Genomic DNA, 57,671 nt, shown 5'->3' on the forward strand with positions numbered 1-57,671 from the left:
CGACCTCGTAGCAAGGACGGTCAACCATCACGTCGGTAGCGGCAACAACCCGCGTCGGCTTGCCGTGGTTGTCGATCAACAGATCGCCGACAGCAACGTCACCCATCGTGGTCCAGCCACTGGGCGTCGCGAGGGGAGTATCGAGGGCAAGCGCCTTGCCCACACCAGGACGGGCCGCGACGATAATCATCTGACCAGCGTGAAGGCCGTTGGTGATCTCGTCGAGATCCTTGAATCCGGTGGGCACACCGAGGGAAATTCCGCCGCGGCTGGCGATGGAGTCGATCTCGTCCATCGTGGGCTGGAGGAGCTCGGTGAGGGGTACGAAGTCCTCGGTGGTTCGACGCTCGGTGACCTCGAAGATCTCGGCCTGCGCGCGGTCGACAACCTCGGCCACGTCCTGGCCCTCGGTGCCGGCGTAGCCGTACTGGACGATGCGCGTACCGGCGTCGACCAGACGACGCAGCACGGACTTCTCGGCCACGATCTCGGCATAGAAGGCGGCGTTGGCGGCTGTGGGCACTGTCTGGGTCAGCGTCACCAGGTAGGCAGCACCACCGATACGGCGGAGCTCACCTCGACGGTCGAGCTCGGCGGAGACCGTCACCGGGTCGGCGGGCTCGCCACGGCTGTAGAGGTCCAGGATCACGTCGTAGACGGACTGGTGAGCGGGCCGGTAGAAGTCACCCGGGCGCAGTACCTCGAGGACGTCAGCGATGGCGTCCTTGCTCAGCAGCATGCCGCCGAGCACCGACTGCTCGGCAGTCATGTCCTGAGGTGGCTGGCGTCCGAACTCCTGGTCGGGCTCGGCCTCGGGAGGGCCCGGGTAGTCCGGCCCCGAGAAGTCGGAAGGTCCTCGATCATCTACAACAGCCACAAGCGAGACCTTCCCGTAAAACACTCGACGACACTGCCAGAAACCGCAGCGCCCTCATCATTTGTACCTGCCCCCACCGACATCCCCTAGCCGCATTCGGCCGGGCTGTAGATAGACGCCGAGATGACGTTAGGGACTAGTAGGTCCGCATACAAACCGGACTGTGGATAAAGCTGTGGATGCTTTGTGGAAACTCCCGCCCCACGGTGTGCACCGCCTGTGGAGCATTTGGGGACTACTTTGCTTAGTAACTACAAAAGACCAGGTAGATGGCTATCCACAATTTCACAGGCCTGTTGATGAAAATAGTTTTTCCACAGTCGGCGCGTCGGTGTGTCGGGCGTGTTGCCTCGCCCGATTCGTCACTGATCACCAAGTCGAACATCACAGTGTGAGAGTTATCCCCAGGTCCGATTCGGGACGCTGTCAGGCGGCACACCGCACCCCGAAACAAAACGTCGGGCCCCGCACACCGAAGTGTGCGGGGCCCGGCGAGACGAACAGTCGACTATGCGCCGACGACGTTCAGGTTGAACTTGGCAACCACATCGGGGTGCAGGTTCACGACCACGGCGTGCTTGCCCGTGTTCTTGATGTGAGCCTTCGGCAACACGATGGAGCGCTTGTCGACAACCGGTCCACCGGCAGCCTTGATCGCAGCAGCGACGTCAGCGACGGTAACCGAACCGAAGAGCTTGCCCGAGCCACCGGCGGTCTTGACCGTCAGCGTTACGGACTCGAGGCCCTCGATAGCTGCCTTGAGCTCCTTGGCGTGATCCAGGCCGCGCACAGCGCGCGCTTCCTGTGCACGACGGATGCCCTCGACCTGCTTCTCGGCGCCACGGGTGGCGACGATTGCCAGTCCGCGGGGGAGCAGGTAGTTACGGCCGTAGCCGTCCTTGACCTCCACGGTGTCGCCAGGCGCACCGAGGTTGTCCACGTCAGCGGTGAGGATGAGCTTCATGTTCTTTCCTCCCTTTCCTTAGCGAGCCACGGTGGCGTAAGGCAGCAGTGCTACCTCACGTGAGTTCTTGACGGCAATGGCAACGTCGCGCTGGTGCTGGACGCAATTGCCGGTGACACGGCGAGCACGGATCTTTCCGCGATCGCTGACGTACTTACGAAGCAACGTCGTGTCCTTGTAGTTGATCTGCGTGTTCTTCTCTTTGCAGAAGGTGCAGACCTTCTTCTTCATAACCTTGTCGCGCAAGGGCGGCTTCGGCATGTCTTTGCTCTTTTCTGGATGTTCCTGATCAGGTACGGATCAGAAGGGCGGTTCGTCGCTGCCCGCACCACCGAAGGAGCCCGAAGCCTGAGGCGCACTGCCCCAAGGATCGTCTCCACCCGAAGGTGCAGCGCTCGGACGTCCGCCACCCGATCCGCCGGAGGAACCGCCGAAGTTGCCGCCTCCACCGCCGCCACCACGGTTGGCCTTGTTGACCTTTGCCGTGGCGTACTTCAGTGAAGGACCGATTTCATCGACTTCGAGCTCGACGACAGTTCGCTTTTCGCCCTCGCGAGTTTCGTACGAACGCTGCTTGAGCCGGCCGCTCACGATTACTCGTGAACCACGGGTCAAGCTCTCCGCGACGTTCTCGGCTGCTTCGCGCCAGATGTTGCAACGCATGAACAGCGCATCGCCGTCTTTCCATTCATTGGAATTACGGTCGAAGGTGCGGGGCGTGGAAGCAACCGTGAAGTTTGCAACCGCGGCACCCGCCGGGGTGAAACGAAGTTCAGGATCAGCCGTCAGGTTTCCGATGACGGTGATGATGGTGTCGCCAGCCATGTGGTTCCTCCTGCATTGATGTAAGACCGTTGGGCGCGAGAGTAGAGCTCGCTACCGACAGTAATTACTTGTTGTGGCGCAGAACCTTCGTGCGCAGAACCGACTCGTTCAGACCGAGCTGACGATCGAGCTCAGCGACGGTGGCGGGAGTGGCGTTGATGTCGATCACCGCGTAGATACCTTCAGCATGCTTCAGGATCTCGTAGGCGAGACGACGCTTACCCCAGACATCGACCTTGTCGATCGTGCCGCCGTGCTGGCGCACAACATTGAGGAACGTATCCAGTGAAGGAGCAACAGTGCGCTCGTCCAGGCTGGGGTCAAGGATGACCATCAATTCGTAATGACGCATAAGACCTCATCACCTCCTGTGGACTAAGTGAAAACGGCCACGGACTATCCGTGGCAGGAGGGTCGTTGCGTCAGCAACCCTCGTAGGTTACACGAGGGGCCTTGACCAGGGAAATCGTCCCGGCCCTCCGGGAAGACCACCAGATCGATGCGCGACGCGTGGTGCAGACGCATCACCCCGCGAGCCACTGCGCCCCCTAGGGTGAGAATCATGCGAACAGACCGCAAGACCCCGGCGTCGATCCTGGCGTTGGTCGTCGGATTGTGCGGGCTGACGATGGCGCTGGGCTATTTCAACAAGGCCAGATGCGGCGGTGCACCGTTCGCGCCCGACGGACGAAGCCTGAACTTCGACGTCAACAAGAACATCGACGTCTGCTACTCCGACATTCAGTTGCTCTGGCTCGGACGAGGTATCGATCAGCATCTGTTCCCCTTCGTCACCGGAGGGATAACGCCCGAAGGATTCCTGACCGGCGGAACCGTCGAATACCCGGTGCTCAGCGGAATTCTGATGTGGCTGGGCGGTATCGGCTCACACACCGACACCGATTTCCTTCTGCACTCGGCCCTGATCCTGGCTCCTTTCGGACTGCTCACGGCGTGGATGCTCGGCAAGATGAGCGGCGCGTACGCGCTCGTGTGGTCGGCGACTCCGCCCCTGGTTCTGTACGCATTCCACAACTGGGAGCTCCCGGTGGTGGCCACCAGCGTCGGCGCGATCTTTCTGATGACGTTCGAGCGGATCCCGCTGCGAACTCGCGCGGTTCTGGCGGCCGTCATCCTGGCGATCGGTTTCTGTTTGAAGCTGTACCCGGGAATGTTCGTGCTGCCGCTCATGGCCTACGTGCTTCTACGCAGCACCGAAGGCAAGCGCTACGACGTTCGTGGAGCGCTGATGACGGCGGGCGCGGCGATCGTCACCGTCGTCCTCGTCAACCTGCCGTTCGCCCTCATTTCCTACGAAGGCTGGCGCGCGTCGTTCAGCTTCCAGGAGAAGCGAAGCGCCGACATCACCACCAACTCGGTGTGGTTCTGGGGTTTGCGCCCCTTCTACGGTTTCGGAGTTCGCGAACTCAACGCCGACTACGACGCACTGGTGAGCATCCTGTCTCCGGTGATGATCCTGTTGTCGTTCGCGCTCGCGATGTATCTGGGTTGGCGCCGCTACGTCCGCGACGGCTACTTTCCGTGGATTGCAGTCAGTGCCGCGATGCTGTGCGGATTCGTGTTGCTGCACAAGGTCAATTCACCGCAGTACACACTGTGGATCCTGCCTTTCCTCGTACTGTTCAAGATCCGGTGGTTCTGGATCGTCGCCTATCTGATCGCCGACGCAGCGTTGGGTATCGGCATCTTCCGGTACTTCTACCAACTGGACATGAATCTCGATCCGAGCAAGTACGAGGCCGTCGTCCAGGCGAGCGTGTGGGGCCACGTCGTCCTGCTCGCCGTGTTCTTCTTCTTGTTCCTGCGAGTCCCGTTGCGGTATCCGCTTGCCGGTGGGACCGATCAGATTGCCAACTCCGACAACAACCTTCCGACTCACTCACGGGAGCACGCCTGATGACTGCATCATGGTTCGAATCACCGACGCTGACCGGTGATCGTGTCCGACTCGAACCCCTGGGCGTCGCGCACACCGACGCTCTGCTCGCGGCGGCCGACGACCCGGCGATCTTTCGTTGGACCGCATCGCCCATCACCGATCGGGAACAGGCACAGAAGTACATCGCTGCAGCAACCGACGACCCTAATCGGATCGCCTTTGCGCAGGTGAACATCGTGACGAACGCCGTGGTCGGCACCACGTCCATGTACCAGATCGACCCGGTAAACCGCAGTCTTGCAATCGGATACACGTGGTTGTCGCGATCGGTTCAGGGAACCGGGATCAATCCCGAATCGAAGCTGCTCCTGCTTCGTCACGCCTTCGACCAGCTCGAAGCCGTACGCGTCGAGTGGCACACGGACGAGTTCAACGAACAGTCCAGGGCCGCGATCGCAAAGCTCGGCGCTCAGTTCGAGGGCCTGCTGCGCAAGCACCGACGCCGTGTCGACGGCAGTTGGCGTACAACAGCGCTGTTCGCGATGACCGACGACGATTGGCCGACCATCGCACCTCAGCTCGAGACACGTACCCGAAACTAGCCATCACCTGCACTCTTCGACGAAGTCCATGCCAAGATTCACCTCATGAGCGATCAGGGTGGGTACGGGTACCAGGGCAATCAGAATTGGCAACCGGCTCCGTACGGGCAGCCCGATCCGTACGGCAGGCGGCCGACGAACACACTCGCGGTACTCGCCCTCGTCTTCGCGTTCCTCATCGCGCCGTTGGGGATCGTCTTCGGGCACATCGCTCGCGGCCAGATCAAACGGACCGGCGAAGAAGGCGACGGACTCGCCCTTGCCGGACTGATCATCGGCTACATCTTCACCGCACTCGGCATCCTGGCCGTGATCGTGTGGATCGCGTTCTTCGGGCTGCTCGCCGCCGCTTTCGGCAACGCCGCCAATGAAGCGAGTTCGCGGAGTCTCACCTATACGACGCCGTACTCGTACTCCACGACCACGACTCGGGCGCCGAGTGCACCCACCACAGCGCCGAAAACGACGACGCCCCCACGCGTCACAACCTCGATCGGACCAGCGCCGACCGTCTCGGGCACCAACCGTCAGGGCTTCATCTCCGGCGGCCCCAGTTGCAACTCCACCAATCCCGCCGTCGCCATCGCCGTCACGACCGGATCACGAATCGTCATCTGCGAAACCGGAGTCGGGCGTTACTACTACAAGGGTCAACGGCTGAGCGACGGCGCCACCATCGAACTCGACGATCCGACGCCCACGGGCAACGGATTCACCGTCACCAACAAGGACGTGACGTACAAGCTCACCTCCGCCGGACTGGTGATCGCCGGCAGCGGAGGCGAGCTTGGTCGGGAACCGGCGCTCGAGTTCTGGATGAACTGACCCACGTCAGCCGGCGCACGGATCCTGATAGGGAACACCGGGCAGGTACCGCTCCCATTCGGCTTCCGTGATGGGAGATCCTGCGGTGCGGCACAATCGATCAACGACGCCGTCGGGGTCGATTCCCCACAAGCGAACGGTCTTGTCCGACCCACTGCCCGCGATCATGTCACTCTCGCCCGCGAACTGAGCGTCGTTGACGCGACCCGGGTAGGCGGACAGCGTCGCAAATCGTGTTGACCGCGAGGGAGTCTCGATGTCCCAGAGCCAGACGGTTCCGTCGCCGACACCGGCAGCGAGCCGATCACCGGCGCGGTTGAACGAGATCGAATAGATTGCGCCCTCGGGGCCGACGAGACGAGCGAGTTCCTCGGGTGCCGACGGTGTGCGTACGTCCCACACGGCGACACCGTGATCCGCACTTCCAGCGGCCAACAGCGTTCCGTCGGCGCTGAAAGACACTGCTAATGCGTAGCTTTCGAATCCACCCACCGTCGCCGCCACCCGGGGCGACGCTGCGTTCGACACGTCCCACAGATCCACTTCGTTCGTGGCGTTCGCGATCGCCAAGATGTCGGTACCTGGCTGAAAGGCCATCATCTGCGGGTAGGAGCCGACATCGGTCGACGACAACAGTTTCGGAGCCGACGGGTCGGAAACGTCGACCAACGCAATACTGTTGTCGTCCTGCGAGGACACCGCCAGCAGATCTCCGGCGGGATTCAGTGCGACAACCGCCACGATGCCCTTCACATATACCGCAGGCTCGCCGTAGATACGTGGCGACGCCGGATCACTCAGGTCCCAAAGATATGCACCGCCGCCGCCGGTGCCGCTCACAGCCAGGTTCCCGTCTGCCGACACCGCCGACGCACCGCTGAAAGTGTCGGCCCCTTGCGGTTTCAACTCCGGCATCACCGCGGGGCGATCGAGATCCTCGGTGTTCCACGCCAACATCGCGCCACCCCTGGCACCGACGCCGGCCACCAGACGCGAGCCGTCCGCGGCAAAGGGACTGGTGAAGATCGTGTCCCGAGCTCCCGCCCAGATCGGACCCGGAAGAGCCCACACGCGAGTCACACCGTTGAGTCCCCCGGTGACCAGATTGCGGCCGTCATCGCTGTAGTCGACGGTGGTCACCGCCCCACTGTCCGGAAGTGTTTCGATCAATGCCCCGGTTCGGGGGTCCCACACGCGCACGGAGTTGTCGGAACTTCCTGCGGCAAGACGTGTTCCGTCTTTGCCGTAGTTCAGTTCGTTGACGTAGCTGGAAAATCCCGTCAGTGCCTGCAGGGGAGTGGGGCGCGCCGGATCGCTCATGTCCCACCGAACCACCTCCCTGCCAGTGGTTCCCGCCGCGAGCTCACGTCCGTCCGGGCTGAAGGCAACGCCGAGGTAGTGGACGGTGGTGCCGTTGGGCTCGGTCGCGAAGATCGGCGCCGATTCCTCACCCCACTTCGCGACGTCCCACACGCGCAGAGTCGCTTGACGCCCGCCCGCCACGAGGAAACGTCCGTCGGGGCTGAACGTCGCGGTGACAATGCCGTCAGCTGGATGCAGAAGAGCAGGCAAAGCAACGGCATTCGTGGAGGTGTCGATGTTCCATCGCAGGACGTCGGGCGTCGAGGTACCGGCGACCAGCTTGGTTCCGTCTGGACTGAACTCCATGTCCTGCACTACCCGTTCACCGTCGACGGGAAGAGTTCCACGAACCGGATTCTTCGGGTCCGACACATCCCAGAGTGCAGCGCCGCCGGCACCACCGGTCGCAAGGAGCCGTCCGTCCGGGCTGTAGGCGACGGCAAAGAGGGCCGTGCCCTCCGAGACTCCGAGGAACTCCGCCTGCGGAACGGCTGAGGCAACACCGTCCACCATCGGATAAAGCCTGACTTTTCCGTCCGAACCACCCACCGCCACAACAGTTCCGGCTGGGTTGATCCGGGCCTTCATCGCGCCGGGCGGCCCGATGATGCGAGTAGCCGAATGAACGCCCGACGCATCCAGCAACGCCGAGCGGGCTTCGGTCGTTTCGTTGACCGCAAATGCCGCCAGAGCAAGCTGCGACGCCAGCGACGGATCCCGCTCACGCATCCTGATCGACTCGGTGGCCACCTGACGCGACATCGCCTCGTCGCGCGCGGTATCTGCTTGGACACGTTGACGATTGGCGCCGATACCGGCGACGGTGGCAACCACCGCCAACACCAGAGCGATCACCGACGCGGCTGCCAGCGCAGTCACGAGCCGTCGTAGCACGCGTGTACGTCGGCGATCGGCAAATTCCTGCTGATCACGATGCTCGATGCTCGCGGCGAGGTACTCCCGCTCGGTGGCATTGAGGTCGGCGGCGCGGGTCCGACTCGGTTCCAGTGGGAGACCGAGTTCACCCGAGTTCAGCCATTCTTCCGTCAGGTGAAGACGTGCGGGTCCGAGCAGCGCGCCGGGGTCGCGTCCACTGTCTTCCCATACCTGCGCCGCGTAGGTGAACCGGCGATGCACCGCCAGGCCGGCGCGGTCCGAGTCGATCCAATCGCGAAGCCGACTCCACGCGGACAGCAAGACCTCGTGCGAAACCTCGACGGTCTCCTCGTCGACGGTGAGAAGGCGGCGTAAGGCGAACCGGTCGATGACGGTATTCACGTCGTCGACGTCGTCACCGAGGAAGAGTTCGGTGCGCGGTGCCCGCCGACGCGTCTGCGTCACTTCGTCGACGTTGACCAACCGGAGGAAGATCCTGCGCGCCAACTGCTGCTGCCGCTCTGTGAGCTCGCCGTACACTTCCTCCGCGCTTTGCTGGACAGCTCCGGCGATCCCGTCGGTGGCGTAGTAATCCGAGACGGTCAGAGTTTTACGCGTCGACCGTTGCCAGGTCCCCAACAGTGCGTGTGACAGCAAGGGCAAAGCTCCGGGGTCGCTCGCCGTACGCGAGCCGCGTGGTGTCAGCTCGGAGACCAGAACCTGAACCAATTCGCTCTGCACGGTCATCCCGGCCTTGATCGCCGGCTCGACGATCACCTCGCGCAATTGTTCGTCGGTCAGTGGCCCGACCACCATCGGCGAATCGTCGAGCAGCGGCACCAAAAGCGGTTCCTCCGCCGCGAGCCCGTAGAAGTCGGCGCGCATTCCGATGACGGCGATGGTGTTCTCACCGAGTTCCGCGAGTGTCCGCAGTATTTCCTCGCGCCGATCACCGTCGCACTGCGTCCACAGTTCCTCGAACTGGTCGAGGATCAAGACCGTTGGTTCGTCGGAAATCGACGACGGGATTCCTCCTGTACCCGGCTGCAGGGTTTCCACCCGCCAACCGTCGAACCGTGGATCGTCCCCGGCGATCTTGGGGGCGAGCCCGGCCCGCAGCAACGACGACTTACCCGATCCTGAAGCACCGATCACCATGAACTGACGGCGACCGTCACCTCGTATCGCCGACGCCACCCGCTCGACCAAGTTGGCAGTGAGTTCGTCTCGACCGAAGAACCACTCGGCGTCCTCTTGCCGGAACGACTCGAGACCTCGATACGGAACGGTGGCGTCGCCGCGTCGTCTGGCCGTCAGCTGTCTCACTCGTTGCACCGCACTGATCCAGCGCTGCCGCTCATCCTCGGAATCGACGCCGCAGGCCTCGAGGAGCGCGAAAAACATCGGGGTACTCGCCGGCGTCGGCAGGTGTTGGCCGGCAAACCATCCGCTGACGGTTCCGTGCAAACCACCCGAACGCTCGACGGCTTCGCGGACCGTCAGTCCGGCTGCGTTCCGCAGTGCAGTGAGCGTCTCAGCAAACTGCCCACGCGACTCGATCCGGGCGGGATCGACCTGATTGTGCGTACCGGCTTCCGCCTTCGAGTTCATAGCGACGCACTCTATCGGAGCAGGTAGGGGATTTGTCCGTTGTATGGACTCTGTATCGAGAGAGTTGCACCCGTTCCACTGAGACACCTCGATCGAAATACTCGTCTCAGTCGCACCCTGAGCCAGCAGCCCTTCTGCAAATACGGCAGTCGACGCCCATCCCCTCCGTCGAAAGGCGCTACTCGCATGTCTTCAATCGGCATTTCTCCGAAGATCGAGGCAAACGTGTCCCGAGTCGGCAACCCCAAGCACGGCAAGCACAAGCCGAAGCTGAGCGTCCGTGAGATCGAAGTACTTCTTGCCTGGCTACGTTCGGATTCCAAGTCCGAGGTCGCCGAGACACTCGGCCTACGCGTCTGCACCGTCAACACACACATCACTCGGATCCGCACGAAGTACAGCGACGTCGGGCGGCCGGCTCCCACGAAGGCAGCATTGTTTGCCCGCGCGGTCCAGGACGGGTACACCACCCTCGACGAGTGGTGACCTCAGACCGCGACGGTTTCCGGTTCCTTCGCCTTGGACGGCTTCAACCAACCGGGTAGCCAGGCGGGTTGTTTGTCCGGTGCTTGATCGAGAACACCGCCCGCCGGATCGTCGATGAACCCGTACCGCACGAGATCCTCCGACGGCCGGTAGATCTGCCGGAGCACCAGCGCGCATAGAACGAGTACCGCGATGTCCCGGATCACGACGGTTCCGGTGAACCACTGCTCGGGCAGCCCCTTGTTGGACACACCGAGGTAATACATCATTCGTGGAACCCAGACCAGGGCGTCGATGGTCATCCACGCGAGCAGGAGTCTGCGGTGCGGCAAGGCCAACACGGCCAGCGGCACCAGCCACAGAGAATACTGCGGGCTCCACACCTTGTTCGTGAGCAGGAAGCCCGCCACCAACAGGAAGCACAGCTGCGCAACTCGCGGACGACGCTGCGCCGTCAGGGCGACGTATCCGACACCGATGCAGACGGCCACGAACAAAAGCAGAGAGACGGCGTTGAGATTCGACGGTGACTCACCCTGTGCGAGAGGACCGTCGAGGCCCTTCCACGACGTGAACGACGCGATCACGTTGTAGAGCGAATCCGGATCGGCCCCGCGTTCGGAGTTGAGCCGGAAGAATTCGTACCAACCATGGGGGTACAGCGCGGCAATGGGCAGGTTCACCGCAAGCCATGCCGCGACCGCGCTGAGAGCGGTCACCAGCCAGTCCCTCGTCTTGCCCGCGCGCAGACACAGGACCAAGAGCGGTCCCAGTAGGAGCAGCGGGTAGAGCTTTGCGGCGCCGCCCAGGCCGAGCAGGATTCCCGCGAGCACGGGCCGCTTACGTGCCCATGCCAACAACCCACCCGCCGCGAACGCCGTCGCCAGAGGATCGAAGTTCGTGAACACGTGCACGATCACCAACGGGGAGCACGCGATCAGAGCGCCGTCCCACACTCGTCGTCCGGCCAGAAGGGTGCTCGCCCACACGGTGACCAGCCACGCCAACGCCAACCCGAACGCCACGACGTTGAAATAGAGCGCCACCTGAATCGCGCCCGGCAGCCAGGTGATCGAATCCCACGTCTTGGCGACTTTCATTGCGCCGTACTGATAGAGCCCCGAGATGACCGGATACTCCATGTACCGCATCTGGATCGAACCGTCGCCGCGTACTTCTTCCCACGACGTCTTGTACGGGAATGCTCCCTGATCGAGGCGTTCGGCTCCGTACAGCGGAACGGTGTCGGAGTAACACATCGCCACGTACTGACGGCTGCCACTCCAGTCGAGGCCGACCTGCCCGCTCTCGCCGACCGGCGCCTGCTGAATACAGCCCGCCTTCGCGAACCAGCCGAAAGCCAAGAACACCACGGCGAGCAGAAGGATCACTCTCATCGGTGTGAAGAAGCGAGTGCGTCCGATCAGTGCGTGACGACCTACCGGACCGCCGACGGTTCCCGACAGCGCAGACACCATCGCGTCGTTGCGACTGGGAACGTCCCGCCAATCCGCCGAACGAAGATCTTCGGCCAGCGGAGCGGGGGAGGTCGGTTCGGCATCATCAGCATTCGCGGCCACTCCGCGAGGTTACCGTCTTTCGAACCGACCACCCTCCAACTACTGGCCGGGGCTCACACCTGCCGGTTCTTCCTCGGTGGTCTCGCCTGCCCCCGGTACCTGTGGCGTGGTTGTCGTCGGCCGGGAGATGCCCGGAATCGGGATCGTGATGCCCGGCAGAACCTCGACCTGCGTCGTTGTCACCACGGGCGGCGGAGTGGTTTCCGTCGTCGTCGGTGCGGTGGTCGGCGGCGCCGACGTCTTGGGCGGTGCGGGAGCCGTGTACTCCGGAACACCACCGGCTTGACCGTTGATCTTGCCCGGCGTCGGGAACTTCTCGTTGTCGGTGCCCTCGAGGGCGCCGTCCATCGTGTCCTTCCAGATGTCCGAAGGCAAACCCGAGCCGTAGATCATCGCGCCACCGGAATTGGTGATCGCTTCACCGTCGGGAGTTCCGACCCAGACCGCGGTCGAAAGCGACGGCGTGTAGCCGACCATCCACGCGTCCTTGTTGGCTCCGGTGTCACCGAGCTGCGCAGTACCTGTCTTCGACGCCGACAGACGTCCGCCGGCCAGGTTGTGACCGCGCGAGTACGCCGCGATCGGCTGCATCGCAGCCGTCACGTTGTCCGCCACGGCAGCGTCGATGCGGTCTTCACCGGCGGGCGCGCCGCGGTCCAGCAGCACGGTGCCGTCGGCCGCGACGACCTTCTGCACGAAGTGCGGTGCGTGATACGTACCGGACGCGGCGAGTGTCGCGTACGACGACGCCATGTCGAGCACGCGGGCCTGGTACTGGCCGAGCACGATGCCGTTGTTGGGGCCGGAACCGTCGGCCTCGGTGAGCGACGGGCCGACGCCCGGGATGTCCTTCGGGATGCCTGCTTTGTGAGCGATGTCCGCGATTTCCTGCGGGCCGTTGCCGTCGAGGCTGAGCATCTGACGGTAGAAGCTGGTGTTCAGCGAACGCTTGAGCGCCTCTGCGATGGTGCAGGTGCCGCAGCTTTCACCTTCGACGTTGCCGATGGAGATGCCGTTGACGGTCAGCGGTGAGCTGTCGTACATCTGCGAGAGCGGGATTCCCTGATCCAGGGCGGCTGCGAGGCCGAACACCTTGAACGAGGAACCAGTCTGAAGTCCGGCATTCGCGAAGTCGTATCCCGCGCCGTCCTCACCGCCGTAGTACGCCTTGACGGCTCCGGTCTTCGGATCGACCGAGACAACTGCGGTACGCAGATTCTCCGGCTCACCCTCCATATTGGAACGGGCTGCCTCGACCGCTGCGGCCTGAGCCTGCGGGTCGATGGTCGTGGTGATCTGCAAGCCCTCGGTGTTGAGCAACTGCTCGCTGATTCCAGCGTCGCCGATCTCCTTGAGCACCTGACGCTTGATCAGGCCTTCGGGTCCGGTCGAGCCCTGGCTGCTGTTGTCGACCTGGGCGAGCGGGATGTAGGCGGGGTACTGCATCGGCGTGCGCGCGGCCTGATCCAGCGTGCCGGCGGACACCATGCCGTCGAGCACGTAATCCCAACGGGACTTCGCGCCTGTCGGGTTGGTCTCGGGATCGAGGAGCGACGGAAGCTGGATCGACGACGCCAGGACGGCGCCTTCTTCGATGGACAGCTGGTCGACGGGCTTACCGAAGTAAGCCTTGGATGCTGCGCCGATGCCGTATGCGCCGCGACCGAAGTAAATGGTGTTCAGATACGCGGCGAGGATGTCGTCCTTGGACCACTCGTTGGCCATCTTCGAGGAGATGACGAGTTCCTTCATCTTTCGCGTCAGCGAACGCTCCGAGCCGACAAGCGCCTTCTTGACGTACTGCTGCGTGATGGTCGAGCCACCACCGGCGCTGTCGCGACCGAGGACGTTGTCTCGGGCCGCGCGTGCGAAACCGGAGATCGAGAAGCCCGGGTTCGAGTAGAAATCGCGGTCCTCTGCGGCCAGAACAGCGTTGCGAACGTGCGGCGGTACCTGATCGAGCGAGACCTCGACGCGGTTGCCATCTGGCGGGACGACAGTGCTGATCACCGTGGTGCCGTCGGCGGCAAAGACCGTCGCCACCTGATTGGTCTTGAGGTCACCGGGCTTGGGGACGTCCTGCACGATGTACGCCGCCATGAAGGCAAGGACGGGCAGAACAAGACCGAGCGCCACCAAGACGTAGGCCGAGCGGCGAACTGTGCGCCACTTGGACTTCTTCTTCACGGTGCTCTTTCTTCCCTTCGGGGGTTGTCCGTCGTTGCCACCGCCACCGGAGCCACCTGTCGGTGGCTTCGTCGGTGGAGGTCCGACCGGCGGGCGGGTGCCCGCGTTGCTACGGGTGGTCGCTGCTGCTGCCGCGACGCGCTGGGTCGGTTCGTTCGCCTGAGCGCCTACGGCGCGATCTCGAGGCGGCGGGCCGGCAGGTCGGCCTTGCGGCGGACGACCCTGAGGAGGGGGACCGGCGGGGCGGCCCTGAGGAGGCGGGCCGGCAGGTCGGGCTTGCGGCGGACGCCCCTGGGGCGGGGGTCCCATCGGACGACCTTGCGGCGGACGACCCTGAGGGGGCGGACCCATCGGAGGGCGTCCCTGCGGTGGTGGGCCCATGGGACGTCCCTGCGGCGGACGACCCTGAGGAGGTCCGGCGGGACGGTTGGGACCGACGGGACGGCCACCCGGGTTGTTGCCGCCCGGGTTGTTGTTGCTGGGGGAACTCACGAATCAAATCTCCAGTGGTCACGGACCGATCACGTGCAGACTTCGATCGGGCCCTTCTTCGGGTGTGGCGTTACTCGCTGGCGGTGCGCCGGCTTGGTGGGCGTGCTCGCCGCGGTCGCGGCGGCGCAGGTACTGCGCCGAGCACATAGGACTGCACCAAGTGGTTCCAACTGCAGGTACGGCACACCTCTACAACGTGCACCGTGAACTCCTCTGCTGTTTCCGCAAGCCGAGCGAGCTCGTCCGAGGTTCGGGCCGATCCCGAAACCTGACCGAGCTTGTCGCCGAACACCCAGGACACGAGCGTCAACTGTTCCTTGCGGCAAATGGGGCAGACGACGTCGCTGCCCCGGCCGTGGAACTTCGCGGCTCTGAGTAGGTACGGATCGGCGTCACACACCTGCTTGACGTCGGTCCGACCCGCAGACACTTCGGCCAGCACAGACCGACGCGCGAGCGCGTAGTCCACAACTTGCCGCTGTATCCGCACCTGACCAGCGTACGTGCGTCCGTGCCGCGACGGACGGTTCGGGAGGGTCACGATGAACACATTTCGGGGGCTGGGGGCATGGCGACCAGCCATTACGATCACTTCCTGTGAAGTCTTCTCGTTCTCCGATGACGCGCGCTCGTGATCTTGATCGCGTCGAAACGTGCAATGTGTTGGACGCCGCGTACGCCGAAGGGCAGTTGAGCGCGGAGGACTACTTCGACCGGACCGAGAAGGCGAAGTCCGCGAAGACCCTGCTCGCACTCGCACGCCTGGTCAACGATCTGCAGGTGCCGAAGATCGAGACCAAAACGGTGCCTCGGACGTCGACGGCACGAAAGGCCGTGTTCGTCGGTGCTGCTGCTCTGATCGTCGTCGGCGCGATCGCAGCAGTGGCGTGGAGTCGGTCACCGTTGACGCCCTCGGAAGACATCACAGCCAGTTATGCCAGCACTACTTCCCTCGCTCCGCCGTTGCCGACCACCACCCCGGTGCCGGAGCCGACCGTCGAACCGATCCTGATCGCACACATCGACACGTTGACGCCGGAAGGAATCGGCGCATTCATCGAGAGGTATCGAGAAGAGTTCGGTGACATGTTCGTAGACGACGCCAGCTTCCACGGCGACTACTCATCAGTGAGCCGGGCGGTCCCCGATGCTCCCGCTCTCACCGAGTCCATCAGTTTTCGCGACGGCTTCGAGAGGGAAGTGACGTCCATTCCGCGGCGAACGGGCCAGCCGACCTTCGACCTCGGTTCCATCCAGATCGACAAGCTCGCGCCGTACATGGTGAACATCGGCGACTATGTCAATGTTTCGGACGCCGCGATCACCCACTTGATCGTGGACGCGAACTACGGCGTCCCGGAGATCGCGATCTATGCAGAGAACGGACTCGGCCACCAAGGACGCATCGAGGTCACGCCGTGGGGCGAGATCTCTCGTTCCTACCCGTACGGGAGCTAGGGTGAGCCGGTGAGTGGGTCCCCGACTACTACCTCTACGCGCACCCGTGCGCGCGACGTCGACCGTTCCGATACCTGCGCCGTTCTCGATACGGCTCTGTCCGACGGCCAGATCACGGTCGACGAGCACGCGAACCGGACGGCTGCGGCCATGACCGCGACCACGCTCGGACAGCTCGATCTGCTGGTCCGCGATCTGCAGAAAGCAACGCTGCGCAACGCCGTCGCCAAAGTTCGCCGTATCGACAAGATCTGGTACCTCGCAGCCGCATCGACTATCTTCGCCGGCCTGATCGGGTACCTCACCTTGTCCGCCGACCCTTCACCCCCACCGCCTCCACCGGCGGCAGCCGAAAACGTCGAACCGCTTGCCCCCATTGTGAGTTCGACGTTGAACACGGTCACCGCAAGCGGGATCGGGGAATTCATCACCAGATACAGCGCCAAGTACGGCACGACGATAATCGATTCCGCCAACTTCTACGACGGCTATGCAAGCGTCACTCGCGCCGCCGCTGTCTCGCCGAACCTGGAGGAAGACATCGACTTTCGAGGCGGTTTCACACCACGCGACAGCACGTCGACTCGAGCAGCCAGCACCGTCACCTTCGACCTCGCTGCCGTCGACATCGACAAACTCGCCGGATATCTGGCAGGAGTGTCCGCAAATCTCAACGTCCCCGACGCCGAGATCACACACATCAGCATGAGTTCGTCGAGCGACGATCCACGCGTCTCCATCTACGCCAGCAACAACCTCGGCGCGAGCGGCTCAATGGATTTGACCCCGGATGGCCGCCCGATCCGCTTGTCTCCCTTCACTCCTCGATAGGCCCCGGACATGCCGAACGATCTGACCAGGACCACCCGCGCTCGCAATGCCGATCGCGAGGCTACCTGCGCAGTGCTGGACTCCGCCTTCGCCGACGGACAACTCACGGCGACCGAGCACGACGAATTGACCGAACTCGCCGCGGTGGCAGTCACTCTCGGCGATCTCGAAGATTTGACGTCCGATCTGCAGACCGAGGCGTCCCTACCCATTCTTCGGAAAGAACCTTCGCTCGACACGCGTTGGATCGCCGTTGTGATCATCGCGCTGTCACTGGTCTCGGCTGTCGGTTTCGGAATCAAATACGCCGCGTCCGACGTCACGATCTTCTCGAGCCCCGAGCCACAGTTACACACCGTCGACGGCCTGGGGGCGATGTTCCATGCCATCGAAACGGAGTACGGCAGCGGACTGGTCGACGAGATGACCATCTATCCCACTTATGCACGCGTAACGCGCGCCGATCCTGCCGCGCCGCGCAAGAGCCTGGACAGCTACTACCGAGGCGACCTCGAGGACACGACTTCAGGAGGATCACGCGAACCCGACGTGACACAGATCGACGTCAGACAGCTCGATCCTCGCATCGTGATCGCCCTGCTCGACGGCGCCGGAACAACGACGTCGGTGCAAAATCCGACCACTCGGTACGTCTCTGTCGATAGCACCGAAAATGTTCCGACCATCCAGATTCACGTCGGCAACGACCTCGACGAGAGCGGGTACCTGACCGCTGGCCTCGACGGGGAAATCATGTCGATCTACCCGTTCACCCCCTGATCTAGCCGTGACACCTTGGTACACGTATCGGGCCGCAGTGTGGTTTTATATATCGGCGCGATATAGTTGGTTATCGCATCAAGCGGTTAGGTTCAACGACTCGGGAGGTTTGTCAGTTGCTCGAACTCGCAATCCTCGGGCTGCTCCTCGAGTCACCGATGCACGGATACGAGCTGCGTAAGCGGCTCACTGGTCTGCTCGGCGCATTCCGCGCGTTCTCGTACGGATCGCTGTACCCGGCACTGCGGCGCATGCAAGCCGACGGATTGATCTCGGAAGACGTCGACACTGCCACCGGCACGCTCAAGCGTCGGGCGCGTCGCGTCTACCAGCTCACTCCGGAAGGTCGGCAACGGTTCACCGAACTGGTCGCCGACACCGGGCCGCAGAACTACACCGACGACGGTTTCGGCGTTCACCTCGCCTTCTTCAGCCGCACCCCCGCAGAAGCGCGGATGCGGATCCTCGAAGGCAGGCGACGCCAGGTCGAGGAGCGCCGTGAGGGGCTCCGCGAGGCCGTCGGTCGGGCCAGCGGATCGCTGGACCGCTATACCCGTCAGCTCCATCAGCTCGGACTCGAATCGAGTGAACGCGAAGTGCGTTGGCTCAACGAATTGATCGCAGCCGAGCAATCGACAACAGGAACATCCCGGAAAGAAGGAGAACCCGACCATGGGTGAGAACAGCACCGCGGTGCGCGTAGCCATTGTGGGCGTGGGTAACTGCGCCTCGTCCCTGGTTCAGGGCGTCCACTACTACAAGGATGCCGACGAGACCCAGACGGTCCCCGGCCTCATGCACGTCAAGTTCGGTAAGTACCACGTCCGCGACGTGCAGTTCGTCGCTGCGTTCGACGTCGACGCCAAGAAGGTCGGCTTCGACCTCTCCGAGGCGATCCTCGCGAGCGAGAACAACACCATCAAGATCGCCGACGTCCCGCCCCTGGACGTTCCCGTTCAGCGTGGCCCGACCCTCGACGGCATCGGCAAGTACTACGCCGAGACCATCGAGCTGTCCGACGCCGAGCCCGTCGACGTCGTCAAGGCACTCAAGGACGCTCAGGTCGACGTCCTCGTCTCCTACCTGCCCGTCGGTTCCGACGACGCTGACAAGTTCTACGCACAGTGCGCGATCGACGCAGGCGTGGCATTCGTCAACGCTCTGCCCGTCTTCATCGCTTCCGACCCGGAGTGGGCTGCCAAGTTCAAGGACGCCGGCGTCCCGATCGTCGGTGACGACATCAAGAGCCAGGTCGGCGCCACCATCACCCACCGCGTGATGGCGAAGCTGTTCGAAGACCGCGGCGTCGTGCTGGACCGCACCTACCAGCTCAACGTCGGTGGAAACATGGACTTCAAGAACATGCTCGAGCGTGATCGCCTGGAGTCCAAGAAGGTTTCCAAGACCCAGGCCGTGACGTCCAACCTGACCGGCGCACTTGCCGGCAAGGTTCACGACCGCAACGTCCACATCGGTCCCTCGGACTACGTGGAGTGGCTCGACGACCGCAAGTGGGCATACGTCCGCCTCGAAGGCCGCGCCTTCGGCGACGCTCCCCTGAACCTGGAGTACAAGCTCGAGGTCTGGGATTCGCCCAACTCTGCCGGCATCATCATCGACGCCGTCCGCGCAGCCAAGATCGCCAAGGACCGCGGCATCGGTGGACCGGTTTACCCGGCTTCCGCTTACCTGATGAAGTCCCCGCCGGTCCAGATGGCCGACGACAAGGCTCGCATCGAGCTCGAAGCGTTCATCATCGGAGCCGACGAGGCCTGATTTAGTTCACGCTGATTCGGGGTCTTGCGCCAATGGCGCAAGACCCCGAATCTGTTATCCGCAGGGTGTTTCCGCATCCGCGCGGGTAATCACGCCTGCGGCTGCCGAATTGCCGTGCGGGTCCGGGTGCCGCTCAGCGTGGAATGATGGACATCAGAACCATCACACGGATCGAGGACCCCATGTCGATTACGTCGCTGCCAGTGCTCGATCTGTCGCTTGCGCAGAACTCCGACACCGCCGAGCAGTTCCGCACTCAGCTCCGCGAGGCCACCCACGAGGTCGGATTCTTCTACCTGGTCGGCCACGGAATTCCCGACGAACTGCAGCGCCGCCTCCTCGCCGTCGCCCGCGAGTTCTTCGCGCTGCCGACTGCCGAGAAGCTCGCGATCGAGAACGTCCGCAGCCCGCACTTCCGTGGGTACACCCGGCTCGGCGGCGAACTGACCGAAGGCAAGCAGGACTGGCGCGAGCAGATCGACATCGGCGCCGAGCAGCCCGCGGCCGAGCGCACCGACACCTCACCGGCCTGGGAGATTCTGCAGGGCCCCAACCAGTGGCCAGACGCCCTTCCCGAACTTCGCGACGTCATCACCGAGTGGAACGACACACTCACCTCGATCGCATTGAGCCTCTTACGCGAATGGGCGGTAGCCCTGGGCCAGGATGCGAACATCTTCGACGACGCGTTCGCTCACGATCCGTCGATCCTCATCAAGGTGGTGCGTTACCCGGGCCGCCCGAAAGGTGCCGGCTCCCAGGGCGTCGGCGGACACAAGGACGCGGGTGTGCTGACTCTGCTCTATGTCGAACCGGGCAAAGGCGGTCTGCAGGTCGAGCACGACGGCGACTGGATCGACGCGCCGCCGATCGACGGGGCGCTGGTGGTCAACATCGGCGAACTGCTCGAGGTCGCTACCGGCGGCTACTTGAAAGCGACTGTGCACCGGGTAGTTTCACCCGAGGGCGACGGTGAACGTATCTCGGTGCCGTTCTTCTTCAACCCGAACTACGCAGCGCAGATCCCGGAGTTCGACCTACCTCCCGAGCTCGCGGCGCGCGCCACCGGCGTCACCGTGGACGCGAACAACCCGATCCACGATTCCTACGGGGCGAATGCCCTCAAGAGTCGACTACGTGCGCACCCCGATGTCGCGGCCCGCTGGTGGCCGGACATCGTTGCGGCACAAAGCGCTACCTGACGCTGAACTACAGATCCATCGCGACTTTCCACGCCGTGTGCATCGCGCCCTCGATGTAGTCGACGTTCACCGCGTCACCGACCACGTGCACGTCGGAGACGACGCCGATCAGAGAATCGGCCAGTGGCGCCTGCGCCGACACTCCCGAGGCGACGACAACCATGTCGGCCGGAGCGGTCAGTGTCTTGTCACCGGAACGGAATTCGACGTGCTCCTTGGTGATGCGCTGCACCGTTGAATTGCGGTGAATGTTCACACCTACATGCTTGGCGTGGCGCACCGCCGTCCAGCGGCGCGGCATCGCCATCGGAATACCCAACTGCTGGCCTTCTTCGATCAGCGTCACAGTGCGACCTCGCTCGGCCAGGAACTCCGCAAGCTCGAGTCCGACAAGCGAACCACCGATCACGACAACGTCTTTACCCATGGGCAGGAACTTGCGGGTCACAGCTCGGATCGCCGCGGGGCTCTTGGTAATACCGGACAGCTTGCCCAACTTGGCCATCGTCCGCAGGAACGGCGGTACCTGTGAGACGTCTCCCGCTCCGGTCATCAACGCGCGCAACGAATCACCGGTGTGCACGTGCGGGAGATCACCGCCCGGAACGCTAGGCCGCTCACGAACCGCACCGGTGGCCACGACTACGGCGTCGGGGTTCAGTGCCCGGATCGAGGCAACCGAGGCTTCGGTCTTCAGTCGAACATCGACACCGAGACGCTCGATTTCCACTTTCAACCAGCTGAGCAGACGCCCGTTGTCCGGGGTAGTGAGGCTCGAGAACCACAGGGTGCCACCGAGGCGATCGGACTTGTCCAACACCGTGACTCGGTGCCCACGTTCAGCGGCCACGCGGGCCGTCTCGAGACCACCGGGGCCCGCTCCGACCACAACAATGTGTTTCGGAGTGCTGGTCCGAACGAAGGGGAGAAGCGCTTCGTTGCCCAGGGCAGGGTTCACCGCGCACAGCGGGGTCTCGTCCCAGAAGTTCTCCTGCACGCAGACGTAGCAATTGATGCAAGGCCGAACCCGCTCGGGTACACCGTCTTTGAGTTTGTTCACCAGCTGTGGATCGGCCAGGAGCTGACGGCCCATTGCGGCGAAGTCCGTGCGACCTTCCGCGATCATCTTCTCGCCGACCTCGGGGAGCATACGTCCGACCGTGATCACGGGGATCGATATCGCCTGCTTGATTCGCGTTGCGTTGTCGGTGTAGTAGCCGACCTTGTCGGGCAGGGGTCCGTCGGTGAAGTTGGCAAAAGCATTCAGCGCGGTACCGGTGACATGAATGGCGTCAGCTCCGGCCTCTTCGAACATCTTCGCGGCCGCAGCAGCCTCGTCGACGGTCAGCCCGTCGGTTTCGCCGTACTCTTGACCGGCCAGACGCACGATGACGGCGAGCGCACCGCCGACCTCCTCCTTGACCGCTCGAATGACCTCACAAGCGAGGCGAGCACGGTTCTCCATGGAACCTCCGTACTCATCGCTGCGCTGATTCGTGTATCGACTCAGGAACGCTCCGAGGACGTAGTTGTGGGCACAGTGAATCTCGACGGCGTCGCCGCCCGCCGCCTTCACCCGTCCGGCAGCCTCGGCGAACATGCGGACCAGCCAATCAAGATCTTCCTTGGTTGCCTCGTGGTACGTAGCCCTCTTGCCCTCGTTGATGGCAGCCATCTTGCCCAGTTCTTCTGGCGTGCAATCGGCCATCGCGCTCATGTCACCCGGCGGCTTCGGCGTGGACGGGACCAACTGCGGTCGGCCGTCGAGGGTATCGATGCGCGCCACCTTGCCGTGGTGTGTCATCTGCACACAGAGCTTGCTGCCTGCGTCGTGGACTGCGTCGGCCAACGCCTTGAGACCGGGGATGAACCGGTCTTCCGAAAGCCCCGGTTCCTTGCGGCTGGTGCAGCCCAGCGGATACGCAACAGCGCAGCAACCGGTGATGATCAGACCCGTTCCACCAGCTGCACGCGCCACGAAGTGGTCGATGTCGCCCTTTTCGATTTCCCCGTCTTCACACAGGTTCATGTCCATCGCAGGGAGAACCACGCGATTGGGCACGGTCATCGGGCCGATGGTGCCTGGTGCGAGCAGGTGCGGAAAGGTCTGGCTTCGGATCGTCACGAGCAGACGCTAGAACTGGACCACGCCCATCCGTTGCCGCACTCCCGATCAACGAGACTTCACGCGCTGTGACGTGCGAGGCACTCGGCTATCACCTCGAGCGCATATTCGAGGTCCGCGGATTCCACTCGCCCGTAGCCGATGACCAATCCGCCGGGGTCTCCGTGCGTTCGGGTGGACTCGACCAGGGTGGGCACTTCGACGCCGTGTTCAAGTGCCTCGCGAGCGACGGTCGCTGCCAGATCCGCGTCGAGCATGAGCGTCGTGTGCATGCCGGCGCCGAGACCCCGCAGTTCACCGAACGATGACAGCGCTTCCTCGACCGCCCGATCACGCTCCCGGTACCTGCGCCGGGCGGTACGCACCGCTCGATCCCATTCGCCGTCACGGAGCAGGGACAGGAGTGCTTGCTGCAGCGGAACCGACGGGAAGTCGCCGATTCGCTTGCGGTGTACTGCTATGCGGTCGACCAGGTCGAGGGGAGCCACCAACCAGCCCAATCGAATTCCGGCGCCGAGCGTCTTGGCAACTGTTCCGAGATACACCACCCGATCAGGAGCCAGCTGGGCAAGCGCAGGCAAAGGCGCTACGTCGTAACGGAATTCGGAGTCGTAATCGTCCTCGAACAGGACGACGTCGCGGACGCGGGCGAACTCGATCAACTGGTTGCGCCGACCTACCGGAAGCAGCCCACCCGTCGGATACTGATGGGACGGTGTCACATACACGCCACGGACGCTCTCCGACGCAGTTTCGAGTTGGTCGACACAGAGACCATGAGCGTCGACGGGCACGTCGAGCAGCGACCATCCACAGGCTGTTGCGGCCGAGGACGCATACCGGTATCCGGGATCTTCCATCGCCAGAACAGCACCACGGGTACGCAGAGCCGACAGGGCGAGGCCGAGACCGTGCGTGGCACCTGAGGTGATCAGGATTCTCTCGGGTTCAACCGACATTCCACGGGCTCTTGCCAGTAATTCCGATAGTGCCGAACGCAATTCGTAGTCACCCGCAGGATCGGGATCCTCGAAAGGTGGCGGTTTGGACCCGACGTCACGCCACGCCCGCCGCCACGCTGCCGATGCACGCGGTGGCGTCCACGGCACGCCCGGCCGGAGCTGCACCCTGGGTGACATCTTGTCGGCGCCCTTCTTCGGTGTAGTCGTGGGAGTGACCATGGGGGAGGGCGCCTCGGCAACGAAGGTGCCTGAGCCGTGCACAGCGACAAGCCAACCCTCGGCGATCAACTGCTCATACGCCCGTTCCACGACGCCCCGCGCCACCTCGAGCTCCGCCGCCAGCTTCCGGGAACTGGGTAACCTCAGACCCACTGCCGCCTTACCACTGCGGATATCAGCTCTGAGGTGGTCGGCAATCTGGATCGGGAGCGCCCGCCGATCTGTCCGGTCGAGGACGACGGCTACCGCCGAAGGCAGAAACATTCAGAACCCTCCCGGAAGTGGCAAATCGAAGTGGCCTATCGAAGTCTCCACTGATTGGACCATGACTTGAAGCCACTTTGCCACCAGCATTGTCTGCATGACAGATTCCGTTGTCTTTGCTGCCCCTGCTCCTGCCCCCACTGCACCTATTCCGCTGTCCCCGACAGCACGTACGACGCACAAGCGCGCCCGCCACCACGGCGTCGCAGAACGCGCGGCACTCGTCGACGTCTTGCAGTCCGCGAAGCTGTGCCACATGGGTGTGACCGTCGGCGGAGTTCCCATGGTGTTTCCCACCGCCTACGGGTTCGACCTCGACGGCCCCGACCGCGGCGGATCTATTTATGTTCACGGTTCAGTCGCTTCACGGAGTTTGGCTCCCGACAGCGAAATCTGCATCACCATCACGATCCTCGACGGGCTCGTGTTGGCTCGGTCGGGCTTCCACCACTCGATGAACTACCGCAGCGGCGTCATCATCGGATCACCTCGAGTCGTGACCGACGGCGACGAGCGCGTGAAGGCTTTGAATCTGATCGTCGACCAGGTGGTTCCCGGACGTTCCCAACACCTTCGGGATCACACGCGCAAGGAAATGGCGGCAACCATCGTTCTTGCACTGCCGTTGTACGAGGCTTCCGTCAAGGCCCGCACCGGCGGCCCCGGCGACGATGCCGCCGACATCGGTATCGAAACCGTTTGGGCTGGAGTAGTTCCCGCAGCTACGCACTTCGGTGAACCGATCCCGTCCGAGGATCTCGACTCAGGTGTCGCGCTTCCGGACCATATCTCGACGATGCTCTGACCGCACACGCCGTACACACCGGGGCATGGCTATGCCCCGGTGTGTACGTATTCAGTTGCGCCCGTTCAGGCTGCTGTAGGTGGGCTGTTCCCGCCGATCGGCTGTTGATACGGATCAACCGACATCGGTGGATAGAACACGGTTTTTCGGTCGGGTCCGATCTCCACCCGCCATTCGGTGTGGTGCAGTGTCCGGTGGTGATGACCGCACAACAAGATCAGATTGTCGAGATCTGTTGGGCCACCATCGTTCCAGTGAACAATATGATGAGCATCGCACCACCCCGACGGTGTCCCGCACCCCGGAAACGCACACCCACCATCACGAACCGCCAACGCCCGCCGCTGCGGAACCGTCGCCGTTCGCGCTTCCTTACCGCAGTCGAGCGGAACACCATTCTCGTCCAACAAGATCCGGGTGACCGTGCAGTCGCACGCCAGCATCCGTGCGGTGTCGATACTGATCGGGCCCACCCAATCCGTCCACGCGAACCCCAACTCCTCAGTGGACGGCAACAGGTCTTTCAGAACTTTAAGGTCGGTCATGTCTTTCGCGGACGCGGTGACTGTGATGTGCGGTTTCACTCCGCCTTCGATCGGACCCAACCCCGCCCGCTCGTACCGGCGCAACAATTCGCAGAACCCGTCCGCCCGTCGTAATGCCGGCGTACGCGTGTCCTTGACGCCGTCTTTCTCCGGTGTCGGCGCAGACAGGCTCGACAGCAACGTGATCAACCGGGCCCCGTTGATCGCATCCAGATCACCCTTCACAGTGACCCGCCCGTACAAGCCTTTCGAGGCGTAGAACTCGTTACGTTCGGAATCCTCGCCGACCGGGACGCCGTCCTCGCGCTTGCCGTACTGCTTCTCGATCCGCCGAATCGCCGCCCGCACCGCATCACAATCGGCAATGTTCTGCGACGCCAGGCCAAGCAGGATCCCGCGAGCCTTGTCCACATCCGCCAGGGTCATGTTCTTCGGCGGATGCTGACAAAACGACGCCACCTGACGGGCTTTCAACGCATCCACGTCACCGCGATGAAACGCATCCGCGACAACAGGTTCGAGCATCAACAACCGCGCCAACCCGACCAGCAGACTGCACTCACCGATCTCCAAATTCGTCGAACCATGCAACCACTGAGCGATCGCCCGAAAACCCTTCCCACCGAGAACGTCCCGGGAAAACATCTCCACGATCAGCAACACCATCCGCGACTGCAACTCGTGTCGGACACGCACCAGATCGAGAACCTCACCCTTGAGGTCCTCGCCATCCAGTTGCCACGCATCCCGACTGTCCATACTCAAAGTTTAATCGAACACAGTTTCGAACACAAGGGATGGTAACCGAAACTAGATGCTAATCAACAACTTTCGCATTCCAGACGAAACGGGCAGGTTCTTGGGTCGCGGGAGTTGCCGCAACTCCGCCACCGATAAAGGGCCGGACAAGATCCAGCGGCAAGGGGAAGACAACGGTGGAGTTGTTCTCACTACCGATCTCGTGAAGCGTCTGTAGATAACGCAACTGCAGGGTGGTCGGATTGCGGCTGATCACCTCGGCCGCCTCGGCGAGCTTGGCCGAAGCCTGAAACTCGGCGTCGGCGTTGATGATCTTGGCTCGCCGCTCTCGTTCGGCCTCTGCTTGCCTGGCGATGGCGCGCTGCATGTTGGCCGGAATCTCGACGTCCTTGATCTCGACGGTCGTGACCTTGACTCCCCACGGTTCGGTCTGCTGGTCGATGACTTTCTGCAGATCCTCGTTGAGGCGTTCACGTTCGGATAGCAGCGAGTCCAGCTCAGCTTTACCGAGGATGGAGCGCAGTGTGGTCTGGGCGATCTGTGAGGTGGCGGCCAGAAAATCCTCGACTTCGACTATCGAACGGTCAGCGTCGACGACCCGAAAGTACGTGACGGCGGTGACCTTCACAGGAACATTGTCGCGGGTAATCACTTCTTGGACCGGTATTTTCAGCGTGACGGTTCGCAGACTGACCCGCTCCATACGATCGATCGCCGGCACCAGAATCACCAGACCAGGACCCTTCAAGGTGATCAGTCGACCGAGGCGGAACACCACCGCGCGCTCGTACTCGCGCAGAACTCTCACCGACATGCCCACAAGGACTGCAATCAGCACGACAAACACGGACAACACGACAAGCACGGTGGTCATAGCGGCAGCTCCCACGGTTCACGACGGCGCACTTTCAGAGTCAGGCCTCGAACCTGCTCTACGACGACGGATTCGCCCACGGCGGGCACAGAATCGTCGTACCCGAATTCCATTCGAGCACGCCATAATCCGCCGTCGAGCTCGACCTGACCCTGCGCACCGGTCCAACTGCGAACGGTCGCGTCCGAGCCGACAAGAGATTCCGTCCCCGTACGCACGGGAGCGCGGCGCGCGGTAAGCGCTTTTCGACTCGCTACCGCCACCACGCCCAGGCCGACTACCGCGACCCCCGCCGTCACCGGAATCGCGATCAATTGCCCGATACCGTCGGACGTGAAGAGCATCCACACGCCGGCACCGATCATGAGTGCTCCAAGCGCACCGAGCACCCCCGCGGTTGGGGCATGCGCCTCGACCACGATCAACAGGACGCCCAGCAACAGGGCAACGACACCGATCGTCGTCATCACTCGTCTCCACGCTCGCGAGGACGCGGTCACGTCGCGTAGCCATTGTGCGATCGCGCCCTCGACTTCAACGGTAATCACGTTCGGCCGGATCTGCCACAAGCGCTTTCACATCACGTCAGAGAAGGACCTCACCGATCTGTCGTGCAGTCACCTTGGCAAGGTCGGCGAGAAACGGAATCCGTTCGTCGATCATCAGCTCGACCGGACCACGAAGCCCGAGAGCGTAACGCACAGTGCCGGATCCATCGATGATCGGAATTCCGATCGTTCGGAAATCCGGGGTCAACTCTTCGTCGTTGAATCCGTATCCTCGCTCACGAGTCAGTTCCAGTTCCCGGCGGATACCGGCGACATCGGTGATCGCACGCTGAGTGGTCGCTTCACGTGGCAGCGCAGCCAGCTCGGAATCGTCGACATCGGACCAAGCCAGAAAGGCTTTCCCCAGTGCGCTCGCATGCAAGGGAAGGCGGACACCCTGCAGCACGTGCCCGTCGGCCTCGCGCCACCGACTGAATCCGAGCAACACCACCTCACTTCCGCTTCGCACTGCCAGGGAAGCGGATGCTCCTGTCGTCGCGGCCAATTGCTCCAAAAAGGGCTCGGACAGATAGATCCGATGCTGCCGGTAGGAGACCTGTCCGTAAGCCGCCAGCGCCGCGCCGATGCGATACCGACTGGTTGCGTCGTCCTTCTCGAGAAATCCCGCGTCGACGAGCGACTGCAGCAATCGATGCGTGGTGCTGACCGCAAGCTCTTGTCGCCGCGCAACTTCCGAGACTCCCAGTTCTTCGCCACTGCGAAAACATGTGAGCATGGTCAGGGCACGGGTTACCGTCTGAACTCCCGCGCCGCGTGCGTCCGTCACGAACGATCCTTTCGCTGTGGCCTGATCGACCTGAGAATCGGACGCTAACACGGACCCAGCAGTCCGGCCATCCTTTCCATCAGATGGAAAGGAACCGAACGTGGACCTGCAAAAGCCCAGATGAACAGACTTCCGATGTTGTCAAGATTTCCAATCTCCAGAAAACAAACGGGGGTAAAACGGACAGGCACCCAATAGCGTCATCGTCGTCAGTTCTGACGATTCAACGCCTGAAGGAGCCACATACATGTCCCGCTTCCGCCGACTGCCACGAGCTGCCGCTGCGCTCGCCATGATCCCGCTGGCCGGGTTGGCGGTGGCGTGTGGGTCTTCCGATTCCGACAGCGCCGCAGGCAATTCCAGCGCAGACTTCACGCTCAAGGTCTTCGATCCCGGAAACTCCGGTGCCATCGCCGTCGGCAAGCGTGACGGAACCTACGACGAGGCTCTGGCACCGCTGGGCGCAAAGATCGAATGGGTCAAGACCACACCGGGATTCAGCTCCAACCTCAAACTCTTCAACAGCGGTGAACTCGACATCCAAACCGGCGCATACAGTCCCGTCGTCGGCGCACTGTCCAAGGACGTGGGTGTCCGCATCTTCGCCACGTCCGACCCGTACAACAAGGACCAGGCCGGCATCATCGCCACTCCGGAGTCCGGCATCAAGACCGTCGCAGATCTGGCCGGCAAGCGCATTGCCGTCAACCCTGCAGGCAAGGGCGAGTACATCACGCTCAAGGCCCTGACGCAGGCCGGAGTGCCGATCGATTCCGTCGAACGTGTTCCGCTGCAACAGGCTGACGCGGCGTCGGCGTTCTCCACCGGGCAGGTCGACGCGTGGGCATCGTTCCTGATTCCGTATCAGGAGGCCAAGGCCAAGGGCGCGGTCGAGATCGCAACCGAGGCGAGCATCGACTCCGTGGACAGCACCATCATCGCCGGCCGCACCGTAGTACTCGAAGAGCATCCCGAAGTGGTCCAGAAGTTCCTCGAGGTCACCCAGGAACTCACCGCGAAGCAGCAGGCCGACCCGGCAGCATTCGAGAACGTCTTCGAACAGACCGGTCCGCGCGCACTCTCCGGACAGCGACTCGACGACGCGATCACCCTGGGCGGCCAGATCACCAACTTCCGCTACCCGACTGCAGCCGACGCTACCGACCTCGAATCGATCTCCACGTTGTTCGCCGACAACAAGGTGATCCAGCAGCCGATCAAGGGCAGTGACGTGATCTTCGACCTCCAGGGTGCTGTGGCAGGTTCGGCAGCGGCAGCGCCCACCACCGAGGGGAAGTGACCCGATGGTGACGCTGACCCGGCCCGCACGAACTGCGTCGCCGTCAGTGGAGCATCCGCAACTCGAAACGCCCCGCTACCGCCGCAATCGCAGCAGGCCCAAGTGGGTCTCGATCCCACTCCGCTTCCTCGTGCCCGCGCTGCTGGTTGCCGGATGGTGGATCGGATCCGCTACCGGACTGATCCGCGAAGAGATCCTGGCCGGACCTCCGGCGGTGTGGACGGCATTCGCCGAGCTGTACCAGTCGGGTCAGTTGGTCGACTTCGGTCTCGCGTCGCTTCAACGTGCCGCACTCGGTGTTTCGGTCGGTGTGATCGTCGGATTGGTGCTCGGGGTTCTGTCCGGTCTCTCCTCGCTCGGCGAAGAACTGATCGACTCGACCATGCAGATCAACCGCGCGGTTCCGTTCCTCGCGCTCGTTCCGTTGTTCATCGCCTGGTTCGGTATCGACGAAACCTTCAAGGTAGTCCTGATCGCCGTCGCGACCGTCGCCCCCATGTACGCGTACACCTACCTGGGAGTGCGCGGAGTCGATCGCAAGATGGTGGAAGCGGCACAAGGTTTCGGCCTGACGGGTTGGCGACTGGTGTTCGGAGCAATTCTTCCGACCGCCCTCCCCGGTGTTCTGATGGGGCTTCGAATCTGCCTGTCGCTCAGCATCACCGGATTGATCGCCGCCGAGCAGGTCGGCACACGTGAGGGCATCGGATATCTGGTCACCCTGGCGCAGGAATACAACCGCACCGACTACATGGTTCTGTGCATCGTCATGTACGCGGCACTGGGACTCATCTTCGACGCAATCGTCAGACTGATCGAGCGGTACTCCATGCCGTGGCGGAGATTGTCGGTGGCGCGATGACGAATACAACCATCGGCTCGCTGCCATCCACCGAAGCACCTCTGCCGCCGTTGGCAGCCCGTGAGCGGACCGGCACCACTGCGGCCGAGCGACGTGCCGGATCACCGGTAGCGGTCTCGCTCACCGGAGTGCGTAAGTCGTTCGGTGACAAGACTGTTCTGGGCGGTATCGACCTCGAGATCACGCGCGGCGAGTTCGTCGTTCTCCTCGGCCCCAGCGGTACCGGCAAGACGACCCTGTTGCGAGTGCTCTCCGGTTTGGAAGCACCGGACAGCGGCGAGGTGCTGGTTCCGCGCGACCGCACGGTTGTCTACCAGGAACCGCGATTGATCCCGTCGAAGCGAGTTCTGGCCAATGTCACAGTCGGACAGAAACGGTCACGTCAGGTCACCGACAATGCACGCAACGCACTCGCCGAGGTCAACCTCGCGGACAAGCACCGCGCCTGGCCGGCCACCCTCTCCGGCGGCGAGGCCCAACGCGTCGCATTGGCTCGTGCTCTGGTTCGCGAACCTGAACTATTACTGCTCGACGAACCGTTCGCAGCCCTCGACGCTCTGACACGGCTCCAAATGCAAGACCTGGTAGGCGATCTGGTCGCCCGCCACCGTCCGGCAGTACTGCTCGTCACGCACGACGTCGACGAAGCCGTACGACTTGCCGACCGTGTGCTCATCCTCGACAAGGGCGGGTTTGCCGTGGATGTCGACATCGACCTGCCACGCCCCCGCGATCGGAACGATCCCGAATCTCTACGCTACCGAGCGAGTTTCCTGAAGGAACTCGGCGTCGGTCGCACCTTCCCCGACGGACAGGACAGTCATGACATTGATCGCTGATTCCGCAATCGACACACTCTGGTACACCCGCTGCCCCGTTCCCACCGCCAGCGGCCTCGCCAACAGTCTCGGTTGGCTCGACCGGACGGCAAACGAATCCGGAGTGCGTTTCGGCGTACTGCAAGATGCCGGACCGGAATTGGCAGTGCGCCATTTCGATCACCACCTCTCCGGACTCATTCGCGAAGGCGGCAACGTCCCCGCACTGGCCGCGCGTGCCAGTGGTTCTCCGACGAGGCTCATCGGGCTCACCTGGATCGACGAGGCCCAGGCAATCCTGGTGCGCGGAGACTCCGACATCCGAGAAGCCGGTCTTCTGGCAGGCGCTCGGATCGGCATCCCGGCCTGGGCGGCAGATCAGGCCAGGAGCTTCCCCCGTGCCATGGCCCTGCACGGCTTCGCCTCCGCACTTCGACTCGGCGAGTTGAGTTTTGCCGACGTCACTCTCGTCGAGGTTGCGACGACGGCAGCCCCCGAGGTCCGCACCGCCTCGTCCACCCGCAACACGACGTGGGGCGTCGAATCCCTGCTACGCGGCGACGTCGACGCCATCTACGTCAAGGGTGCCCGCGCCCAGGAAGTTGCCCGCGAACACGGTCTCGCGGTGGCCGTCGATCTCGATTCCACTGCATCGCTACGTGATCGCGTCAACAACGGCACCCCACGACCGATCACAGTTCATGCCGACCTACTCGAACAACGCCCGGACATCGTCGTGGGTTTCCTCGCCGAGAGCCTGAGAGCGGCGGACTGGGCCGCAGCCAACATCGACGAGGTCCGAGCCGTTCTGCAGACCGAAACACAGTCGGGGCCCGAAGGTGTGGTGGCAGCGTACGGCGAGAACTTCCACACCGGACTGCATTTGAGCCTGTCTGACGAGCGTGTGGACCTGCTCGGCGTGCAGAAACAATTCCTGTATGCGCACGGCTTCCTTGCCGCCGACTTCGACCTGCAGTCCTGGGTGGCGCACGAACCACTGGAACAGGCACGCAACCTCGTTGCGCAGAAGGGCACAGCAGAATGACGGACGTCTACTGGGAGCTACCGTCTCGCGGTGACGGACGCCGGGCGGTGGCCGCACTGAACAGTCGCGGCGGCTTCGGGCCGCAGCGACCGACTACCGTCGCGACCGATGTTCGTCCCGGAAACTTCGGGCCCTTCGACGAATTGGCACAGATCGTTCTCGCCGCCGAACTGTCGGGCGTCGACGGCGTTGTCGCACCGTACGATCCGAATGGCGAAGAATCCTGGACCGTTGCTGCCGCCGCCCTACGTCAGACGCGTCATTCGCGAGTGGTCGTGGAGTTTCACCCCACTTTCGGCACCCCCGTCTACGCCGCCAAAATGTCGGCGACACTTCAGCGCCTGTCGGCAGGTCGTCTCGAATGGCGAGTGAAGGTAGAGACGGACCCCGAAGACGCCGCTGCTCGCGGCGACGTGGTTCGAGGAGCCGACCGCTACGCGCGCGCCGCGGAGTTCCTGACCGTCGCCCGTGGCGTATGGAACGAGGAGCAGATTCTCCCTGGCGGATTCGGCGGCACGGGTTACGACTTCGACGGCGAGTACTACGACGTACTCGGCGGCGGATTCCGAGGCATCTTGTCGGGACTCCGTTTTCCCCGAGTACATCTGACCGGAGACTCACCGGAAGCTCTGGAACTCTCGGCCCACCATGCCGATGTCCATCAGTTCACCCTTGCCGGCGACGAGTTGTCGACACGGATCACCACCCTCGACGACCGAGCATCCGAACTCGGCAGGACCGTCGAGAAGGTCCTGCGCATCCCGATCATCGCGAGGGAAACAGCGGACGAAGCCTGGGCTCGCGTCGAACGGCAACTGAGAGAATCCGATTCCGCGGCACTCGAGATCGATCGTGGCGGCATCCTGTGGTCCGGATTCGACCGCATCGGCTACGAGCACAGTATCGGCCTCGTCGGAAGCTACGAGGAAGTGGCGCAGCGATTGTCGTCGTATCGCGATCTCGGCGTGGACGGTTTCGTCCTGTCCGGTCGGCCACACATCGAAGAGCTGCACCGGGCGGGCGAGCATCTCCTGCACCTGGTCGATCCCGAGGGTCGGATCCGCAAGGAAGAGAAGGCCACCACAGAAGAGAAGGCCACCGCATGAGCATCGATTTCTATTGGCGGATCGGGATGGAAGGCGACCACGCGTCGCTGCGTACTCCGCGTCGCTACAACCGCGGCGATGCCGGTGGATACGGGCCGGGCAACATTGCTCCCGCGATCCGCGGCGGCGAGTTGGACGGATACAGCTACATCGACCACATGGCAGCGGTGGCAAAGGCTTCCGAGTCCGCAGGGTTCCTCGGTGGACTGCTGCCGTCTTTCCCGATGACCGAGGATCCGTGGGCGACCGCAGCAGCGTTGGCCGCCGAGACCACCACGTACCGTTTCATGGTTGCGTTCCAACCAGGGTTCCTTCACCCGGTCCAGGCCGCGCGAATGTCGGCCAGTCTGCAGCGCGCAACCGGTGGACGTCTGGTCTACAACATCATCAGTGGTGGAGGCGGAGCGCCTCAGCTGTGGTGGGGCGACAAAGTCGACCACGACGATCGCTACACCAGGACGTCCGAGTTCCTCGATGTCCTCAAAGGTGTGTGGGACGGTGAACCTTTCGACTTCGACGGTCGCTTCTTCCAAACCCACGGCGCTGCACTGCCAACCGGACTGGCCGGCCAACCGTTTCCCGAGGTGTACTTCTCCGGATCTTCGGCCGCAGCCGTCGCCGCCGCCGGACTGCACTCCGATTACTACCTTTCCTGGCTGGAGCCGTACGCCGATCTCAGAGCCAAGATCGACGGGGTGCGGGAGAACTCGGCCAAACTGGGACGCACGCCGAAATTCGCCGTACGCATCGACGTCGTAGCCCGGCACACCGAAGAAGCCGCGTGGGCCGAGATCGAGAAAGGCTGGGCCTTCGTCGACAAGGGGGCCGCCGACCGTGCAGCCCAGGGTGACTCGGTGGGCGCCGCCCGCATCAAAGGCTGGGTACCCGAACACATCACCGGCTACCGAGATCTGGAAGTGCAACCCAACGTGTGGTGCGGCTTCAGCCTCATCCGCGGCGGACCGGCGTTCGGACTGGTCGGCAGTTACGAGCAGGTCGCCGAAAGACTCGACGAGCTGCGCGAACTGGGCGTCGACGCCTTCATCCTCGCCGGTAACCCGCATCTCGAAGAGGCATACCGCGTCGGCGAAGAAGTTCTTCCCCTCCTGCAGCGCACCCCGATCACACCTTCTGGACTGGAGACTCGATGACCACCACCGAAACTCGACTCGACACCGAAACCGCAGCATTCGTCGAAGAAGCTCGCAAAGCAGCAGACAAGGCATTCGACGTCTTCCGCAAGACCGGAACGGTTGCAGCCAACGGGACCGTCAACTTCGTCGAACGAGTACCCGGCACCGAAATCGCGGTCGCCCTGAACGATCCGGGACCGTGGGCGAACGATCCGTCGGTGTCACCGGTTGTCGCCACCTTCGATGGAGAGGTGCTGTCCGGCAACGGATCGGCCGGATTTGTCACCGGCTACGCATCGGTCTTCCGTCAGCATCCGGAAATCACCAGCGTTGTCCACATCCACACACCGTGGCTCGGCGGTTGGGCACAGACACATCGGACGCTACCCATCCGCTATGCGGCTTCGCAGAGGCTGACGCTCTCCCGAGAGATTCCGCCGCACATCGATCGGTCCCGTTCTGCAGGCGATTTCATTCTCGAGCGTCTCGAACACGATCCCGATCTGGTGGCGATCTTCGAAGCCAACGGCGGGGTCAACGTCATCGGCCGCAGCGGGTTGCTCGACCTCGCGAAGTTCGTCGTCCTCCTCGAGGAAGGCGCCCAGTTCCAGGCGATCGCCGAATCCCTCGGCGGTTCGGTTGAATTCGATCCATCCAACCTCGTCGTGCAGTGGGGCCGTAGCGGACTCGCCGACGAGGCGCGTCGACGCGGCCTCATCTAGCCACCCCCATCACTGATTCAGAACAGGAAACCGTAGATCTCATGACCGTTCGCGTCGGATACTTCCCACACAACAATTCGCTGTTCGTACTGCGCCACACCGGATTCCTCGAACGCCGTCTCCCCGATGTCGAGTGGGTGGACCTGCGTGAGCTTCCCGCCAAGCCTGCAGTGAACCCGGAAAACGCCTTGCCGACCCTGCACTCGGACTGGCTGTTCGAGGAGGGCGGATACGACGTGATCGGAACCGGATTCACGCCGCCCGTCACCGGATTGGCCCAGGGCCGCGATCTCGTCTACATCGGAATCTCCGGCCCCCGCGTGGAGAACGGGCGCCTGGTAGTCAAGGCAGAGTCCGAGATCAACACGGTTGAGGACCTGCGTGGCAAGCGCGTCGGCATCGCGCACGGATCGTGGCAGACCACACTTTTGTTGTTCGCCTTGGATCAGGCGGGGCTGACCTGGTCCGACATCGTCCCTGTCGACACCGACGTACGCGGTGGTGGAGCGGACCTCGTCGACGGCACCATCGATGCCTGGGTTGGCGCGTACCCGGGGCTGACGGACATCGAAGCGAACCACGAACTGCGCACGCTGATCGCCACCGACGGACTCTTCAGCCACCCCTCACTGTGGTTCACCCGGCGCGATTTCGCGGATACCAACCCGGAGGCCCTCCAGGCGATCATCGAGGCCCTGCAGGAATCCGACGCCTGGATCGAAGCCAACCCCCGCGAAGCCGCCCAGGTCTTCGTCGACGACGTCGAGAAGCGTGGCGGGTCCGCGAGCCTCGATGCCTGGGAAGCTGCACTGCGCGGACGTCCTTTCGGTGTCAACCCTGTCACCGACGAGTTCCTGGACGAGCAGCAGCGCGCGGCCGATCTCCTGCTGAGCAACGGACTACTGCCGAAGGCAGTCACCGTCCGCGAAGCAGTCGTGCCGTGGATCAGCGAGTTCGTCGGTTCGGATCGTTCGTCGATCTGAGGACCCACTCCTGACAGATCCGCTTCACACGTGACAGATACCGAACGGTCTGCCATTGTGAAGGAATGCGGCGGCGCGTGGGTGAGAGTTGGTCCACGCGACCAGTCTCAGGGGTAACCCCTGGGTCGGCCAGAAGAATTGGATACTGCGTCCACCGGCGTTCGGCACGCTCCGCGTGCTTGCCGCCGCACCGGACAAAGGATTTGGTCACCCCGCCCCGTCGCATCCCGGAGTCGAATCATGCGTGACTTCGAGCTCGATCCCGAGTTGGCGCGTCGTCTGGCCGTTGCGGCCGCTGACGCTCCGTGGACCCTCAGCGGCCTCGAGGAGGCATTCGGAACCGTCTTCGACGTTTCCCCGACGCTCCTGGCCGTGCGCGTTCTCGACCTCATGCCCGCTCCACCGTTCGAACCGCAGACTCTGTATCGATTGCTTCGCGAACTACCTCGCCTGCGGCCTGTTCCTCTCTCACTGGACACCAATGAAACCTCGGTGTGGCGGTTCGACGTTCCCCGCTACAACACCAGTGTGGACCTGGCTCGTTCACTGGATCTGACGATCTCCGAACTCGAGTGGTTCGCCGACCGAGGGGAATGGCTCCGCACGAAACCCCGACCGCTACGCCACTACCGGCCGATGCAGATCAGCAAGAAGGCCGGCGCTCGCCTCCTCGAGGTACCGAAACCCCGATTGCGCGAAATTCAGCGGAAGATCCTGCGCCGCATCCTCGACCTGGTGCCCCCGCACGACGCGGCACACGGATTTGTCCGTGGTCGAAGCCCTCTGACTTTTGCAGCGCCGCACGCACAGTCGGAAATCGTGATCGGCGTCGACCTCGCGCAGTTCTTCCCCTCGATCAGCGGCAGCCGCGTTCACGCCGTCTTCACAGCCCTCGGCTATCCACCCGCAGTGGCAGGTGTTCTCACCGGATTGTGCACTGTTGCAACACCTGCCGATACCCTGCGCGGCCTTCCGTATGCACAGGCATCACAGCTACGCACCGCGCATCTTCCGCAAGGCGCGCCAACTTCGCCTGCACTGGCGAATCTCGTCGCACGCAAACTCGACATCCGCTTGAGTGGACTCGCACAAGCGAACTGGCTCACCTACACCCGATACGCCGACGACCTCGCGTTCTCTGGAATCGAAGTAGCCGACGTCGGCACCCTCCTCTGGACGGTCGAGCAGATCGCCAGGGACGAAGGGTTTGCCATCCATCCACGAAAGACCAAGGTGATGCGCCCTCATCGACGCCAACACCTCACCGGGCTGGTGATCAACGACCAACCCTCGTATCCGCGCGACGACTACGATCGCTTGCGCGCCCTGCTGCACAATGCCGCCAGCACTTCTGCGCAGGAACAGAATCGGGATGGCGTGGAGAACTTCCGCGCCCACATCTACGGCCGGATCGCGCACATCGGCGAAACCAGCACTACACGCCGACGCACATTGCTGCGCCTGGCTGAACGTGTGGATTGGGACGGTTAGTGCCCGCGAGCAGTCAGAACCGCGGGGTGTAGGCCATGCATTCGACTTCCATGTGCGCACCCAGTGCCAGTCCGTCTGTTCCGAACGCACTGCGGGCCGGCAGTCTCGACGCCGGGAAGTACTCGAGGTAGACCTTGTTGAACTCCTGCCAACGAGACATGTCGTCAAGCATGACAGTACATTTGAAGATTGCTTCGACGCCGGAACCGTAAGCGATCAGCGAAGCCACGATGTTCTCCATGGTCTGACGAGCCTGCGCTTCGAAGCCGTCGGCCAAAGTCCCGTCCGGGAGCATGCCGATCTGACCCGACAGATACAGAACGTCTCCGACGCGCACTCCGGTGGAGAACGGCGTATCGAAAGCGGGTGGGATGAACTCGACGGTCTGAGATGAATCCATTAGATCTCCTCGGAGTTAGAATATGCGTGACGAGTTGGCGTTTCAGCGCACTGGGCGCGCACGAACATCGGCCAGGAAGTGCGCCACCAACTCGTTCCACGCGTGTGGGTCCTCGAAATAAGGGGAGTGGCCGCGGTCGGCAAGTTCGACCACTTCGGCGTGGGGCAGGAACTCGGCGGCGCTGCGAATCCGCTCGGGTGTCATCAAATCGTCCAGCTCACCCGCGATCAGCAGAACCGGCGCCGTCACCGCGGCAAGATCGCTCGGCGAGTAGTTGTGGGCCTTGAGAATTCGGAAGAACTCGGTGTCAGGTGGGCGATGACCGAAGGTGCCGAGAGCTTGGTACAGGTATGCCCTCGCCATGTCCAAGCTCGGCAACCGTCCGCCCACAGCGGGATGCTCCCCCAGGGGCCGCGCGGTGACGGGTGCTGCGGTGAGGGGAGGTGCGCTGTCCGGACCGAATCCGACGGGAATGCCGCCGGTCGTGCAGGCCAGGACTACCGACTCCACCCGGTCCGGAACAGCGATCGCGGTCCCCAATGCGGCCCAACCGCCCATCGACTGGCCGACCACGTGCGCTCGATCAACCGCCAACAGGTCCATGATTTCGATCAGATCAGAGACTGCCGCTACCGGGCCGTGGTTGCCGTTCTCGTTGGTAGAGCGGCCGAATCCTCGCTGATCCCAGCTGATCACCCGATAGTGCTGAGCGAAGTAGGGCACCTGCTGGTACCAGACGGCCGCATTTCCGCCGAGACCGTGCGTGAGAATCAGATCCGGGCCCTCGCCGGCAGTCTCGTACCAGACCCGTTCGCCGTCTGCGACGGTGATGAAGCCCTCGGTCCTTGAAATCATCCTTGTTCTCCTGTGTCGGACGGGCGCTTGCCCGAAGTGTGGTCAGTGAGGAGTTGCTGCACTTCATCGGTGGCCCGCAGCAGGTGTTCTTCGACCATTCGCGTCGTTTTCGCATCGAAGTCGGTATCGAAACCGATCACCGTCAACGCACAGAGCGGAGACCCCTTGCGGGAAGACACTGCACGCGAGACCGAACCGATGATGTCCTGAGATCGTTTGTGGACAACGGCGAATCCGGTTTTCTGCGTCTCGGCGATGTCGGCGAGAAAGCCGGTGGGTCCTTCCAGTGGATAGCCACTCTTCTCCACCATCGCCAGGTAGGGCGCCCGGGTGTTGTCCTCGAGTGCCGCCACCAACGCGAGCGGACCCGCGAACCGGTGCGGCGGAAGCAGATCCCCGAGCATACGAGTGATCATCTTGAGTCGCTCGGGACGCAGCGCCGCGATGATCCGCGTCCCGCCGCTCTCGAGAACCTGCAGATTCACCATCATGTCCGTGCTCTCGGACAGCACCCGCATGGTCGGATCGCACAAGGCCGCCAACGAATGCGCTGCCGCTTCGTGGGAAACCTGCAGTGCAGCCGGGCCGGGGAGATAGCGACCGTCGTAGCGGAAGACCCAACCACGGTTCGCGAGTTCTCCGAGCACTCGGTGCGCAGTCGGGCGGAGCATCCCGACTTCTTCTGCCAGTTCGCTGAGCTTCATCGGCGTGGTCGAGCGCGCGATGGCCTCGAGTAGATCCAGCGCTTTGTCGACGGCGGACGCAGAACCCTTCGTCATCCGATCCCCTCCCGGTGCCGTGGATGTACCCGGCGATCCGAAATCTCGTGTTCTTGGAAAACCCTTGGCATTCGCCTAGGAAATTACTATAGTCACAACAATCGTTCCGGCGTACGGAATTCTTTGAGCGTCTTCACCTTCCCACCGGATTACCGGCAAGGAAGTCATATCTTTCCCAGCGAGAGGTTTTCGGACATGACGGTTGGACTTACCCTTCGGTCGACACCACGGTTCAGAGTTGTTGCCCTGGCCGCAGTCGCGACCGCGGCATTGGCACTGACAGGCTGTTCGAGCGACGCCACGGCCTCCGACGACGGGGGCACCCAGACCACCACGATTCGAATCGCACCTCAGCCGATCGCGGACTTCGCACCGATTTGGCTCGGCATGGAGCAGGGGTACTTCACCGATGAGGGACTCGACATCCAACTCGTGGAGGGCGGCGCTAGTTCCTCGGCTCAAATTCCGTTGTTGCTCAGCGGAAATGCAAATATGGCAGCCACGACTGCCGCTGCCGCAATTCAGGCACGGAGCCAGAACATGCCCGTCACCATTGTCGGCGGGCTCACGAATTTTGCCGCAAATGACAGCGTCGACCAGTCCGGTCTCGTGGTCGCCAAGGACAGTTCCATCAGCGGCTTCCGTGACCTCGAAGGCAAGACCGTCGCGATCAGCGGTTTGAAGTCCGTCAGCGAAGCAGTCATCTCTGCCGCGGTGGAGAAATCCGGCGGAGCAGCGAACAAGGTCTCGTTCATTCAGGCGCCCATGCCCAACCTCGGCGACCTGGTTTCCACCGGCGGGGCCGACGCGGCATTCCTCATCGATCCGTTCCTGAGTAAAGCAACCGACTCGGGGCTGAAGATCCTCGGCCACCCCTTCCCCTTGGCCGCACCCGGTGTACCGGGGACCTCGCTGGTCGCTTCGGAATCGTTTGTCAATGCGAACCCTGACTCACTCGCGAAATTCCGTACCGCGCTTGCCAAATCAGTTGACTACGCCAATCAGAATCCGGGCGCGGTCAAGGCTGCACTCTCGACACAAGCCAAGATTCCGCTCGAAATGCTGGCCAACAGCAAGAATCCTCAGTTCGTCGCAGTAGTGGAACCGGGTGCTCTCGGCACGGAGATCGAACTGCTGGTCAAGTACGGGGTACTGACGGATTCGGTCGAGGCCGAATCCCTGCTGACCCCGGCCAACTGAGTTGTCCGCCTTGACAACCCTGCAGACTCGCCGCAGGCAGGTTCTGCTCGGTCGGCTGCTGACGCTCTTCGCGTTGGCAGCCGCCTGGCAGATCTTCGGAATGCTCGGCGACGAGGACGTCAAAGGTATTCCGAAGTTCAGCGACGTGGCAGTGGCCTTTGTGAACGAGCTCGGCACGTCCTCGTTGTGGACATCACTGGGACAAACGGTGACCACCACGGCGATCGGATTGGCGCTGTGCCTGGTGATCGGAATCCCGGCAGGGCTGCTGCTCGCCGCGCACCCGTTCCTGACGGTCTCCTCCCGCTTCGTCATCGACTTCTGCCGAACCGTTCCGCCGCTCGCAATCATTCCGCTCTTTCTGCTGATCATGGGCCCGACGCAACGGATGGCGGTGGCACTGATCGTGGCAGTAAGTGTGTGGCCGATTCTGCTCCAGACGATTCACGGTGTGCGCAACGTCGACCCGGAACTGCTGGCCACCGCACGATCCTTCCGACTTCCACTGTGGCGCAGGCTCGCTCTCGTCGTCGCACCGGCGTCGATGCCCTACATCTTCACCGGGATTCGCATCTCGGCAACACTGAGCTTGCTGCTGACCATCGGTGCAGAATTGATCGCGGGCGTGCCGGGACTCGGTAAGGAGATCCTGCTGAGCCAATCCGTTCCCGATCGAATGTTCGCACTGATCATCGTCGCCGGACTACTCGGAATGCTGCTCGCCTTCGCCGTGATGGCGATCGAGAATCGTTTACTTGCCTGGCATTACATCCCGAGGAGGATGACGACGTGAAGATGATGTCAGGACTTCGACTCCTCGCGTGGGAGTTGTGGCTGCCGATCTTGATCGTCGTCGTATGGTACTTCGGTTCGGAGTCGAGCAAGTCGCCTTACTTCCCGCCGCTGTCACGTATCTGGAAAGCGTTTGTGGACAACTGGTTCGGTCCGGGATTCGCCCACGACGTCGTACCGAGCTTGACCAACCTTGCCTTCGGTCTCGCCGTGGCACTGGCGGTCGGCGTCGGTGCCGGTCTCCTGCTGGCGCTGTTCCCGCTGGCTGCCGACATTGCCGATCCGTTTCTCCAGTTCTTCCGCGCTATTCCGGCGCTGGCCGTATTACCCGCACTTTTCATCGTTTTCGGAACCGGTTCGACGGGTAACGTTGCCGCCATCGCCTTCGGCGCGGTCTGGCCGATACTCCTCAACACCCTCGACGGCATTCGCTCCATCGACCCGAGTATCCGATTGGTGGCGCGCAGCTACCGGATCCGTACACCCCTCCTCGTGACGCAGGTACTCCTCCCCGGAGCGATGCCGCAGATAACAGTCGGTATCCGCACCAGTCTCGCGATCGGTGTCGTCATCATGGTCGGAAGCGAAATGTACGTCTCCACTGCAGGAATCGGTCACTTCGTGATCGTCGCGCAACAGACCTTCGCGATCGCCGACATGTGGTCCGGAATTCTCCTGCTGGGAATCATCGGATACGTGCTCAACCTCGGATACGGCGTGATCGAACGATGGTTGCTCAGATGGCAGCCGCGGACCCACGACGCTCTCGCAGTGAAAGGAAACTGATGTCATCCACAGAATCTGCGGCATCGAAACCCGCAGTCGAACTGTGCGGCCTCGGGGTGACCTACGGCGGTCCCACCGGCCGCGAAGTGCTCCGCGGCATCGATCTGTCCGTTGCACCCGGAGAAATCGTCTGCATCGTCGGCCATTCCGGCATCGGCAAGAGCACGCTGATTCGTTGCATCGCCGGTCTGCAGAAGCCGACCACTGGTGAGGTCCGCATCGCCGGGATCGCGATCGATGCACCGCCGGCCACGCTGGCTCTCGTGTCACAGGACTACGGACGCACACTGATGCCGTGGCTTCGAGTGGGCGAGAACGTTCGCCTGCCGCTACGGGGCAACGGTCTGGCGCGGAAGGTTCAGAACGAGAGGGTTAGCGATGCACTTGCCGTTGTCGGTCTAGGCGGTGCTGCGCGTTCCTACCCCTGGCAGTTGTCCGGCGGAATGCAGCAGAGAGTGGCGATAGCTCGCGCTCTCGCCTATCGGCCGCAGGTACTCCTCATGGACGAACCCTTCGCGTCGGTCGATGCGCAGACCCGCGCGGAACTCGAAGACCTGCTGCTGACGCTTCAGCGTGATCTTGGCATCACCGTCCTCCTCGTCACCCACGACGTCGACGAATCGGTGTACCTGTCCGATCGAGTGGTCGTCCTCGGCGGAACTCCGGCATTGACGCAGGACATCGTCGACGTCCCGTTGACCGGAGCTCGAGATCAACTGACCACCAAGGCAGACCCACTGTTCATCGAGTGCCGTACCAGGGTCCTGTCCGCGATCCAGCAGTCGAAGGTGGTGGCGCCCGTGTCGTAAGCGCCTCGCCTAGGCTGGCTCCGTGATCCTTCTCCTCATCGGCCTCGCGCTGCTCGGATTCTGCGGCTACCGGTTCAGGCAGGATCGACGGAGGCTGAGCAACGGCGTCTACCTACTTCTCGGACTGATCTTCACCGGTCTGTGGATGTTGCAGTCGGGTGCGCCGGGAACCGAGGTCCCGTCGTTCGTCATCGCGACGATCGCTCTGCTCTCGCCGTTGCTGGTGCTCATGCTTGCAGGATTCCTGATCGTCAACGGAGTCACGATGCTGCGGCGCGAGGGATTCAGCGTCGCGAATCTGCTCTCACTCGTCGCCGGACTCGGCCTGCTCGTTCCCTACGTGTTGCTCGCATCAGCGCTGCTTACGCAGAGATATTGGCTCGCAGTCGTTCTCGGTTCGTTCAGCCTGGTCGCGTCGTACCTGGGGTTTCTGTTCACGAGCTTTCTGCTCTACTCCTACGTCTACGGACGCCAGAAGTACCAGCCCGGGATGGACGCGATAGTGGTGCACGGCGCCGGGCTTTCGGGCGCCGACGTGACACCCCTGCTTGCCAGCCGTCTGGACAAGGCGGCCGACGTCTTTCGCGCCGAGGTCCGCGAAGGACGTTCACCACTGTTGGTCGTGAGCGGTGGGAAGGGTTCGGACGAGGTGGTCAGCGAGGCGGAGGCAATGTGCGTCTACCTCGTCGATCACGGGATACCGCGCGAGAGCGTGATTCTCGAGGACCGCTCGACCACCACGCTCGAGAACCTCGAGTACACCAGGGACCTTCTCCGTGCCAACACCACGAAGCCTCGAATGGTGCTGGTCACCAGCAACTTCCACATCCTCCGAACTGCGACGTTTGCCCGAAGCCTCGATCTGGATGCGGAAGTCATCGGTTCCCACACCGCCCGGTACTACCTGCCGAGCGCCATTCTGCGCGAGTTCGCCGCCGTCACGGTGGAGCACAAGTGGCTCAACGGAACGGTCTGCCTGATCCTGGCCGCCCTGCCCCCACTGGTGGTCTGGGCGGCAGGAGGCATTTCGTAGCCGGATTCAGCGAATCAGGTTCTCGACGGCCATCGGTCGGCGACCCAGAAGCAGTTCGACGGCCGCGCTGCCGGCAAGAAAATCGTGGTGGTTGTAGAACTCGAACATCGCCGCCAGACGCGAGCTGGCGTTGACGCCAAGGCTGCTGCCGATCTGTTCGCGCCATTGATCCACGCTGATCTGATCTATCGCGACGGTCCGTGACGTCTGCTTTTCCACCATCTGTGCCACCTCCATGACGCTCAGAGCTTGCGGGCCGCCCACCTCGTACGTCGCTCCGTGATGTTCACCCGAGCCCTCGCTCAGTACGACCGCGGCAACAGCCGCCACGTCCGCCAGACTCACGAACGAGAACTTCGTTTCCGCGCTGTACGGCAGGACGATGGTGTCAGATCGGCCCGTGAGTACCGCCTCGAAATTCTGCGCGTACGCACACGGTTGCAGCACAGTCCATTTCAAGGGTGAACGATGCAGCTCGTCCTCACACCTGGCTTTGTCCAGGTGATGCGGCATGGACGGGCTGAACGGCCACGCGACGGAGTGATAGACAAAGTGCTCCACTCCCGCCGAAGCCGCTGCCGTCAGCGCATTGCGAAGCAGTGCGGGCTCGTCGGGATGGACGTTCGGGGCAATGAAGTACACGCCTCGGCACCCGGCGAGCGCCTTGCGCAGTCCGCTTCCGGTTTCCAGTTCTACCTCGAAGTCCCCGTCGACACGCGCCTTTCGCACCAGTCGCCGAACTGTCACGCTCGGCGGCAGTGCGGCGACGACGGCCTCACCGGTCTTACCCGCGGCGCCGATCACCGCGATGTCGGCGCCGCGAGCAATTCCGTTCTCCATGAGAGTTTTCCGTCCTAGACGTAGTCGTAGACCGCTGAGGTGGCGCCACCGGAAAGCTGCGCGTAGCCCGGACCCCGATCGAAGAAGGGCTCGTTCTCACCGCGCTCCGAGCGCAACTGATCCCGCAACTCCGTGGTAGCAGCCTCGTCGACGGTCGGCTCGTCACCCTCGATCACGACAACACCGTAGTCGTCGCGTGCACCCTCTACGGAAACCTTGCGCCACTGAATGTCTCGCAAGACCTCCTCGATCGGGCGCTCCAGTGGATCTCCCCAACCGCCACCACCGGTGGTGCGAATCCGTACGACCTCGCCGGCCTTGATCGGCTCGGCATCGGTCAGCGCGTCGAACTCACGCTCGTTCGGTCCACCCGGATCCAGGACCACGGAGAACGGCCGACCGGCCTTGCCGCCCTTGACTCCCCAGCAGGCGAGGATCGAACGATCCGCAATGGACATGAAGTGAGCATCCTTGAGCATCCGGATGTGCTTCTCGTATCCCAGACCGCCGCGGTAACGTCCGGCTCCGCCCGAATCCATGGCCAGACCGAGCTTCTCGACGATGAAGGGGAAACGGCTCTCGGTGAACTCGGTCGGCAGGTTCCGTGAATCGGGAACGACGTGAATCGTGTCCTCACCGTCGGCGTAGTAGCGTCCGCCCGAACCGCCGCCGAGCACCTCACGCATGAGATACGAGTGACCCTCGAAGTCCTCACCGTAAACACCGGTGTACCTGATGGTCTCCTGATCGGCGGGCATGTTGCCGTCCACAGCCTTGGCCACGACGCCGGCCAGCACTCCGAGCAGACGGAGGATGACAAACGTGCGAGCGTTGGTGGGAGCGGGGAAGATCGGGGTGATCAGTGTTCCCTTCTCGGGGAACTTCATCTCGATCAGCGGTACGACGCCCTCGTTGACATCCAGTTCGGCCATGCGCTCCGGGGTGTCCGCGAGGTTACGCAGAATCGGGGCCAACCACTTGATGAGGAAGTTTCCGTCCGCGTAGTCACCACAGTGGTTGATCGGGCCCTTTGCCTGCGGTCCGGTTCCGTTGAAGTCCAGGATGAGTCGCTCGCCACCCTCGTCCTCCGGCCGCGTCTTCGTGAGCGTGATGCGCTGGATGTGGAGCATCGGCTCGTCGACGCCGTCGTGCTCGGCGTAGTCCTCCCACGTGTACTCACCGACCGGGATCTTGCTGAGGATCTCGCGGCGGTACGTCTCGGTGGTCGCGTCCATCATCGCGTCGAAGCACGACTCGACGGTGTCGACGCCGTAGCGCTCGAACAATTCGGTGAGTCGACGCGCACCCATCAGGCACGCCGAGCACTCGGCGTCGAGATCGGCTGCGAGAGCGTCGGGCATGCGGGAGTTACGCGTCATGATGCGCAGCGCCGCCTCGTTGGGAACTCCCTGGTCCCACAGTTTGATCGGCGGAACCATCAGTCCCTCTTCGTACACCGTGGTCGCGCCGGACGGCATGGAGCCGGGGCAGCAACCGCCGATGTCGTCGTGGTGACCGAATGCCTGAACGAACGCAACAACCTTCGGCTCGGCATCGGGAGTGACGCGGGCGAAGACAGGCACCGTGACGCAGAGGTCGGGGAGATGGCCGATGCCACCTTCGGACAGGTAGACGTCGTTGTGGAAGTACACGTCTCCCGGCTTCATCGTCTCGAGCGGGAAGTCCCGGGCGATCGGATGAACCAGTGCGGAATACGAACGGCCCGTGAGCTTGCGGAGGTTCCGGTCGTGAATACCCGCGCGGAAGTCGTGAGCGTCACGGATCATCGGTGAACGCGAGGTGCGCGAAATGGAGGTCTCGACTTCCATTTCCACGCTGGCGAGGTAACCGGCGACGATCTCGACCAGAATCGGATCAGGTGACGTGCCGTCGGTAGCGGTGAGTCGGTACGGCTTGGCCGCGGTGGCAGCAGCAGCATCGAGAATGGCGGTCATCACTTCACTCCGTTCGAGTCGGAAGACTTCGAGATACGAATGTTCCCGAAGGTGTCGATACGTGCCGAGAATCCGGGATGGATCGGGACAGTCGAGCTGAACTCCTCGATCACGGCCGGTCCTTCGATGACGTCACCCGCACCGAGCAGTGTGCGATCGTAGGTGGCCGTTTCGACCCAGCTGTCGAAATACGATTGACGCGAACCGGTTCGAGCGGTGTCGGCGCCGGTGCCGGCCGGGATCTCCTTGAGCGTCGGACGCTTGATCGGGCCGATGCCACTCACGCGCAGGTTGACCCATTCCACGTGCTGCGACGGGTCTCCCCGGAAGTCGTAGCCGTACAGCTCGCGGTGCGCCTGGTGGAACGCCTCGGCCGCGTCGTCCATGATCTGCGTCGTGACGGTACCTTCCGCCACCGGGACGCGCACCTCGAATGCCTGACCAAGGTAGCGCAGATCCGCAGTACGAGAGTACTTACGCTGCGTCTCGTCGAAACCCTCTTCGGCAAGCGCAATCTCGGCTTCGCCGGCCAGCGCGTCGAACTGGCTCTGCAGGTCTTCAGCCTTCAACCGGTCGTGACGACTGACATGCGTCTGGACGTAGTCGTTGCGGACATCGACCGTCAGCAGACCGAACGCGGAGACGTTACCCGGATTGAGCGGGACGAGAACGTCTTTCAGACCCAGGATGTCGACGAGACGGCAGGCGAGCAAGGAGCCGGAGCCGCCGAACGTCACGAGGGTGAAGTCGCGAACGTCGAGGCCACGCTTGACGGTGATCTGACGCAGGGCGTTGGCCTGGTTCCACGCCGAGACCTCGAGGACGCCGACCGCGCACTCCTCGAAGCCCAGACTGAGCTGTGTTGCAAGCTCTTCGAGGCCCTTGCGTGCCAATTCCGTGTCGAGAGGAATCTCGCCACCGAGCAGGTGGGGTGGGATGCGACCGAGCAGGACGTGCGCGTCGGTGATGGTCGGTTCGCTGCCGCCCTTGCCGTAGCACAACGGTCCGGGATCGGCGCCGGCCGACTGAGGGCCGACTCGGAGGGTGTGTTCCGGCGTCATCCACGCGATCGACCCACCACCGGCGCCGACGGTCACGACGTCGATCATCGGGATCTTCGACGGGTAGTTGCCCACTCGCCCTTCGGTGGTCAGCGCGGGCTCGCCGCGAACCACGACGGTGACATCCGTCGACGTTCCGCCGCCGTCACAGGTCAACACCTGCTCGACGCCGGCGGCGTCGGCGATCAGCGCAGCACCGAGGGCTCCGGCGGCCGGTCCCGACAGGACTGTCGTAATAGGCTGGTGAACAACCTCTTTGGCCGACAGGACACCGCCGTTGGACTTCATGACGTAGAACGGGATGTCGCGGGGTTCACCGTCGGTGGTCGAGAACTCACGCAGACGATTCGCGATGTTGTTCACGTAGTTGCGGATGTTCGGCTTGACCGCGGCGTCCACGAGTGTGGTGATGGACCGCTCGTATTCGCGGTACTCACGCAGCACCTGGCTCGAGATGCTCACCGTCGCATCGGGGAAAACTTCGAAGAGGATGTCGCGTACGCGCTCCTCGTGCGTCGGATCGGCGTACGAGTGCATGAGGCAGACGCCGATGGTCCGGATCCCGCGGTCCTTGAAGAATTGCGCTGCGCTGCGAACGCTCTCTTCGTCGAGCGGACGAATCTCGCTGCCGTCGAAGGAAAGGCGTCCACCGACGGTGCGTACACGATCGGCGGGGACGATGCGTTCGGGCTTGACCCAGAAGTACGAGTTGCCGTAACCGTCCGGCACCGACTGACGAGCGATCTCGAGAACGTGCTCGTAGCCCTCGGTGGTGATGAAGCCGAGGTTCTCGACCTTGCCTTCGAGCAGCTTGTTCGTCGCTACGGTCGTGCCGTGGCTGACCGCACCGATGGAGTCGCCACTCTCACCGAGCTTGGCGAGTACCTTCTCGATACCGGCGAGAAAGCCCTCGGCGGGGTCCGCCGGGGTGGACGGGGTCTTGGTGGTGACGATGGCGCCGGTTTCGTCGTCCACTGCCACGATGTCGGTGAACGTTCCGCCGGTATCGATACCGACCCGAATCTTCCTGGGTTCCACGCTTCCTCCTGAGATCTTTGGCTCGTCTCGTCTGGTACCGATCGACGGTTGCGGCCTAGCCGGTAAGTGGCTCGTACCTGACGTGTAGAGCTATTCCACAGGTTCGGAAGAGCGGATTCTTTGTCACAATTCGCCGAATCGGGGGACCAAGGTTCGGCGCACGATCACGAGCGGATCTTCGCCGGCGCCCCAGTGGGTTACGCGGACGTGAAAAACGCCCCGAACCTGGTCGGTTCGGGGCGTTTCCCTCATCGCAAATCAGCTGTTGACACCTGAGTGAACTACTCGCGACAACCAGAACGCGCCAGGAATCCGCCTATAGCAACACCTGACAAAGCAATGGCTGCGCCGACGACGGCGCTGACCATCACCGTGCGAGCATCTGTGCCGCCCGCTGTCGGTGCAGCGGCCGGGAGAACCGCCGGTGCCGCGACAGCTCCGGAAACTACCGGCGCGCCTTCGACCGCCACTGCCGGTACCGCCGCCGCCACGGCGGCAGTGACCTTCTCGGGGATGCCGTTGGCAATGACGCCGTCGATGCTCTTGAAGAACACCCCGGCCATCTTCTTGGCTACACCGGTGATCATGCGCTGCCCGACGCCGCCGACCATCCCGCCGACCACGGCGTCGGCGTCATACGAAAGCAGCGTGCCACCCTCGTTCTCCGTCAAGGTGACCGTGACGTCCGCCTTCACCGTGCCGGGAGCACCCGCCCCCGAAGCCGTCATGACAAACGAATTTGGCCGATTCTGTTGCGACAGAACAACCTCGCCGTCGTAGACGCCCTTGATCGACGCGACCCCCGCCATGATGGAGAGCTTGTAGTGATTGTCCGTGAGCTGCTCGAGCGACTGCACACCGGGAATGGTCGCGGCCAGTACACGACCGTCCTGGAGCTTGTCGTAGACCTCTTCGCGAGGTGCCGTCAGCTGCGCGGTGCCGGCGATTCTCATGCATTCTCCTCTGATGACGAACCCGCGTGTGCGAGTCGAAGTTCGAACAGTTCGGACGGTGAAATGGGCATGGACGTGATCGAGATTCCTTCGGCGTCCTCGATGGCAGCCGCGATGACGGCGCTGGTGGGGATCACACCCGCCTCACCGGCACCCTTCATTCCGAGTGGGTTGAGTCCCGACGGCGTGACGGTGTGATCCATCTCGAGCGAATCCGGCATCTCGGTGACGAACGGCATCAAGAAGTCCATGTACGACGCGTTGAGCATCTGCCCGTGCTCGTCGTAGACGATCCGCTCGTAGAGTGCGCCGCCGATACCTTGCGCGACGGCGCCCATGACCTGACCTTCGACGATGCGGGGGTTGATCACGTTTCCGCAGTCGTGGATGACAACGTAACGACGGACCGTGATCTCGGCTGTCACGGGATCGGTTTCGACGATCGCCGCGTGCACTCCCGAAGCGAAGGTGGAACTGGGCGGCGAGTAGTAGCCGGTTGCTTCCAGACCGGGCTGCTCACCCTCGGGAATCGGCGGCTTCGACATGTCCGTGTCGGTCTTGGCGAAACCGGTGGCCAGCTTCGACTCACGGTCGAACGCATATCGTAGCGGGTTCGACAGCACGGCAACAACACTCAGCGGTACGGACGTACCCTCCACTCCGGCTTCGGTGCCGATCTTGCACACGTGGCCTTCCCGGAGTTCCAGTTCGGTTTCCGGCAGATCCAGGATTCCGGACGCGATCTTCTTCGCCTTCTCCGCGACCATCTGCGCTGCGACGTGGAAGGCCGAACCTGACATGACCGCACCACGCGAGGCGAAAGTGCCGACGGCATAACCGAACCGGCGGGTATCACCCGTGACGATCTCGACGTCGGAGACCTTGACTCCGAGGTCGTCCGCAACGATCTGGGCGAACGCGGTCTGGTGGCCCTGACCCTGCGTCGTCAGGCCTGTTGCGGCCTTGACCTTTCCGGACGTCTCGACCACGACGTGCGCACCCTCGTAGGGTCCGGGTCCGGTTCCCTCGACGTACGCGCCGATACCGATGCCGACCGACCGACCTTCGGCACGAGCCTTCCTCTGGTACTCGGGAAATCCGTCCCAGTCGATGAGCTTCTTGAGCTTGTCGATGCCCGCCTGGTAGTCGCCCGTGTCGTAGATCAACGGGCGTCCGTCCTGGAACATCAGGCCGAAGTCGTACGGCATGTCCTCGGGGCGAATGAAGTTCGCCTCCCGCACCGCGATCTTGTCCTTGTTCAGGTACTTGGCGATGGCGTCCATGGATCGCTCCATCGCGAACACGGCCTGCGGACGTCCGGCGCCGCGGTACGGGGTCACGATCACGGTGTTGGTGTACAGCGAATAGGCGTTGACCCGGAACGACTTCGGCTTGTACGGCCCGAGAACCTGCGTCGCGGTGTTGATCATGACGATGATCCCGTACGGCAGGTAAGCACCGTTGTCGTGCCAGAACGTGAAGTCGAACGCCAACAGACGACCATCGTCGTCGAATCCGATGTCGACCTTCTGGATCTGCCCGCGCTCGTGTGCGCTCGAGATGAAGTGCTCACGGCGATCCTCGACCCACTTCACCTCACAGGAGATACCGGCCTGGCCGAGGCGTCGAGCGGCCCACGTGATCATGACTTCTTCGGGCCACGGGTGAACGATCTTGACGCCGAATCCGCCGCCGACGTCAGGAGCGATGCAGTGAACCTTGTTCAGCGCCATCCCCAATCGCGCGGCGATTGCGGCGCGGGCGGACGTGGACGTCTGGGTGGAGGTCCAGAACGTGAGGGTGTTCTCGTCACCGTCCCAACGTGCGTAGACGCCCTTGCCCTCCATCGGCATGGAAGCCGAACGCTCGATTTCGAGATCCAGCGTCAGTCGGTGCGGCGCGGCGGCCAGTTCGTCATCCAGATCTCCGAACCCGTGCTGCAGGTGAGCGGCGACGTTGTCCGGAACGTCTGCGTGGACGGCGTTCGCGGCGGTGCGAGCGACGTCGATCCCCACTACAGGCTTCAGCGCCTCGTAGGTGACGTCGATCTTCGCGCAAGCGTCCTCGGCGATGTACCGGTTGTCGGCGACCACCATGGCGATGGCTTCGCCGACATGCTTCACCTCGTCCTTCGCGAGGGGATACCCGTTGCGCGGAGCGATGATTCCCGGATGCGGAATGAGCAGTGGCAGGTTCTCCGCCATTTCCGGCGTGTCGGCCAGGAGATCTTCGTAGGTGTAGATGGCATGCACACCAGGCACTTCCAGCGCCTGGTCGATGTCGATGTCGATGATTCGCGCATGAGCGTGCGGCGACCTGACGAATGCCGCGATCAGCGCGTTGTGGCCCAGATCGTCGAGGTATCGCCCCTGACCGCTGAGCAGACGCGTATCTTCCTCGCGCGGAATCGGTTTACCGAAGAACTTGCCGTCGTCGGCAACCGAATGATCGGCCGTCGAATGATCGGAAGCGGGGTGCTTCGCCCCGTTGCGCTTTGCTGGTTTGACCGGAGTACTCATGCCTTACCCGCCCGTCCTCCGACAGGATTCGTTGTTCCCCGCACCTTGCGATCCAACGCCTCCCGAGTGGACGCGTCGTCGATTCCGAGCGGGAACTGCCCGGCCCGTTCACGCTTGATCTCGGCTGCGCGCAAAACCGACGCCCTGATGTTCTGGTACCCCGTACAACGGCAGAGGTTTCCCGCTATCGCGTCGGTAGCTTCCTCCCGCGTGGGGTTGGGGTTCTCCTCGAGAAATGCCGCGATGGTCGTCACGAATCCCGGAGTGCAGAATCCGCACTGCAGACCGTGACAATCCTTGAACGCCTGCTGAACCGGATGCAAAGTGCCGTCCGGCTCGACGAGGCCTTCGACGGTGGTGATCGATCGACCTTCGAGGCTGGCCGCGAGGACGAGACAGGATCGAACAGGCTTTCCGTCGAGCAGCACGGTGCACGCACCACACACGCCGTGTTCACAACCCACGTGCGTGCCCGTCTTACGGAGGTGGTGACGAATGGCATCCGAAGCCAGAGTGCGGGAGGGAAGAACGACGGTGTTCGTCACCTCGTTGAGCGTGAACGTGACAGCTACATGGTGCTCACCGGTGTCTGCTGCCAACTCGGCAAGTTGATCATCGATGGAGCGATCGTTTTTGGACATTGTCACCACTTTCCTGCCAGTACTGCGTTCTCACTGAGAGCATCCGTTGCCGCCGCGAAGCCGACCCGCGCCGTGAGCGCGGACACCAACTGCGAGCGGTACGCCGCCGTCCCGTGAATGTCTGCCTCGGTATCTATCTGCGCGCGGGCGCATTCCCCGAGGGTGCGCCACCGCGGGTCTCGCTGATCCGTCGCGGACGCCCCCGCCAGCACGTTCGTGTAGTCCACGACCTGCCCCAGCTCTCCGGCGGACACGTACGTCATGTGCGCTTCGGCCACCAGACCGTCGACCACGCGAATCCGGGCGACGACGCCGACCAGTGCATAGTCACCGTGACGACGCGCGATCTCGTCGATGGCGGTTCCCACGCCGGGTTCGGCGGCGGGCACCGACACCGACACCGCGATCTCGTCTGATTCCAGGCTCGACTCGAGAGGGCCGGCGAAGAGATCCGTCGACGCGATCTCGCGGGTGCCACGCACCGACTGGACGGTCACGCTGCCCCCGAGCAGCGTCAGGACTGCCGGCATCTCCGCCGACGGATCGGCATGGACGATGGAGCCGACGCTCGTCCCGCGGTTACGGATCGTGGGGTGCGCTACCAACTGCAGAGCACGGTTCAGCAGAGGCTGGACTCGACGAGCACCTTCGTCGGCCGCCAGCACCGAGTGCGTGGCCAGGGCCTGGAACCGCACTCCTTCGTCTTCGGACGAGGTCACCGAGGCGAGGTTCGGGATCGATCCGATGTCGACGATGTGGGCGGGCGCGGCGAGGCGCATGGACAGCAGCGGCACAAGCGATTGCCCACCGGCGAGCACCTTCCCCTCGTGAGAGACCTCGGAGAGGATTCGGCACGCGTCCTCGACCGAGGACGGTCGGTGATAAGTCAGCGGCGACGGTTTCATTACTCAATCCTGCCTCTATGAGTCACTTCACGTTTTGTGCAGATGTGACAACGGTCACGGGTCATACCTGGCATACATTCAACTTGGCATCACGTGAGCTGCGCCACGGGCTCTTCGCGTTCGTCATCTGACGCATTCGCCCCCGGCGTTGCGCCCGGCCGCCTGCCGGACTTCGGCCTGTTCAGTTCAGGGTTCCAGGACCCTACGAGCCGGCAGAGGTGGTACATCACGATCAAGACGATGGTGCCGAGCGCGATACCTCCGAGCGAGAACGTGTCACTGAACTTCAGCGCCGTGTCGCCGATACCGATGATCAGACCGGCGGCAATCGGCATCAGATTCAGCGGGTTCCCGAAGTCGACGCCGTTCTCTTTCCAGATCTTGGCGCCGAGCAGACCGATCATGCCGAACAGAACCACAAGAATTCCGCCCAGGACGCCACCGGGCGTCGCCGCCATGACTGCTCCGAACTTGGGCGAGAAGCCGAGCAGGATCGCGATGAAACCCGCAATCACGTACGCGGCGGTCGAGTACACCCGCGTGGCAGCCATGACACCGATGTTCTCGGCATGCGTCGTAGTGGGGGAGCCGCCTACTGCGCTGGCGATGGCGGTGGCAAAACCGTCACCGGCAATGGCGCGTCCGATGTACGGGTCGAGATCGTCGCCCGTGATTTCGGCGACCGCCTTGACGTGTCCGGCGTTTTCCGCGACCAGTGCGATGACACCGGGAAGCACCAGAACGATGAACGTGAGGCTGAACGAGGGAGCGTGGATACCGACGATCCCGTTGGCTTCGTCCGAGAACGGCGGCAACCCGAACCAGGACGCCGAGTGCACCGAATCCCAGTTGACACGAAAGTGCTCGGTGGGTGCGCCACTACCACTGGCGGACGTGATCGGACCGGAGAGCCGGTCGAGGACCCACGAGAAGATGTAGCCGAAAACCAGGGCGACGAGAATGGCGATACGTCCCAGGAAGCCGCGTAGCGCAACGCTCATCACGATCAGGGCAACCATCACGATCAGTGCCACCCACTGATCCTGCGGCCAGTACAACCCCGCGACCACAGGCGCCAGGTTGAAGCCGATCAACATCACCACAGCGCCGGTGACCACCGGCGGTAGCGCTTTACTGATGACGCCACCGCCGAGAAAGTGGATGGCGATGCCGACGAATCCCAGAACCAACCCCGACACCAGAATCGCACCGGTCACTTCGGCCGTCGTTCCACCTTGGGCACGAATGGCGGCAACGCCACCGACAAAAGCTGCGGATGTTCCGAGGTAGCTGGGGACGTGCCCCTTGACCACCAGCAGGAAGAAGAGCGTACAAAAGCCTGACATCATCACGGCAAGTTGAGGATTGAGGCCCATGATGATCGGGAAGACGAACGTCGCGCCGAACATCGACACGACATGCTGGCCGCCCAACCCGATGGTTCTCGCCCAACTGAGTCGCTCGCCGGGAGCGACCACTTCACCGGCTCCGATGTTCTTTCCGTCTCCGTGCAACGTCCAGATCGGCATGACGAGACCTTTCGCAAAGGAGGAAGGTGTTCGAAATGCTTTGTGCCCCAGCTCACAAACACCGTGTCTGGAGTGAAACGCTAATGCAGGACCGAGATTTGGACGTGATGACAATCTGCCAGAACCCACTCACCGAGATTGGCAACAATGGTGACAGATGATGCGGGCAGGGGTCATCGTCAGTGCTGGAGGCAGTTTCGACCGAAATGAGGACCACGCCACGAAGGGCCCAAACATTTTCTTCGGCTTAATGATTCCGTAACACGATGTCTGTCAACGGAAAACGAGGTACCTAGCCGAGGGCTGCGAGGATTCCTGCTGCCATCTCCGCGACCTGATCATCGGTCATCACAAACGTCGGCGAAATCTGCATCGCACCCTGACCCGCCGCGCGACCCGAAATACCGTGCTCACGAAGCGTCTTCACGAACGGCAACGCCTCCGCCGGATCAGCCAACTGCACCGCAGCAACCGCACCGAGCCCACTACGAACCTCCGCCACCCGCGGATGCTCCGCCAACGGCTGCAGATGCGTATGCAACGACGCCTCCAAACGCTTCGACTCCGCGAGCAAATTCTCACGCTCGAGAATGTCGAGGTTCGCCATCGCCGCCGCAGCAGCACCGGCATGCCCGCCGTAGGTGTACCCATGGCGCCACCACGAACCCGCATAGAACGGCTCCGCCACCCGCGGCGCGATGAACACCGCACCCATCGGAACGTAACCCGACGTCAAACCCTTTGCCGTGGTCATCATGTCGGGCTGCAAATCGAAACGGGTGGACGCGAACCACTCACCACCGATCCGGCCGAAACCGGTCACGACCTCGTCGACGACAAACAGAATGTCGTGCTCACGGCAGATGTCACGCACCTCGGCCAGATACCCCTCCGGCGGCAGATACACCCCACCCGCACCGATGATCGGCTCCGCGAAGAACGCAGCGATCTTGTTCGCACCGATCTTCTCGATCAACTCGAGCAGGCTCTTCGCATCGTCCCAGCCGACGGTCGCCGCATCCGCCATCAGCTCGCCGTACCCCTCACGGTTCACCGGAATACCAGCGAGAGCCGTTCCGGCAACGTGCATTCCGTGATACGCCTTCTGGCGTCCGACGATGATCGTCTTCTCCGGCTGCCCCACCTCGTGCCAGTACCGGCGAGCCAGCTTCGCCGCAGTGTCCACCGAATCCGAACCACCCGAGGTGAAGAAGATCTTGCTCCCGGCAACCGGCGCGATGGCCGCCAACCGCTCGGCCAACACCTGCGTGGTTTCGGGAACGAAATCACCGAAGTTGGAGAAATGAGCGATCTTCGACAACTGAGCCGCTACCGCATCCGCGATCTCCGTGCGCCCGTGCCCGACATTGGTGAACCACAGGCCCGCCGTCGCATCCAGATACCGCGTGCCCTCGCGGTCCCAGATGTACGCGCCCTCACCGCGAGAGACGACAAACGCGCCGTTCTTCTCCACAGCGCCCATGTCCGCGAACCCGTGCCACAATGCCGAAGCCATCGTCTTTCTCTCCCAACTGGATACGTTCGAAATAGATCGGTCAGTTCACGCGGAGTGCGGGCGGAAGAACCCGCTCGA

The 57,671-nt window shown here is 63.0% G+C and carries 53 protein-coding genes (2 of these 53 running past the window's edge); 25 read left to right on the forward strand and 28 right to left on the reverse strand.

Annotation, left to right across the window (positions count from 1 at the left end):
* From dnaB to rpsF, 5 genes are all read right to left on the reverse strand, one after another.
* On the reverse strand, positions 1–877 hold the beginning of the coding sequence (dnaB, locus tag G9U53_RS06820; protein WP_003941250.1) for a replicative DNA helicase. Its footprint begins 1,361 nt before the window's first position; only the first 877 of its 2,238 coding nucleotides appear in the window; the start codon lies at positions 875–877; its stop codon lies off the left edge, out of view.
* A gap of 508 nt (positions 878–1,385) precedes the next feature.
* Positions 1,386–1,841: a 50S ribosomal protein L9 gene (gene rplI, locus G9U53_RS06825; RefSeq protein WP_007735531.1), complete on the reverse strand. Its 456-nt coding sequence runs from the start codon at positions 1,839–1,841 to the stop codon at positions 1,386–1,388.
* Positions 1,842–1,859: 18 nt separating this feature from the next.
* Complete coding sequence (rpsR, locus tag G9U53_RS06830) at positions 1,860–2,102, reverse strand: 30S ribosomal protein S18 (RefSeq protein WP_003941245.1); 243 nt, start codon at positions 2,100–2,102, stop codon at positions 1,860–1,862.
* A 39-nt stretch (positions 2,103–2,141) separates the two neighbouring features.
* Positions 2,142–2,666, reverse strand: coding sequence for a single-stranded DNA-binding protein (locus G9U53_RS06835; protein ID WP_003941248.1), 525 nt, complete (start codon positions 2,664–2,666; stop codon positions 2,142–2,144).
* A 64-nt stretch (positions 2,667–2,730) separates the two neighbouring features.
* Complete coding sequence (gene rpsF, locus G9U53_RS06840) at positions 2,731–3,018, reverse strand: 30S ribosomal protein S6 (protein WP_003941237.1); 288 nt, start codon at positions 3,016–3,018, stop codon at positions 2,731–2,733.
* 210 nt (positions 3,019–3,228) lie between these two features.
* Here rpsF and G9U53_RS06845 point away from each other — a divergent pair, with 210 nt between their 5' ends.
* The 3 genes from G9U53_RS06845 to G9U53_RS06855 are packed head-to-tail and all read left to right on the forward strand — an operon-like array spanning position 3,229 to position 5,993.
* Positions 3,229–4,584, forward strand: coding sequence for a hypothetical protein (locus G9U53_RS06845; RefSeq protein ID WP_058039353.1), 1,356 nt, complete (start codon positions 3,229–3,231; stop codon positions 4,582–4,584).
* On the forward strand, positions 4,584–5,168 hold the full coding sequence (locus G9U53_RS06850) for a GNAT family protein (protein ID WP_007735529.1): 585 nt from the start codon (positions 4,584–4,586) through the stop codon (positions 5,166–5,168). Before G9U53_RS06845 ends, G9U53_RS06850 begins: the two co-directional genes overlap by 1 nt.
* 45 nt (positions 5,169–5,213) lie before the next feature.
* A complete protein-coding gene (locus G9U53_RS06855) occupies positions 5,214–5,993 on the forward strand; it encodes a DUF4190 domain-containing protein (protein ID WP_165638503.1) in 780 nt (259 codons plus the stop codon).
* Positions 5,994–5,999: 6 nt separating this feature from the next.
* On the opposite strand, the gene G9U53_RS06860 is transcribed toward G9U53_RS06855, so the two are convergent.
* Positions 6,000–9,842 (reverse strand): helix-turn-helix domain-containing protein, encoded by a 3,843-nt coding sequence (locus tag G9U53_RS06860; protein ID WP_165638504.1) that lies wholly within the window; start codon positions 9,840–9,842, stop codon positions 6,000–6,002.
* A gap of 186 nt (positions 9,843–10,028) precedes the next feature.
* Here G9U53_RS06860 and G9U53_RS06865 point away from each other — a divergent pair, with 186 nt between their 5' ends.
* Entirely contained in the window at positions 10,029–10,328 is a 300-nt protein-coding gene (locus G9U53_RS06865) for a LuxR C-terminal-related transcriptional regulator (protein WP_003941253.1), read from the forward strand.
* A gap of 2 nt (positions 10,329–10,330) precedes the next feature.
* Here G9U53_RS06865 and G9U53_RS06870 read toward each other — a convergent pair whose 3' ends face one another.
* The 3 genes from G9U53_RS06870 to G9U53_RS06880 form a co-directional block, all read right to left on the reverse strand.
* Positions 10,331–11,908: a glycosyltransferase 87 family protein gene (locus G9U53_RS06870; RefSeq protein ID WP_065456454.1), complete on the reverse strand. Its 1,578-nt coding sequence runs from the start codon at positions 11,906–11,908 to the stop codon at positions 10,331–10,333.
* Positions 11,909–11,947: 39 nt separating this feature from the next.
* The gene (locus tag G9U53_RS06875) at positions 11,948–14,095 is read right to left on the reverse strand and encodes a transglycosylase domain-containing protein (protein ID WP_007735524.1); all 2,148 of its coding nucleotides are present in this window, start codon (positions 14,093–14,095) and stop codon (positions 11,948–11,950) included.
* Positions 14,096–14,657: 562 nt separating this feature from the next.
* A complete protein-coding gene (locus G9U53_RS06880; protein ID WP_042448217.1) occupies positions 14,658–15,077 on the reverse strand; it encodes a DUF5318 family protein in 420 nt (139 codons plus the stop codon).
* Positions 15,078–15,205: 128 nt separating this feature from the next.
* Between G9U53_RS06880 and G9U53_RS06885 the strand changes: the two genes are divergently transcribed.
* The 6 genes from G9U53_RS06885 (at position 15,206) to G9U53_RS06910 (ending at position 20,634) form a co-directional block, all read left to right on the forward strand.
* Entirely contained in the window at positions 15,206–16,045 is an 840-nt protein-coding gene (locus tag G9U53_RS06885; RefSeq protein WP_007735521.1) for a DUF1707 domain-containing protein, read from the forward strand.
* A 9-nt stretch (positions 16,046–16,054) separates the two neighbouring features.
* Positions 16,055–16,876: a DUF1707 domain-containing protein gene (locus G9U53_RS06890; protein ID WP_050656990.1), complete on the forward strand. Its 822-nt coding sequence runs from the start codon at positions 16,055–16,057 to the stop codon at positions 16,874–16,876.
* A 9-nt stretch (positions 16,877–16,885) separates the two neighbouring features.
* Complete coding sequence (locus G9U53_RS06895) at positions 16,886–17,656, forward strand: DUF1707 domain-containing protein (protein WP_050656989.1); 771 nt, start codon at positions 16,886–16,888, stop codon at positions 17,654–17,656.
* 116 nt (positions 17,657–17,772) lie between these two features.
* Complete coding sequence (locus G9U53_RS06900) at positions 17,773–18,336, forward strand: PadR family transcriptional regulator (RefSeq protein WP_003946014.1); 564 nt, start codon at positions 17,773–17,775, stop codon at positions 18,334–18,336.
* Positions 18,329–19,432 carry an inositol-3-phosphate synthase gene (locus tag G9U53_RS06905; RefSeq protein ID WP_003945979.1) on the forward strand — a complete coding sequence of 368 codons (1,104 nt, stop codon included), beginning with the start codon at positions 18,329–18,331 and terminating at the stop codon, positions 19,430–19,432. The genes G9U53_RS06900 and G9U53_RS06905 overlap by 8 nt, the downstream gene beginning before the upstream one ends.
* A gap of 143 nt (positions 19,433–19,575) precedes the next feature.
* Positions 19,576–20,634 carry a 2-oxoglutarate and iron-dependent oxygenase domain-containing protein gene (locus tag G9U53_RS06910; protein WP_242692440.1) on the forward strand — a complete coding sequence of 353 codons (1,059 nt, stop codon included), beginning with the start codon at positions 19,576–19,578 and terminating at the stop codon, positions 20,632–20,634.
* Positions 20,635–20,641: 7 nt separating this feature from the next.
* On the opposite strand, the gene G9U53_RS06915 is transcribed toward G9U53_RS06910, so the two are convergent.
* Complete coding sequence (locus G9U53_RS06915; RefSeq protein ID WP_116057632.1) at positions 20,642–22,759, reverse strand: FAD-dependent oxidoreductase; 2,118 nt, start codon at positions 22,757–22,759, stop codon at positions 20,642–20,644.
* Between the two features lie 59 nt (positions 22,760–22,818).
* On the reverse strand, positions 22,819–24,204 hold the full coding sequence (locus G9U53_RS06920; RefSeq protein WP_165638505.1) for a PLP-dependent aminotransferase family protein: 1,386 nt from the start codon (positions 24,202–24,204) through the stop codon (positions 22,819–22,821).
* A gap of 97 nt (positions 24,205–24,301) precedes the next feature.
* On the opposite strand from G9U53_RS06920, the gene G9U53_RS06925 reads away from it, so the two are divergent.
* Complete coding sequence (locus tag G9U53_RS06925; RefSeq protein ID WP_083058516.1) at positions 24,302–25,009, forward strand: pyridoxamine 5'-phosphate oxidase family protein; 708 nt, start codon at positions 24,302–24,304, stop codon at positions 25,007–25,009.
* 65 nt (positions 25,010–25,074) lie between these two features.
* Here the strand turns inward: G9U53_RS06925 and G9U53_RS06930 are convergent, their stop codons facing one another.
* From G9U53_RS06930 to G9U53_RS06945, 4 genes are all read right to left on the reverse strand, one after another.
* Entirely contained in the window at positions 25,075–26,313 is a 1,239-nt protein-coding gene (locus G9U53_RS06930; protein WP_165638506.1) for an HNH endonuclease signature motif containing protein, read from the reverse strand.
* 58 nt (positions 26,314–26,371) lie between these two features.
* Positions 26,372–27,187, reverse strand: coding sequence for a slipin family protein (locus G9U53_RS06935; protein ID WP_050656912.1), 816 nt, complete (start codon positions 27,185–27,187; stop codon positions 26,372–26,374).
* On the reverse strand, positions 27,184–27,654 hold the full coding sequence (locus G9U53_RS06940) for an NfeD family protein (RefSeq protein ID WP_007735511.1): 471 nt from the start codon (positions 27,652–27,654) through the stop codon (positions 27,184–27,186). The genes G9U53_RS06935 and G9U53_RS06940 overlap by 4 nt, the downstream gene beginning before the upstream one ends.
* A gap of 118 nt (positions 27,655–27,772) precedes the next feature.
* The gene (locus tag G9U53_RS06945; RefSeq protein ID WP_042448211.1) at positions 27,773–28,522 is read right to left on the reverse strand and encodes an IclR family transcriptional regulator; all 750 of its coding nucleotides are present in this window, start codon (positions 28,520–28,522) and stop codon (positions 27,773–27,775) included.
* Positions 28,523–28,769: 247 nt separating this feature from the next.
* On the opposite strand from G9U53_RS06945, the gene G9U53_RS06950 reads away from it, so the two are divergent.
* The 9 genes from G9U53_RS06950 (at position 28,770) to G9U53_RS06990 (ending at position 37,982) form a co-directional block, all read left to right on the forward strand.
* Positions 28,770–29,822 (forward strand): NrtA/SsuA/CpmA family ABC transporter substrate-binding protein, encoded by a 1,053-nt coding sequence (locus tag G9U53_RS06950; RefSeq protein ID WP_050656908.1) that lies wholly within the window; start codon positions 28,770–28,772, stop codon positions 29,820–29,822.
* A 4-nt stretch (positions 29,823–29,826) separates the two neighbouring features.
* Positions 29,827–30,684: an ABC transporter permease gene (locus G9U53_RS06955; RefSeq protein WP_003946011.1), complete on the forward strand. Its 858-nt coding sequence runs from the start codon at positions 29,827–29,829 to the stop codon at positions 30,682–30,684.
* The gene (locus tag G9U53_RS06960; protein ID WP_007735504.1) at positions 30,681–31,523 is read left to right on the forward strand and encodes an ABC transporter ATP-binding protein; all 843 of its coding nucleotides are present in this window, start codon (positions 30,681–30,683) and stop codon (positions 31,521–31,523) included. Before G9U53_RS06955 ends, G9U53_RS06960 begins: the two co-directional genes overlap by 4 nt.
* Complete coding sequence (locus G9U53_RS06965) at positions 31,507–32,547, forward strand: ABC transporter substrate-binding protein (protein WP_007735503.1); 1,041 nt, start codon at positions 31,507–31,509, stop codon at positions 32,545–32,547. Before G9U53_RS06960 ends, G9U53_RS06965 begins: the two co-directional genes overlap by 17 nt.
* Positions 32,544–33,653 carry an LLM class flavin-dependent oxidoreductase gene (locus tag G9U53_RS06970; protein WP_058039345.1) on the forward strand — a complete coding sequence of 370 codons (1,110 nt, stop codon included), beginning with the start codon at positions 32,544–32,546 and terminating at the stop codon, positions 33,651–33,653. Before G9U53_RS06965 ends, G9U53_RS06970 begins: the two co-directional genes overlap by 4 nt.
* Positions 33,650–34,804, forward strand: coding sequence for an LLM class flavin-dependent oxidoreductase (locus tag G9U53_RS06975; RefSeq protein ID WP_007735501.1), 1,155 nt, complete (start codon positions 33,650–33,652; stop codon positions 34,802–34,804). The genes G9U53_RS06970 and G9U53_RS06975 overlap by 4 nt, the downstream gene beginning before the upstream one ends.
* Positions 34,801–35,508, forward strand: a complete 708-nt coding sequence (locus G9U53_RS06980; protein WP_054187225.1) for a class II aldolase/adducin family protein — start codon at positions 34,801–34,803, stop codon at positions 35,506–35,508. The genes G9U53_RS06975 and G9U53_RS06980 overlap by 4 nt, the downstream gene beginning before the upstream one ends.
* 41 nt (positions 35,509–35,549) lie before the next feature.
* Positions 35,550–36,491 carry an ABC transporter substrate-binding protein gene (locus G9U53_RS06985; protein WP_054187226.1) on the forward strand — a complete coding sequence of 314 codons (942 nt, stop codon included), beginning with the start codon at positions 35,550–35,552 and terminating at the stop codon, positions 36,489–36,491.
* 240 nt (positions 36,492–36,731) lie between these two features.
* The gene (locus tag G9U53_RS06990) at positions 36,732–37,982 is read left to right on the forward strand and encodes a reverse transcriptase family protein (protein ID WP_082661502.1); all 1,251 of its coding nucleotides are present in this window, start codon (positions 36,732–36,734) and stop codon (positions 37,980–37,982) included.
* A gap of 13 nt (positions 37,983–37,995) precedes the next feature.
* On the opposite strand, the gene G9U53_RS06995 is transcribed toward G9U53_RS06990, so the two are convergent.
* The 3 genes from G9U53_RS06995 to G9U53_RS07005 are packed head-to-tail and all read right to left on the reverse strand — an operon-like array spanning position 37,996 to position 40,016.
* On the reverse strand, positions 37,996–38,382 hold the full coding sequence (locus G9U53_RS06995) for a RidA family protein (protein WP_050656904.1): 387 nt from the start codon (positions 38,380–38,382) through the stop codon (positions 37,996–37,998).
* Positions 38,383–38,424: 42 nt separating this feature from the next.
* The gene (locus tag G9U53_RS07000; RefSeq protein WP_050656903.1) at positions 38,425–39,237 is read right to left on the reverse strand and encodes an alpha/beta hydrolase; all 813 of its coding nucleotides are present in this window, start codon (positions 39,235–39,237) and stop codon (positions 38,425–38,427) included.
* Complete coding sequence (locus tag G9U53_RS07005) at positions 39,234–40,016, reverse strand: helix-turn-helix domain-containing protein (protein WP_003946023.1); 783 nt, start codon at positions 40,014–40,016, stop codon at positions 39,234–39,236. Before G9U53_RS07005 ends, G9U53_RS07000 begins: the two co-directional genes overlap by 4 nt.
* Before the next feature lie 195 nt (positions 40,017–40,211).
* On the opposite strand from G9U53_RS07005, the gene G9U53_RS07010 reads away from it, so the two are divergent.
* Genes G9U53_RS07010 through G9U53_RS07030 form a run of 5 tightly spaced genes read left to right on the forward strand, consistent with a single transcriptional unit; the run spans position 40,212 to position 44,636 of the window.
* A complete protein-coding gene (locus G9U53_RS07010; protein ID WP_050656902.1) occupies positions 40,212–41,216 on the forward strand; it encodes an ABC transporter substrate-binding protein in 1,005 nt (334 codons plus the stop codon).
* 10 nt (positions 41,217–41,226) lie between these two features.
* Complete coding sequence (locus G9U53_RS07015; protein ID WP_007735497.1) at positions 41,227–42,009, forward strand: ABC transporter permease; 783 nt, start codon at positions 41,227–41,229, stop codon at positions 42,007–42,009.
* Between the two features lie 2 nt (positions 42,010–42,011).
* Positions 42,012–42,794 (forward strand): ABC transporter permease, encoded by a 783-nt coding sequence (locus G9U53_RS07020; protein ID WP_202426591.1) that lies wholly within the window; start codon positions 42,012–42,014, stop codon positions 42,792–42,794.
* Positions 42,794–43,603, forward strand: a complete 810-nt coding sequence (locus tag G9U53_RS07025) for an ABC transporter ATP-binding protein (protein ID WP_058039344.1) — start codon at positions 42,794–42,796, stop codon at positions 43,601–43,603. The genes G9U53_RS07020 and G9U53_RS07025 overlap by 1 nt, the downstream gene beginning before the upstream one ends.
* 22 nt (positions 43,604–43,625) lie before the next feature.
* Complete coding sequence (locus tag G9U53_RS07030) at positions 43,626–44,636, forward strand: YdcF family protein (RefSeq protein WP_050656900.1); 1,011 nt, start codon at positions 43,626–43,628, stop codon at positions 44,634–44,636.
* Between the two features lie 6 nt (positions 44,637–44,642).
* Here G9U53_RS07030 and G9U53_RS07035 read toward each other — a convergent pair whose 3' ends face one another.
* From G9U53_RS07035 to G9U53_RS07080, 10 genes are all read right to left on the reverse strand, one after another.
* A complete protein-coding gene (locus tag G9U53_RS07035) occupies positions 44,643–45,476 on the reverse strand; it encodes an NmrA family NAD(P)-binding protein (RefSeq protein ID WP_058039343.1) in 834 nt (277 codons plus the stop codon).
* Between the two features lie 14 nt (positions 45,477–45,490).
* A complete protein-coding gene (locus G9U53_RS07040; protein ID WP_058039342.1) occupies positions 45,491–47,431 on the reverse strand; it encodes a hydantoinase B/oxoprolinase family protein in 1,941 nt (646 codons plus the stop codon).
* The gene (locus G9U53_RS07045; RefSeq protein ID WP_007735491.1) at positions 47,431–49,530 is read right to left on the reverse strand and encodes a hydantoinase/oxoprolinase family protein; all 2,100 of its coding nucleotides are present in this window, start codon (positions 49,528–49,530) and stop codon (positions 47,431–47,433) included. The genes G9U53_RS07040 and G9U53_RS07045 overlap by 1 nt, the downstream gene beginning before the upstream one ends.
* A 281-nt stretch (positions 49,531–49,811) precedes the next feature.
* Positions 49,812–50,483 carry a carbon monoxide dehydrogenase subunit G gene (locus G9U53_RS07050; RefSeq protein WP_007735490.1) on the reverse strand — a complete coding sequence of 224 codons (672 nt, stop codon included), beginning with the start codon at positions 50,481–50,483 and terminating at the stop codon, positions 49,812–49,814.
* Complete coding sequence (gene cutA, locus G9U53_RS07055; RefSeq protein ID WP_058039341.1) at positions 50,480–53,002, reverse strand: aerobic carbon-monoxide dehydrogenase large subunit; 2,523 nt, start codon at positions 53,000–53,002, stop codon at positions 50,480–50,482. Before cutA ends, G9U53_RS07050 begins: the two co-directional genes overlap by 4 nt.
* On the reverse strand, positions 52,999–53,643 hold the full coding sequence (locus G9U53_RS07060; protein ID WP_003946048.1) for a (2Fe-2S)-binding protein: 645 nt from the start codon (positions 53,641–53,643) through the stop codon (positions 52,999–53,001). The genes cutA and G9U53_RS07060 overlap by 4 nt, the downstream gene beginning before the upstream one ends.
* A gap of 2 nt (positions 53,644–53,645) precedes the next feature.
* Positions 53,646–54,548 (reverse strand): FAD binding domain-containing protein, encoded by a 903-nt coding sequence (locus tag G9U53_RS07065; RefSeq protein WP_047271858.1) that lies wholly within the window; start codon positions 54,546–54,548, stop codon positions 53,646–53,648.
* 89 nt (positions 54,549–54,637) lie between these two features.
* Positions 54,638–56,077: a solute carrier family 23 protein gene (locus G9U53_RS07070; protein WP_003945984.1), complete on the reverse strand. Its 1,440-nt coding sequence runs from the start codon at positions 56,075–56,077 to the stop codon at positions 54,638–54,640.
* A 292-nt stretch (positions 56,078–56,369) separates the two neighbouring features.
* Positions 56,370–57,593 (reverse strand): aminotransferase class III-fold pyridoxal phosphate-dependent enzyme, encoded by a 1,224-nt coding sequence (locus G9U53_RS07075; RefSeq protein ID WP_058039339.1) that lies wholly within the window; start codon positions 57,591–57,593, stop codon positions 56,370–56,372.
* A gap of 40 nt (positions 57,594–57,633) precedes the next feature.
* A protein-coding gene (locus G9U53_RS07080; RefSeq protein WP_007735205.1) for an amidase crosses the window boundary here: on the reverse strand, positions 57,634–57,671 show its 3' portion. Its footprint extends 1,441 nt past the window's final position; only the last 38 of its 1,479 coding nucleotides appear in the window; its start codon lies off the right edge, out of view; the stop codon is at positions 57,634–57,636.

Origin of the sequence: Rhodococcus sp. D-46 (genome assembly GCF_011290655.1) — a bacterium.
Lineage (GTDB): Bacteria > Actinomycetota > Actinomycetes > Mycobacteriales > Mycobacteriaceae > Rhodococcus_F > Rhodococcus_F qingshengii.

Coding starts and splice junctions, on each gene's coding strand:
- rpsR (WP_003941245.1), bottom strand. CDS start 2,102: ATGCCGAAGCCGCCCTTGCGCGACAAGGTTATGAAGAAGAAGGTCTGC.
- G9U53_RS06960 (WP_007735504.1), top strand. CDS start 30,681: ATGACGAATACAACCATCGGCTCGCTGCCATCCACCGAAGCACCTCTG.
- G9U53_RS06970 (WP_058039345.1), top strand. CDS start 32,544: ATGACGGACGTCTACTGGGAGCTACCGTCTCGCGGTGACGGACGCCGG.
- G9U53_RS07005 (WP_003946023.1), bottom strand. CDS start 40,016: ATGACGAAGGGTTCTGCGTCCGCCGTCGACAAAGCGCTGGATCTACTC.
- G9U53_RS07000 (WP_050656903.1), bottom strand. CDS start 39,237: ATGATTTCAAGGACCGAGGGCTTCATCACCGTCGCAGACGGCGAACGG.
- G9U53_RS06980 (WP_054187225.1), top strand. CDS start 34,801: ATGACCACCACCGAAACTCGACTCGACACCGAAACCGCAGCATTCGTC.
- G9U53_RS06895 (WP_050656989.1), top strand. CDS start 16,886: ATGCCGAACGATCTGACCAGGACCACCCGCGCTCGCAATGCCGATCGC.
- G9U53_RS06985 (WP_054187226.1), top strand. CDS start 35,550: ATGACCGTTCGCGTCGGATACTTCCCACACAACAATTCGCTGTTCGTA.
- G9U53_RS07060 (WP_003946048.1), bottom strand. CDS start 53,643: ATGTCCAAAAACGATCGCTCCATCGATGATCAACTTGCCGAGTTGGCA.
- G9U53_RS06920 (WP_165638505.1), bottom strand. CDS start 24,204: ATGTTTCTGCCTTCGGCGGTAGCCGTCGTCCTCGACCGGACAGATCGG.
- G9U53_RS06925 (WP_083058516.1), top strand. CDS start 24,302: ATGACAGATTCCGTTGTCTTTGCTGCCCCTGCTCCTGCCCCCACTGCA.
- G9U53_RS06955 (WP_003946011.1), top strand. CDS start 29,827: ATGGTGACGCTGACCCGGCCCGCACGAACTGCGTCGCCGTCAGTGGAG.
- G9U53_RS07065 (WP_047271858.1), bottom strand. CDS start 54,548: ATGAAACCGTCGCCGCTGACTTATCACCGACCGTCCTCGGTCGAGGAC.
- G9U53_RS06885 (WP_007735521.1), top strand. CDS start 15,206: ATGACGCGCGCTCGTGATCTTGATCGCGTCGAAACGTGCAATGTGTTG.
- G9U53_RS06935 (WP_050656912.1), bottom strand. CDS start 27,187: ATGACCACCGTGCTTGTCGTGTTGTCCGTGTTTGTCGTGCTGATTGCA.
- rplI (WP_007735531.1), bottom strand. CDS start 1,841: ATGAAGCTCATCCTCACCGCTGACGTGGACAACCTCGGTGCGCCTGGC.
- cutA (WP_058039341.1), bottom strand. CDS start 53,002: ATGAGTACTCCGGTCAAACCAGCAAAGCGCAACGGGGCGAAGCACCCC.
- G9U53_RS07010 (WP_050656902.1), top strand. CDS start 40,212: ATGACGGTTGGACTTACCCTTCGGTCGACACCACGGTTCAGAGTTGTT.
- G9U53_RS07035 (WP_058039343.1), bottom strand. CDS start 45,476: ATGGAGAACGGAATTGCTCGCGGCGCCGACATCGCGGTGATCGGCGCC.
- G9U53_RS06905 (WP_003945979.1), top strand. CDS start 18,329: ATGGGTGAGAACAGCACCGCGGTGCGCGTAGCCATTGTGGGCGTGGGT.
- G9U53_RS06930 (WP_165638506.1), bottom strand. CDS start 26,313: ATGGACAGTCGGGATGCGTGGCAACTGGATGGCGAGGACCTCAAGGGT.
- G9U53_RS07025 (WP_058039344.1), top strand. CDS start 42,794: ATGTCATCCACAGAATCTGCGGCATCGAAACCCGCAGTCGAACTGTGC.
- G9U53_RS06990 (WP_082661502.1), top strand. CDS start 36,732: ATGCGTGACTTCGAGCTCGATCCCGAGTTGGCGCGTCGTCTGGCCGTT.
- G9U53_RS06855 (WP_165638503.1), top strand. CDS start 5,214: ATGAGCGATCAGGGTGGGTACGGGTACCAGGGCAATCAGAATTGGCAA.
- G9U53_RS06950 (WP_050656908.1), top strand. CDS start 28,770: ATGTCCCGCTTCCGCCGACTGCCACGAGCTGCCGCTGCGCTCGCCATG.
- G9U53_RS07050 (WP_007735490.1), bottom strand. CDS start 50,483: ATGAGAATCGCCGGCACCGCGCAGCTGACGGCACCTCGCGAAGAGGTC.
- G9U53_RS06865 (WP_003941253.1), top strand. CDS start 10,029: ATGTCTTCAATCGGCATTTCTCCGAAGATCGAGGCAAACGTGTCCCGA.
- G9U53_RS06995 (WP_050656904.1), bottom strand. CDS start 38,382: ATGGATTCATCTCAGACCGTCGAGTTCATCCCACCCGCTTTCGATACG.
- rpsF (WP_003941237.1), bottom strand. CDS start 3,018: ATGCGTCATTACGAATTGATGGTCATCCTTGACCCCAGCCTGGACGAG.
- G9U53_RS06845 (WP_058039353.1), top strand. CDS start 3,229: ATGCGAACAGACCGCAAGACCCCGGCGTCGATCCTGGCGTTGGTCGTC.
- G9U53_RS06835 (WP_003941248.1), bottom strand. CDS start 2,666: ATGGCTGGCGACACCATCATCACCGTCATCGGAAACCTGACGGCTGAT.
- G9U53_RS06965 (WP_007735503.1), top strand. CDS start 31,507: ATGACATTGATCGCTGATTCCGCAATCGACACACTCTGGTACACCCGC.
- G9U53_RS06975 (WP_007735501.1), top strand. CDS start 33,650: ATGAGCATCGATTTCTATTGGCGGATCGGGATGGAAGGCGACCACGCG.
- G9U53_RS06860 (WP_165638504.1), bottom strand. CDS start 9,842: ATGAACTCGAAGGCGGAAGCCGGTACGCACAATCAGGTCGATCCCGCC.
- G9U53_RS07070 (WP_003945984.1), bottom strand. CDS start 56,077: ATGCCGATCTGGACGTTGCACGGAGACGGAAAGAACATCGGAGCCGGT.
- G9U53_RS06910 (WP_242692440.1), top strand. CDS start 19,576: ATGATGGACATCAGAACCATCACACGGATCGAGGACCCCATGTCGATT.
- G9U53_RS06940 (WP_007735511.1), bottom strand. CDS start 27,654: ATGACGACGATCGGTGTCGTTGCCCTGTTGCTGGGCGTCCTGTTGATC.
- G9U53_RS07020 (WP_202426591.1), top strand. CDS start 42,012: ATGATGTCAGGACTTCGACTCCTCGCGTGGGAGTTGTGGCTGCCGATC.
- G9U53_RS06850 (WP_007735529.1), top strand. CDS start 4,584: ATGACTGCATCATGGTTCGAATCACCGACGCTGACCGGTGATCGTGTC.
- G9U53_RS07075 (WP_058039339.1), bottom strand. CDS start 57,593: ATGGCTTCGGCATTGTGGCACGGGTTCGCGGACATGGGCGCTGTGGAG.
- G9U53_RS07040 (WP_058039342.1), bottom strand. CDS start 47,431: ATGACCGCCATTCTCGATGCTGCTGCTGCCACCGCGGCCAAGCCGTAC.